This window comes from Marinactinospora endophytica (genome assembly GCF_054780875.1).
Genome location: NZ_BAAGVM010000002.1, coordinates 364,456 through 421,138 on the forward strand (window position 1 = coordinate 364,456; position 56,683 = coordinate 421,138).

Annotated in this window: 49 protein-coding genes, 1 pseudogene and 4 CRISPR repeat arrays (1 of these 54 cut by a window edge); of the genes and pseudogenes, 23 read left to right on the plus strand and 27 right to left on the minus strand. The window is 71.7% G+C overall.

Going from position 1 to position 56,683, the window contains the following annotated elements; genetic code table 11:
* Nucleotides 1-34: 34 nt before the first annotated feature.
* On the minus strand, nt 35-250 hold the full coding sequence (locus ACYVHU_RS05585) for a hypothetical protein (RefSeq protein ID WP_432938186.1): 216 nt from the start codon (nt 248-250) through the stop codon (nt 35-37).
* 3 nt (nt 251-253) lie between these two features.
* Complete coding sequence (locus ACYVHU_RS05590; protein WP_498947701.1) at nt 254-1,099, minus strand: hypothetical protein; 846 nt, start codon at nt 1,097-1,099, stop codon at nt 254-256.
* Nucleotides 1,100-1,194: 95 nt separating this feature from the next.
* Here ACYVHU_RS05590 and ACYVHU_RS05595 point away from each other — a divergent pair, with 95 nt between their 5' ends.
* Both ACYVHU_RS05595 and ACYVHU_RS05600 read left to right on the plus strand, forming a co-directional pair.
* Nucleotides 1,195-2,232, plus strand: coding sequence for an LLM class flavin-dependent oxidoreductase (locus tag ACYVHU_RS05595; RefSeq protein ID WP_498947702.1), 1,038 nt, complete (start codon nt 1,195-1,197; stop codon nt 2,230-2,232).
* A gap of 166 nt (nt 2,233-2,398) precedes the next feature.
* Nucleotides 2,399-3,091: a carbonic anhydrase gene (locus tag ACYVHU_RS05600; protein WP_078760594.1), complete on the plus strand. Its 693-nt coding sequence runs from the start codon at nt 2,399-2,401 to the stop codon at nt 3,089-3,091.
* A 51-nt stretch (nt 3,092-3,142) separates the two neighbouring features.
* On the opposite strand, the gene ACYVHU_RS05605 is transcribed toward ACYVHU_RS05600, so the two are convergent.
* The gene (locus ACYVHU_RS05605) at nt 3,143-3,571 is read right to left on the minus strand and encodes an NUDIX hydrolase (RefSeq protein ID WP_078760593.1); all 429 of its coding nucleotides are present in this window, start codon (nt 3,569-3,571) and stop codon (nt 3,143-3,145) included.
* A gap of 48 nt (nt 3,572-3,619) precedes the next feature.
* Nucleotides 3,620-4,615 carry a R2-like ligand-binding oxidase gene (locus ACYVHU_RS05610; RefSeq protein ID WP_078760592.1) on the minus strand — a complete coding sequence of 332 codons (996 nt, stop codon included), beginning with the start codon at nt 4,613-4,615 and terminating at the stop codon, nt 3,620-3,622.
* Nucleotides 4,616-4,763: 148 nt separating this feature from the next.
* Between ACYVHU_RS05610 and ACYVHU_RS05615 the strand changes: the two genes are divergently transcribed.
* Nucleotides 4,764-5,129, plus strand: coding sequence for a hypothetical protein (locus tag ACYVHU_RS05615; protein WP_394330033.1), 366 nt, complete (start codon nt 4,764-4,766; stop codon nt 5,127-5,129).
* On the opposite strand, the gene ACYVHU_RS05620 is transcribed toward ACYVHU_RS05615, so the two are convergent.
* From ACYVHU_RS05620 to ACYVHU_RS05640, 5 genes are all read right to left on the minus strand, one after another.
* Nucleotides 5,126-5,827, minus strand: a complete 702-nt coding sequence (locus tag ACYVHU_RS05620) for a polysaccharide deacetylase family protein (protein WP_498947706.1) — start codon at nt 5,825-5,827, stop codon at nt 5,126-5,128. The two genes, ACYVHU_RS05615 and ACYVHU_RS05620, sit on opposite strands and share 4 nt — an antisense overlap.
* Nucleotides 5,828-5,899: 72 nt before the next feature.
* Nucleotides 5,900-7,552, minus strand: coding sequence for a DNA repair helicase XPB (locus tag ACYVHU_RS05625; RefSeq protein WP_078760591.1), 1,653 nt, complete (start codon nt 7,550-7,552; stop codon nt 5,900-5,902).
* Nucleotides 7,553-7,756: 204 nt separating this feature from the next.
* A complete protein-coding gene (locus ACYVHU_RS05630; protein ID WP_078760590.1) occupies nt 7,757-8,164 on the minus strand; it encodes a hypothetical protein in 408 nt (135 codons plus the stop codon).
* A 108-nt stretch (nt 8,165-8,272) separates the two neighbouring features.
* Nucleotides 8,273-8,671 carry a hypothetical protein gene (locus ACYVHU_RS05635; RefSeq protein ID WP_078760589.1) on the minus strand — a complete coding sequence of 133 codons (399 nt, stop codon included), beginning with the start codon at nt 8,669-8,671 and terminating at the stop codon, nt 8,273-8,275.
* A gap of 115 nt (nt 8,672-8,786) precedes the next feature.
* Entirely contained in the window at nt 8,787-11,243 is a 2,457-nt protein-coding gene (locus ACYVHU_RS05640) for a helicase-associated domain-containing protein (RefSeq protein ID WP_498947708.1), read from the minus strand.
* 620 nt (nt 11,244-11,863) lie between these two features.
* Between ACYVHU_RS05640 and ACYVHU_RS05645 the strand changes: the two genes are divergently transcribed.
* From ACYVHU_RS05645 to ACYVHU_RS05660, 4 genes are all read left to right on the plus strand, one after another.
* A complete protein-coding gene (locus ACYVHU_RS05645) occupies nt 11,864-12,247 on the plus strand; it encodes a cold-shock protein (RefSeq protein ID WP_078760587.1) in 384 nt (127 codons plus the stop codon).
* A gap of 206 nt (nt 12,248-12,453) precedes the next feature.
* Nucleotides 12,454-13,209, plus strand: coding sequence for a DUF3027 domain-containing protein (locus ACYVHU_RS05650; protein WP_078760586.1), 756 nt, complete (start codon nt 12,454-12,456; stop codon nt 13,207-13,209).
* A gap of 126 nt (nt 13,210-13,335) precedes the next feature.
* Nucleotides 13,336-13,998: an AIM24 family protein gene (locus tag ACYVHU_RS05655; protein ID WP_078760585.1), complete on the plus strand. Its 663-nt coding sequence runs from the start codon at nt 13,336-13,338 to the stop codon at nt 13,996-13,998.
* A gap of 103 nt (nt 13,999-14,101) precedes the next feature.
* A complete protein-coding gene (locus ACYVHU_RS05660; RefSeq protein WP_078760584.1) occupies nt 14,102-17,182 on the plus strand; it encodes a sacsin N-terminal ATP-binding-like domain-containing protein in 3,081 nt (1,026 codons plus the stop codon).
* Nucleotides 17,183-17,205: 23 nt separating this feature from the next.
* Here the strand turns inward: ACYVHU_RS05660 and ACYVHU_RS05665 are convergent, their stop codons facing one another.
* A complete protein-coding gene (locus ACYVHU_RS05665) occupies nt 17,206-18,693 on the minus strand; it encodes a DUF7059 domain-containing protein (protein ID WP_078760583.1) in 1,488 nt (495 codons plus the stop codon).
* A gap of 40 nt (nt 18,694-18,733) precedes the next feature.
* Nucleotides 18,734-19,069 carry a DUF2530 domain-containing protein gene (locus ACYVHU_RS05670; RefSeq protein WP_078760582.1) on the minus strand — a complete coding sequence of 112 codons (336 nt, stop codon included), beginning with the start codon at nt 19,067-19,069 and terminating at the stop codon, nt 18,734-18,736.
* A gap of 169 nt (nt 19,070-19,238) precedes the next feature.
* Between ACYVHU_RS05670 and ACYVHU_RS05675 the strand changes: the two genes are divergently transcribed.
* The 4 genes from ACYVHU_RS05675 to thpR all read left to right on the plus strand — a co-directional run bounded on the left by ACYVHU_RS05675 (nt 19,239) and on the right by thpR (nt 23,522).
* Complete coding sequence (locus ACYVHU_RS05675) at nt 19,239-20,759, plus strand: NCS2 family permease (protein ID WP_078760581.1); 1,521 nt, start codon at nt 19,239-19,241, stop codon at nt 20,757-20,759.
* 156 nt (nt 20,760-20,915) lie between these two features.
* On the plus strand, nt 20,916-21,365 hold the full coding sequence (locus ACYVHU_RS05680) for a MarR family winged helix-turn-helix transcriptional regulator (RefSeq protein ID WP_078760580.1): 450 nt from the start codon (nt 20,916-20,918) through the stop codon (nt 21,363-21,365).
* Between the two features lie 248 nt (nt 21,366-21,613).
* Nucleotides 21,614-22,879, plus strand: coding sequence for an MFS transporter (locus ACYVHU_RS05685; protein ID WP_078760579.1), 1,266 nt, complete (start codon nt 21,614-21,616; stop codon nt 22,877-22,879).
* 94 nt (nt 22,880-22,973) lie between these two features.
* Complete coding sequence (gene thpR, locus ACYVHU_RS05690) at nt 22,974-23,522, plus strand: RNA 2',3'-cyclic phosphodiesterase (RefSeq protein ID WP_078760578.1); 549 nt, start codon at nt 22,974-22,976, stop codon at nt 23,520-23,522.
* Between the two features lie 173 nt (nt 23,523-23,695).
* Here thpR and ACYVHU_RS05695 read toward each other — a convergent pair whose 3' ends face one another.
* On the minus strand, nt 23,696-24,421 hold the full coding sequence (locus ACYVHU_RS05695; protein ID WP_078760577.1) for a 3-keto-5-aminohexanoate cleavage protein: 726 nt from the start codon (nt 24,419-24,421) through the stop codon (nt 23,696-23,698).
* 102 nt (nt 24,422-24,523) lie between these two features.
* Between ACYVHU_RS05695 and ACYVHU_RS05700 the strand changes: the two genes are divergently transcribed.
* The gene (locus ACYVHU_RS05700; protein WP_078760938.1) at nt 24,524-25,591 is read left to right on the plus strand and encodes a hypothetical protein; all 1,068 of its coding nucleotides are present in this window, start codon (nt 24,524-24,526) and stop codon (nt 25,589-25,591) included.
* A gap of 40 nt (nt 25,592-25,631) precedes the next feature.
* Here ACYVHU_RS05700 and ACYVHU_RS05705 read toward each other — a convergent pair whose 3' ends face one another.
* The 3 genes from ACYVHU_RS05705 to serC form a co-directional block, all read right to left on the minus strand.
* Nucleotides 25,632-26,579, minus strand: a complete 948-nt coding sequence (locus ACYVHU_RS05705) for an aminoglycoside phosphotransferase family protein (RefSeq protein WP_159457219.1) — start codon at nt 26,577-26,579, stop codon at nt 25,632-25,634.
* A gap of 4 nt (nt 26,580-26,583) precedes the next feature.
* Nucleotides 26,584-27,579, minus strand: coding sequence for a glycerophosphodiester phosphodiesterase family protein (locus ACYVHU_RS05710; RefSeq protein WP_078760576.1), 996 nt, complete (start codon nt 27,577-27,579; stop codon nt 26,584-26,586).
* Nucleotides 27,580-27,687: 108 nt separating this feature from the next.
* A complete protein-coding gene (gene serC, locus ACYVHU_RS05715) occupies nt 27,688-28,809 on the minus strand; it encodes a PLP-dependent aminotransferase family protein (RefSeq protein ID WP_498947714.1) in 1,122 nt (373 codons plus the stop codon).
* Between the two features lie 279 nt (nt 28,810-29,088).
* On the opposite strand from serC, the gene ACYVHU_RS05720 reads away from it, so the two are divergent.
* Entirely contained in the window at nt 29,089-32,295 is a 3,207-nt protein-coding gene (locus tag ACYVHU_RS05720) for a hypothetical protein (RefSeq protein WP_498947716.1), read from the plus strand.
* Between the two features lie 67 nt (nt 32,296-32,362).
* Here the strand turns inward: ACYVHU_RS05720 and ACYVHU_RS05725 are convergent, their stop codons facing one another.
* A complete protein-coding gene (locus ACYVHU_RS05725) occupies nt 32,363-33,469 on the minus strand; it encodes a citrate synthase 2 (protein WP_432938226.1) in 1,107 nt (368 codons plus the stop codon).
* A gap of 160 nt (nt 33,470-33,629) precedes the next feature.
* Between ACYVHU_RS05725 and pdxH the strand changes: the two genes are divergently transcribed.
* The 3 genes from pdxH (at nt 33,630) to ACYVHU_RS05740 (ending at nt 37,691) form a co-directional block, all read left to right on the plus strand.
* Nucleotides 33,630-34,292, plus strand: a complete 663-nt coding sequence (gene pdxH / locus ACYVHU_RS05730; protein WP_078760572.1) for a pyridoxamine 5'-phosphate oxidase — start codon at nt 33,630-33,632, stop codon at nt 34,290-34,292.
* Nucleotides 34,293-34,530: 238 nt separating this feature from the next.
* The gene (locus tag ACYVHU_RS05735) at nt 34,531-35,241 is read left to right on the plus strand and encodes an iron-dependent transcriptional repressor DtxR (RefSeq protein WP_078760571.1); all 711 of its coding nucleotides are present in this window, start codon (nt 34,531-34,533) and stop codon (nt 35,239-35,241) included.
* A 194-nt stretch (nt 35,242-35,435) separates the two neighbouring features.
* Complete coding sequence (locus ACYVHU_RS05740) at nt 35,436-37,691, plus strand: ATP-binding SpoIIE family protein phosphatase (protein WP_078760570.1); 2,256 nt, start codon at nt 35,436-35,438, stop codon at nt 37,689-37,691.
* 48 nt (nt 37,692-37,739) lie between these two features.
* Here ACYVHU_RS05740 and ACYVHU_RS05745 read toward each other — a convergent pair whose 3' ends face one another.
* Together ACYVHU_RS05745 and ACYVHU_RS05750 are read right to left on the minus strand one after the other, a co-directional pair.
* Nucleotides 37,740-37,910 (minus strand): hypothetical protein, encoded by a 171-nt coding sequence (locus tag ACYVHU_RS05745; protein WP_200813541.1) that lies wholly within the window; start codon nt 37,908-37,910, stop codon nt 37,740-37,742.
* A gap of 39 nt (nt 37,911-37,949) precedes the next feature.
* Nucleotides 37,950-39,092, minus strand: a complete 1,143-nt coding sequence (locus tag ACYVHU_RS05750; RefSeq protein WP_078760569.1) for an acyl-CoA dehydrogenase family protein — start codon at nt 39,090-39,092, stop codon at nt 37,950-37,952.
* A gap of 212 nt (nt 39,093-39,304) precedes the next feature.
* Between ACYVHU_RS05750 and ACYVHU_RS05755 the strand changes: the two genes are divergently transcribed.
* Both ACYVHU_RS05755 and ACYVHU_RS05760 read left to right on the plus strand, forming a co-directional pair.
* On the plus strand, nt 39,305-41,341 hold the full coding sequence (locus ACYVHU_RS05755) for an MDR family MFS transporter (RefSeq protein ID WP_078760568.1): 2,037 nt from the start codon (nt 39,305-39,307) through the stop codon (nt 41,339-41,341).
* 105 nt (nt 41,342-41,446) lie between these two features.
* Nucleotides 41,447-42,589 carry an acetyl-CoA C-acetyltransferase gene (locus ACYVHU_RS05760; RefSeq protein WP_078760567.1) on the plus strand — a complete coding sequence of 381 codons (1,143 nt, stop codon included), beginning with the start codon at nt 41,447-41,449 and terminating at the stop codon, nt 42,587-42,589.
* 70 nt (nt 42,590-42,659) lie between these two features.
* On the opposite strand, the gene ACYVHU_RS05765 is transcribed toward ACYVHU_RS05760, so the two are convergent.
* The 4 genes from ACYVHU_RS05765 to ACYVHU_RS05780 form a co-directional block, all read right to left on the minus strand.
* Nucleotides 42,660-43,271 (minus strand): VanZ family protein, encoded by a 612-nt coding sequence (locus ACYVHU_RS05765; RefSeq protein WP_200813540.1) that lies wholly within the window; start codon nt 43,269-43,271, stop codon nt 42,660-42,662.
* Between the two features lie 281 nt (nt 43,272-43,552).
* Nucleotides 43,553-43,729: a hypothetical protein gene (locus ACYVHU_RS05770; protein WP_159457218.1), complete on the minus strand. Its 177-nt coding sequence runs from the start codon at nt 43,727-43,729 to the stop codon at nt 43,553-43,555.
* Nucleotides 43,730-43,825: 96 nt separating this feature from the next.
* Nucleotides 43,826-45,010, minus strand: a complete 1,185-nt coding sequence (locus tag ACYVHU_RS05775) for an acyltransferase family protein (protein WP_078760565.1) — start codon at nt 45,008-45,010, stop codon at nt 43,826-43,828.
* 37 nt (nt 45,011-45,047) lie between these two features.
* Nucleotides 45,048-45,701, minus strand: a complete 654-nt coding sequence (locus ACYVHU_RS05780) for a TetR/AcrR family transcriptional regulator (protein WP_078760564.1) — start codon at nt 45,699-45,701, stop codon at nt 45,048-45,050.
* 547 nt (nt 45,702-46,248) lie between these two features.
* A CRISPR array of direct repeats spans nt 46,249-46,704; the repeat unit is 29 nt; unit sequence GCAAGCCCCGCGCACGCGGGGATGGACCG.
* Nucleotides 46,705-47,015: 311 nt separating this feature from the next.
* Between ACYVHU_RS05780 and ACYVHU_RS05785 the strand changes: the two are divergent.
* A pseudogene (locus tag ACYVHU_RS05785) lies at nt 47,016-47,647 on the plus strand (ATP-binding cassette domain-containing protein).
* 519 nt (nt 47,648-48,166) lie between these two features.
* On the opposite strand, the gene ACYVHU_RS05790 reads toward ACYVHU_RS05785, so the two are convergent.
* On the minus strand, nt 48,167-48,577 hold the full coding sequence (locus ACYVHU_RS05790) for a RidA family protein (RefSeq protein ID WP_432938237.1): 411 nt from the start codon (nt 48,575-48,577) through the stop codon (nt 48,167-48,169).
* Nucleotides 48,578-48,658: 81 nt separating this feature from the next.
* On the opposite strand from ACYVHU_RS05790, the gene ACYVHU_RS05795 reads away from it, so the two are divergent.
* Nucleotides 48,659-49,036 carry a winged helix-turn-helix transcriptional regulator gene (locus tag ACYVHU_RS05795; RefSeq protein ID WP_078760562.1) on the plus strand — a complete coding sequence of 126 codons (378 nt, stop codon included), beginning with the start codon at nt 48,659-48,661 and terminating at the stop codon, nt 49,034-49,036.
* 316 nt (nt 49,037-49,352) lie between these two features.
* A CRISPR array of direct repeats spans nt 49,353-49,865; the repeat unit is 25 nt; unit sequence CTGCTCCCCGCGCACGCGGGGATGG.
* Nucleotides 49,866-49,970: 105 nt separating this feature from the next.
* On the opposite strand, the gene ACYVHU_RS05800 is transcribed toward ACYVHU_RS05795, so the two are convergent.
* Entirely contained in the window at nt 49,971-51,476 is a 1,506-nt protein-coding gene (locus ACYVHU_RS05800) for a serine hydrolase domain-containing protein (RefSeq protein ID WP_498947722.1), read from the minus strand.
* An 80-nt stretch (nt 51,477-51,556) separates the two neighbouring features.
* On the opposite strand from ACYVHU_RS05800, the gene ACYVHU_RS05805 reads away from it, so the two are divergent.
* Nucleotides 51,557-52,204: a TetR/AcrR family transcriptional regulator gene (locus ACYVHU_RS05805; RefSeq protein ID WP_078760560.1), complete on the plus strand. Its 648-nt coding sequence runs from the start codon at nt 51,557-51,559 to the stop codon at nt 52,202-52,204.
* Nucleotides 52,205-52,427: 223 nt separating this feature from the next.
* Nucleotides 52,428-52,700: direct repeats of the CRISPR family, unit length 29 nt; unit sequence GTGCTCCCCGCGCACGCGGGGATGGTCCC.
* Nucleotides 52,701-53,160: 460 nt separating this feature from the next.
* Here ACYVHU_RS05805 and ACYVHU_RS05810 read toward each other — a convergent pair.
* Entirely contained in the window at nt 53,161-53,355 is a 195-nt protein-coding gene (locus ACYVHU_RS05810; RefSeq protein WP_078764242.1) for a DUF397 domain-containing protein, read from the minus strand.
* Nucleotides 53,345-54,148, minus strand: a complete 804-nt coding sequence (locus tag ACYVHU_RS05815; RefSeq protein ID WP_078764243.1) for a helix-turn-helix domain-containing protein — start codon at nt 54,146-54,148, stop codon at nt 53,345-53,347. The genes ACYVHU_RS05810 and ACYVHU_RS05815 overlap by 11 nt, the downstream gene beginning before the upstream one ends.
* Nucleotides 54,149-54,432: 284 nt before the next feature.
* Between ACYVHU_RS05815 and ACYVHU_RS05820 the strand changes: the two genes are divergently transcribed.
* Both ACYVHU_RS05820 and ACYVHU_RS05825 read left to right on the plus strand, forming a co-directional pair.
* Entirely contained in the window at nt 54,433-54,843 is a 411-nt protein-coding gene (locus tag ACYVHU_RS05820) for an ATP-binding protein (protein ID WP_078764244.1), read from the plus strand.
* A gap of 589 nt (nt 54,844-55,432) precedes the next feature.
* Complete coding sequence (locus ACYVHU_RS05825; RefSeq protein ID WP_498947726.1) at nt 55,433-55,747, plus strand: hypothetical protein; 315 nt, start codon at nt 55,433-55,435, stop codon at nt 55,745-55,747.
* A 280-nt stretch (nt 55,748-56,027) separates the two neighbouring features.
* Nucleotides 56,028-56,426: direct repeats of the CRISPR family, unit length 29 nt; unit sequence GTGCTCCCCGCGCACGCGGGGATGGTCCC.
* A gap of 61 nt (nt 56,427-56,487) precedes the next feature.
* On the opposite strand, the gene ACYVHU_RS05830 is transcribed toward ACYVHU_RS05825, so the two are convergent.
* Nucleotides 56,488-56,683, minus strand: partial view of a hypothetical protein gene (locus tag ACYVHU_RS05830; protein WP_498947728.1) — the final stretch only. 302 nt of this gene lie beyond the right edge of the window; only the last 196 of its 498 coding nucleotides appear in the window; its start codon lies beyond the right edge, outside the window; the stop codon is at nt 56,488-56,490.

Consider the following 56,683-nt stretch of genomic DNA (forward strand, 5'->3'; position numbering starts at 1 on the left):
CGCTCTGGTATTCGTGGGTTCCGGGTGTCACCGTTCAGCCGAAGATGTCGTGGGTGGTGTGGGCGGTGGCGGCGCGGCGGAGCCAGGTGTCGAGGAGGTCGAGGTCGGTGCAGGTGGTGATGCGCTGGCGGGCCTCGTCGGTGACGGGGATGTCGCGTGCGGAGAGCACGGCCAGGACGCTCTCGGCCTTCCCCTCGGCCACGTATTTGCGGGCGAAGTCGCTCTGGTATTCGTGGGTTCCGGGTGTCACCGTTCAGCCGAAGATGTCGTGGGTGGTGTGGGCGGTGGCGGCGCGGCGGAGCCAGGTGTCGAGGAGGTCGAGGTCGGTGCAGGTGGTGATGCGCTGGCGAGCCTCGTCGGTGACCGGGATGTCGCGTGCGGAGAGCACGGCCAGGACGCTCTCGGCCTTCCCCTCGGCCTTCCCCTCGGCCACGTACTTGCGGGCGAAGTCGCTCTGGTATTCGTAGGTTCCCGTTGCCATCAGTTCCTCCAGGTACTTCCGGGCGGTCTCGGGAAGCGCCGCGAGCACATAGTCAGTGTAGAGCCGCATCCGTGCGTCATCGATCGATCGCAGCGAGTGTTCGAGCGCGTCGAGCACCCGGGGGTCCTCACCGTGGGCGAGGGCCGACAGCACGGCCAGCTCGGGTGAGCGGACCGCGCGCTCCGGATCGGTGAGAGCCGGAATCGTGTCCGGGCCGACGGCCAGGGGGGTCAGGACCCAACCCGGATGCCCCATGTCGATGGGGGAGCCGCACCAGGTCGCGGTCGACTCGTCGGGGCACAGCACCAGCAGCACGGCGGGACAGTTCAACCGGGCGCGGACCGTGGCCAGGTAGACGGGCCAGGTCAGCCTCTTGCCGGGGTCGCGTCCGCGTTGGATCTCCACGACCACGGCCAGCACCGGGCCGTCGGAGCGCAGCGTGACCACCGCGTCGGCGCGGTATTCGGTGGGTTCGCAGTCGGTGAGGTCTCCCGGCTCGACCCTGGACTCGGAATGGTCGGGGATCCTCATCCCGAGGGCCTCGTTCAGCAGCGCCGGAGCCAGGGAGGGGGCGTTGCGGAACATCTGGATCAGGATCTCGTGATCTCGTGTGGGCACGGTCGCGAAGTTACCGAAGGTATCGGCCGTGTCACTGTGGATCGGGGCGATCGGTGGTCCGATGCCGGAAGTTTCCCCCACGGCTGGAATTCCCGGTGTTCCGTGGTGTTGGCAACGACGTGGCGACCTCACGACGACTGCGTTCGATCCCCCTGTCCGTCCTCGACCGATCCAGTGTCCGCCGGGGCCGGGAACCCGCCGAAGCGGTCCGGGAGACGGTGCGTTTCGCTCGGCGGGTGGAGGAGCTGGGCTACCACCGTTTCTGGGTCTCCGAGCATCACGGGGTCCCCGGGCTGGCCGGTCCCGCGCCCACGGTCCTCGCCGCGGCGGTCGCCGCGGCCACCTCGCGTATCCGGGTGGGGACGGGGGGAGTGATGCTTCCCAACCACCGGCCGCTCGTGGTGGCCGAGCAGTTCGGCGTGCTCCAGGCGCTGCACCCGGGGCGTATCGACATGGGGGTGGGGCGTTCCCTCGCCTTCACCGGGGCCATCAGACGGGCCCTGGGCACCGGCATGGACGCCACCGCCGACTTCTCCGAGCGCCTGGCCGAGCTGCTCGGCTATTTCACTGGTGACCCGTCCCGCCCTTCGGGGGTGCGGGCCTATCCGGGGGAGGGGCTGAGGCCGGCGCCCTTCCTGTTGGCCACCGGTGAGGGCGCGCTGGTCGCGGCGGGTCTGGGACTGCCCTTGGTGGTCGCCCCGGTGGGAGGGGAGGGGCGGATGGTCGATCTGATCGCCCGCTACCGGGAGCGGTTCCGCCCTTCGGTGTGGTCCCAGGCCCCTTACGTGGTGGTGTCGGGCAACGTCGCGGTCGCCGAGAGCGCCGAGCGCGCCCGGTCGCTGTTGGTGCCGGAGGCGTGGGCGAACGCCCACGCAAGGGTCCATGGCGTCTTTCCTCCGCTGGAGCCCGCGGAGGAGATCGAGGGGCGCGTGATGTCCCGGCAGGAGCGGGAGCGGTTCGACGCCGCGATGCGGGGCCACGTCCACGGGACGGGCGAGGAGGTGGCTCAGGCGCTGGAGGGGCTGGTCGAGCGTACGGGCGCCGACGAGCTGTTGGTGACCACCAGCACGTTCGACCGGGAGGAGATGCTCGATTCCTACCGGCGCCTGGCCCGGGTCGCGGCTCTGGCCTGAAGTGGCCGCCCGACCCCCGGAAAAGCGACAAAAGTATATAGATGGTGCGATAGGAGTACTTTTCTCGCAAAAAATCCCATTCATTTTTCAAGTTCTCAAGACTGATATTTCCCCGTTTTTTGAGTTTCGTGGCGAAATGTCACATGTCAGAGAACGGGGAAACCGCATGGTGATGTCACGTCGGACCGCTTTAGGCGCTTCGTTCGTCGCGGGAGCGGGAGCGCTCCTGGCGGGCTCGGCAACGGCCCTCGCCGCGCCGCTGCCAGAGGGGGCGGCCGTCGATGCCACCTCAGCCCTCGACCTGCTGAAGAAGGGCAACCTGCGCTGGCAGCGTGGGGAGCAGCGCCACCCCCACGAGGGCGCGGCCCGGCGCTCCGAGCTGGTCGCCGGCCAGCAGCCCTTCGCGATCATTCTCGGCTGCGCCGACTCCCGGGTCCCCCCGGAGCTGGTCTTCGACCGGGGGCTGGGCGACCTCTTCACCGTCCGTTCCGCCGGGCAGGTCCTCGACGAGTCCGTCCTCGGCAGCATCGTCTACGGCGTCGAGCACCTGCACGTGCCCCTGATCGTGGTGCTCGGCCACGCCTCCTGCGGCGCCGTGGCCGCCGCGGTCGACGCCCACGAGACCGGGCAGGTCCCCGGTGGGCATGTCGGCTACCTCGTCGAACAGATCCTGCCGGTGATCGAGGCGACTCCCGGGGGCGACGACCCGGTCGACGCCGGTGTCAGCGCCAACGCGCGGCACATCGCCGGACTGCTGCGCGCCGATCCCGAGCTCGCCGGGCACGTCGCCGACGGGTCCCTCCGGGTCGTCGCGGCCCGTTACGACCTCGACGACTCCCGGGTGAGCTTCCTCGACTGATCCGGTGCCGTGCCGCCGGTCCGCGCCCGCTGCCGCGGCGCGGGCCGGCCGTCAGCCGATCAGGCCGCGTTCGTGCAGCCGTTCCAGGACCCGCCGCCCGGCCGGGGCACACCGCGCGGCGTCGTCGAGGCCGAGCCAGGCGATCTCCTCGATCTCCCTGCTGGGAACGGGCTCGCCGTCGTGCTCGGCGGTGTAGCAGGTCAGCCGGACCCGGGTGCCCGGGGCGTGGCCGTGCGCCTCGGCGTCGATCACCGCGAACGGTTCCAGCGTCTCGGGCCGCAACCGGACCGACAGCTCCTCCTCGACCTCGCGGAGCAGCGCCTCGGCGTCGCTCTCGCCGGGCTCACGCTTGCCGCCCGGGAGATAGTAGGCGTCCTTGCCGGTGGAACGTACCTTGAGCACCCTGCCCTCCCGCACGTGGACCCAGGCGAGGGCGTCGATGACCGCCGGCGCGGCAGCCGAGGAGGCGGAGGTTCCCATGTCCCCCAGGATAGGCGCTCCCGGGTGACGGCGGCCGGTCCCGGCAGGTCAGCCGCCCTCGGCGAAGGCGGTGCGATCCTCCTCGCCGAACCGTTCCTCCAACGCCTCGGGGGAGGCGTCGGCGTCGATCTGCTCCGGCGCCATCCCCCGCGCCGTCTCGATCGCGCCCAACCGTCGCAGCGCCCGGTCTCGCGCGTACTCCACCAGCTTCTCGGGCGGGGGCGTGGAGGCGTCCGTGTTCGCGCTGGTGTTGCCCCGGACGCCCGGGCCCACCGGCCCCACGACCGCCAGCACGTGGGGGAGCAGCTCGCGCACCCGTTCCTCGGCGACGGACCAGTTGGCGTCGTCAGCGGCGACGTGGCGACGGCAGGTGAAGGTGCCCCAGGCCATGTGGCGACGTTCGTCGTCGCCGATGTGCCGGATGATCCGGCGCATGCCCGGGAACAGGCCCCGCGCCGTGCAGATGTGCTGCCAGGAGTGGTAGCCGGTCAGCGCCAGCGAGCCCTCGATGATGTGGTTGTAGGTCACCGAGGCGCGGACCTGGTTGCGCGGTCCCGGATCGTCGTCGAGCGCGGCGAGCGCGGCGGGCAGCTCCTCGTAGAACAGGACGCGGTAACCGGGGCTGTCGCGTACATGGGCGTGCAGGTCGACGTCGACGCCCAACGCGTCCAACCAGCGGCGGAAGGCCTGGACGTGCTTGGCCTCCTCGAAGGCGAACTGGGTCAGGTACATCTCGTCGCCGAGACGCCCCTCGGCCGCCATTGCGCGGACGAACGGCTGGATGTCCTGGGTCACCGCCTCCTCGCCGGCGACGAACTGGGCGCACAACCGTAGAATCGGCTCCCGGGCCGAGGCGGGCAGGGCGGCCCAGTCCTCGGCGTCTCGGCTCAGGTCGATGGCGGCGGGATCCCAGAAGCGGGCGTTGCCCTTGGCGAACAGCCGGAGCGGGAGGGAATCCCAGTTCAGGCCGCCGGCGCGGAGGGAATGGAAGCCGTCGCGGCGGGGAGCCGGCGGCGGGGGCGCGGGGCGGGACGGAGCTGGCATGGTCTTCCCTCCGCTGGGGGGCGCTGCCATCCCATGATGGGCGGCCCCGGGTACCGGGTAAAGGGCGCGGGGGAAATCTCCGTGACGCGGCCATGGCCGGCCGTGTCCGAGCCGCACATCGCGTCCCGCGAAACGGTACCGTCGGGAGGTGTCGTCCGCACGGGGCCGGTCGCGGCCCCGCAGCCCCGTGACCGCGGCGCCGGTGGCGCTGCTCATCGCCAATGCCCTAGTGGCGGTTTCCTACCTGCTGTTCGTGTTCGGAGATCCGGGAGAAAACGTGTTCTGTGGGAGTCCGTCGGCCGCCGGTTACGCCGATTGCGTCGACCAGATGACGCTGTTCGCGATCGCGTCGCTGATTCCCGCGATGCTCGCGCTGATCCTCATGGTCGCGGCCTTCATCACCCCCGGGTTGCGCGAGCGGCCCGGCCTGCGCGCGCAGACGCTCGGCTACTCCCTCATCGCCTGGGTGATCGCGGGTTCCACCTTCGTCCTGGGCGGCCTGCCCTCGGTCTAGCCCTCGGTGCCCGCCGCGATGAGCTCCTCGACGGTGACCAGGCGGTAGCCGTCGGCCTGGAGTCCTTCGACGATCGGGCGGATGGCGTCGCGGGTGGCCTGGCGGGCACCGTACATGGGGTGCAGCAGCACGATCGAACCCGGTCCTACCTCGCGCAGCGTCTGCCGGGTGATGGCGGCGGCGTCGGAGGTCCCGGCGGAGTCCGGTTCGACGTCCCAGGTGACCGTCGTGCGTCCGGTCGCGTCCAGGTAGCGGGGGAGCGCCACGAGCTTCTTGCCGTTGGGCGGGCGGAAGACGATCTCACCCGAGTAGCCGGTGGCCCGGATCGCCGCGTCGGTGCGTTCGATCTCCTCGGCGATGAACTCCGGTGAGCGCAGCACCATCCGCTGGTGGGAGTAGGAGTGGTTGCCGATCTGGTGGCCGGCGGCGGCGATCCGCCTGCCGAGGTCCGGACGTTCCTCCAGCTCGCGGCCGGTCAGGAAGAACGTCGCGGGCACCCCCAGGTCGGCCAGCGTCGCCAGGACCTCGTCGGTGTGTTCGGACGGGCCGTCGTCGAAGGTCAGCGCGACGACCCGGTCCTGCGTCTCGACCCGGTGGACGATCCCGCCGTAGAACTGGAACGAGCGCGCGTTCATGACGGCTCTCGTGCCGGCGAGCACCAGGACGACGGCGAGCAGGGCCGAGGCGATCGCGCACACGCGTCGAAGACGGGGGGAACCCAGGGCCACGCGGACCTCCGAGGACAGGGGGAAAGGGGGCGGTGGGGCGGTTCAGATCTCGTTGCCGGCGAGCACGTCACCGGAGTCGACGATCCGGTAGGCGTAGCCCTGTTCGGCGAGGAAACGCTGACGGTGTGCCGCGTAGTCCTGGTCGAGGGTGTCGCGCGTGACGACCGCGTAGAAGCGGGCGCCACGGCCGTCGCTCTTGGGGCGCAGAACCCGGCCCAGCCGCTGCGCCTCCTCCTGGCGCGACCCGAACGAGCCCGACACCTGGATGGCGACCCCCGCCTCGGGCAGGTCGATCGAGAAGTTCGCGACCTTGGAGACCACGAGCGTGCGCAGCCTCCCCGAGCGGAAGTCCCCGAACAGCCGTTCGCGCTCGGCGACCTTGGTCTCGCCCTTGATGACGGGGGCGTCCAGGGCGGCGGCGATCTCGTCGAGCTGGTCGATGTAGGAGCCGATGACGAGGATCTGCTCCTCCGCGTGGCGCTGCACGAGTTCGCGCACCACCTCGATCTTGGCCGGGGCCGAAGCGCAGAAGCGGTACTTGTCCTCGGGCTCGGCCGTGGCGTAGGCGAGCCGCTCATCGTCGCCCAACGCGACCCTGACCTCGACACAGTCGGCCGGCGCGATCCACCCCTGGTTCTCCATCTCCTTCCAGGGGGCGTCGTACCGCTTGGGGCCGATGAGGGAGAACACGTCCCCCTCGCGGCCGTCCTCGCGGACCAGCGTCGCCGTCAGTCCCAGGCGGCGACGGGCCTGGAGGTCGGCGGTCATCCGGAAGATGGGGGCCGGCAACAGGTGGACCTCGTCGTAGATGATCAGGCCCCAGTCGCGCGCCTCGAACAGTTCCAGGTGGGTGTGGACGCCTTTGCGGCGCGCCGCCATCACCTGGTAGGTCGCGATGGTGACCGGCCGGATGTCCTTGCGGGCGCCGGAGTACTCGCCGATCTCGTCCTCGGTGAGGCTGGTGCGGCGCAGGAGTTCGGCGCGCCACTGGTGCACCGAGACGGTGTTGGTCACCAGGATCAGGGTGGTCGCCTTCGTCAGCGCCATCGCCGCCGCGCCGACGACCGTCTTTCCCGCGCCGCACGGCAGTACGACGACGCCCGAGCCGCCGGAGTGGAAGCTCTCGGCGGCCTCCCGCTGGTAGCCGCGCAGCTCCCAGTCGCCCTTGGCCAACTCGATCGGGTGGGCCTCGCCGTCGATGTAGCCGGCCAGGTCCTCGGCCGGCCAGCCGAGCTTGAGCAGGGCCTGTTTGAGGTTGCCGCGTTCGCTGGGGTGGACGACGACGCTGTCGGAACCGATGCGGTCGCCGAGCATCGGCGCGATCCGCTTGGAACGGACGACCTCCTCCAGCACCGCGCGGTCCACGGCCTCCAGCACCAGGCCGTGGGCCGGGTGGGTGACGAGCCGCAGCCGCCCGTAACGGTCCATGGTGTCGGCGACGTCGACGAGCAGCGAGTGGGGGACGGGGTAGCGCGAGTAGGCGATGAAGGCGTCGACGACCTGTTCGGCGTCGTGGCCGGCGGCGCGCGCGTTCCACAGGGCGAGGGGGGTGACCCGGTAGGTGTGGACGTGCTCGGGGGCGCGTTCCAGTTCGGCGAACGGCGCGATCGCGCGGCGGCACTCGTCGGCCAGCTCGTGGTCGACCTCGAGGAGGAGGGTCTTATCGGACTGGACGATGAGCGGTCCGGCGGTCACGGTTCTCCTTCTTCCGGCGGTGCGCCGCCTCGGGCCGGGGCACGCGGCCCCGGCTGACGGGGGGCGCGCCTTATGTCCGCCGGGTGGGGGACGGTGCGGCGGGGACGGGCGATACCGTCCCGCCACAGACCAACGCGGCCCCGACCCGGGAGAATTCCCGCGCGCGGGATCCGCCACACTGTCTCCGCCGCTGGCCGCGACCGGTCACGGGCTCGTGGCGATGATGATCCCGATGACGACGGCGCCGATGGCGAGCAGCCCGATGTGGATGAGGTTGCACAACCACGCCCAACGGGTGAACTTCTCCGCCTGGTCGGGTTCGCGGTCCTTGCTCAGCGCGATGGCCGCGAACACGATGCCCACGATGTTCGTCGCGCCGCAGCACAGGACGGTGATCACGATGGCGACGACCAGGGCGAAGATCGTACTGCCCTTGGACGGGGGCGGGCTCGCCGGCGGGTAGGGGGGACCGTAGCCGCCGCCGCTCCATCCGCCGCCCTGTCCGTATCCACCGGGCTGGTCATACCCGCTGGGCTGGCCGTACCCGCCACCCCAGCCGGCTCCCCCGGGAGGGCCACCGTTCCCGTACTCCGGTGGCCACTGGCTGCTCATCGCTCCCCGCTTCCGTTCCTCGGAGCCCCCGTGGAGGGCGTCGTCCTCGTCTTCGGCATCCGACCCTACAGAAGCCGGGGAGGAGGTTCGGCCATGCCCGGGGAGGGGTCAGTAGTTGGTGACCGGCGCGATGTCGTTCACCCACGATCCGGCCTGGGTGAGGATGATGCCGGACAGGATCACGGTGACCAGGAGCATCACCGCGCCGGCGCCGAGGCAGTACCAGGAGTAGCGGGTCAGGGTCTCGGCCTCCTCGTGGAGACCGCGGTCGCGTTTGTGCGCGGCACGGACCGCGAACACGATGCCGATCACCCCGAACAGCCAGTTCGCGCAGCACAGGAAGGTCAGCGCGTGCAGCACCAGGGCCATCGTGGAGCTGCTGGAGCCGCCGGCGGGCCGATCGGAGGAGACCTCCCGGACGCCGTCGGGGTCCCGGGGACGCCCGCGGAAGGGGCGGCTCTCGTCGGGGGAGGAGGCTCCCGGGGGGAGCGACGGGGGGTGACTCATGGGCGTTCGCTGCCCCTCTCCGCGGATCGGCGACCGGATACGGTCCTATCTCATCAGACCGGGACCTGCCGCGCAGGGCCGGAGGGGGAACCGGCGGGCGAGCCGTCGCGGCCCCTCAGGCGCCGTCCCGCTCCAACGAGGCGACCCCGGTGATGCGGTGGACGGTGAACCGGCGGACCGCGTCGCGGGTCGCGTCGTAGGCGGTGAGGAAACCGCCGTCCACGCGCTGCGGCTCCACGATGTGGCTGCTGGCCCGCCCCTCGGGGTCGAGGTAGCCGATCCACACCCGCTGTCCCTGCGCCGCGGCCCGGTTCAACGCCGTGAGCGTCGCGGCGGTGGAGGGACGGGACGGTCCGTTGGGCGGGGCCGCGACGGGGGTGCGCGCGGCCGTCGCCGCCTCGTCGCCGGCGCGCAGGGCGCGCACCGCGGCCGCGCGCAGCCGGGGACCGGGGACCGGAGGGCTGTCGAGGCCCCCGTCGGGGGCGTGCTCCTCCGCCCGTCGCGCGTCCGGGCGGCTCAGCTGCATCGTCCCGTCGGCCGCCTCGGGGACCGGGTGGTAGCCGAGTTCCGTCAGCCTGTCCAGGAGGACCGGCCGGGTGGTCCGGCTGGCGACGACGGTGGGCGCGAGCCGGACCAGCACGAGGTCGTCGGCCCTGCGGTCGCCGAGGAGCTCGTCCAGGAGCGCGGGCTCGTCACAGCGCAGGTAGCTGGAGGCGGTGCCGACCCGAAGCCGGCCGTGCCGGCGGGCGACGTCGGCGATCAGGTAGCGCAGCGCCTGGGGCAGCGGTGTCTTCGAGTGCCGCTCCAAGAGGCCGATGAGGTCCGCGGCGCCATGTCCGGCGTCCAGCGCGCGCCGGATGGACGATTCGCCGAACCGGTAGACGGTGGCCCCGCCGGTCGATTCGACGTCGGCGGCGAGCGCCAGTTCGCGGGCCAGCGAGGGGACGAGGGGGCCGGGCGCGATGGCGGTGAGGTCGCCCTGGATCAGGATGTGGTCGACGGGCTCGGGGAGTTCGGCGGCGAGCGCGCGGACGGTGGCGGAGTCGGCCGCCTCGGCGACGGTTTGGCCGTCCGTGGTCTCGTCGAGCAGCGCGCGGGTGTGCGGGGCGAGCGCGTCCCGGCCGGTCAGGCCGAGCAGGGCGGCCTCGGCGAGGGTGGAGTCGAGGAGCTCGTCGAAGCCCCGGCCCTGCCGGCGGGGGCGTCGCCAGGCCAGGCGGGCGGCGATGGAGTCGCGGGTGGGCGCGGTCCCCTCGGGCGCCTCGGCGAGGACCCCGAGCACGTCCCGGCGTACCTCGGGGGCCGGGCGCCGGTCCAGCCCTTCGCCGAGCACGTTGCGGGAGCGTCCGCGCGCGTCGGTGGAGCCGGCCAGGCTCGCCACCCGGGTCGAGCCCAGCCAGGCCGAGGCCAGGAGCGCCCAGCGTCGGGCCGGTTCGGTGACCCGCCACACGTCGTAGTGGCCGGTGGGCAGCCATTCCCCGTCCACCTCGGAGGTGGCGGCGATCAGTCCGGCCGTGTGGGCCGCCTCGATGACGACGGCGGCCGTGGTGTCGTCGGTGTCGAGGAGGCGGGCGCTGCGTCGCAGGTCGCGTACTCCCAGCCCGCCGCTGCGCAGCACCGAGGGAGGGTCCTCGGCCCAGTGCTCCACAAGCTCCTCGACGTAGCGGATGACGGTGAACGCCTGCCCGGCCGCGGCCCGGGTCACCGTCAAGGGGGAGCGTTGAGGGCCGTCGAGTTCGGGAGGGTGAGGGGCGGCCTCGCGGAACAGCCGTCCGCCGCGGAGGCGCAGCGCGATCTCGCGGGGCAGGGTGACGGTGTGCTCGCCGGTGACGTAGAGGAGGCCGCGGGCGAGCAGCCGCTCGACCGGGGAGGCGGCCGACGCGATGTCGGCGTCGGGCCGGGCCTGGGAGACCGTGCCGTCGGGCGGCCCCCAGACGAGACGGTCGAGCACGGACCGGGCGTCGGGACCGGCGTCGTCGAGCAGGGCGTCGACGCGGTCGGGGGAGCACAGGGCCGCGGAGAGGCGGTCGGCGGGGTCACCCTCGCCATAGCCGGTGGGCAGTCCCAGGTCGGCGGCCAGCCGGTCGAGCTGGGACAGGGGACGTCCGCTGAGGAGGACGCGGAGGGGAGGCCCGAGCCCGGCCGGACGGGGCAGGATGTCGCGCAGCGCGGTGACGGGGCGCAGCCGCCCCTCCTCCTCCCACACCAGTGCCGTGGCGCGCAGCCGCTCCAGCGCGGCCGCGAACCGGTCCGTGGGAGCCGCCATGGCCGTGGCGAGCGCGGAGGGGGCCACCCCGTGCGGGGAGCGTCCGGAGCGCTCATCGCCCAGCGCGACCACCCCTTCGAGCACCTGGAGTTCGAAGAGGTGGAGCTGGTCGAGGACGCGCACGACCGAGGGGCGCGACGCCGCCCGGGCGGCCAGCGCCGCGATGTCGGCCGGGACCGGCGTGAGCAGGTCGGGTCGCGCGGCGAGGAGCGCGTCGAGTTCGGCGTCGGAACGTTCGCGCAGCCAGGACGTGTAGGTGGGAGGACGCCCTGCACCCTGGTGGGCCGCAGGGCCGGCGTCGTCGATCATCGCTCATCACGCTATGCCATGGCACGGTGCCATCGGCCCGGGAGAGGTCGGGGGCGTCATGCCCGGAGGGGTCCCCCGGACACGCCCCGGCGCATCCCATGACAAGGTAAACGAGCTGGAATAACCTCTTTGACCTGGGGTTTCGCTGGAATGCGGGGAGGGGTGAGGGGTAATGATGTCACTGCGTTCCGTTCCGCTCTCGAAGACGTCGGGGAACGCGACGGCGATCCGGGTCGGTGGCCGCGCCAGTGCCATGGACCGCCGGGGGCAGCCCCGGTCGGATGCGCCGCCGAGGCGACGGCATCCCGAGACCGCCGGGTCCCGTCCCACAACTCCGCAACCAGCGGTGGAGAGGTGCCGTCGGGGGAGGTCCGGGGAACGTTCTCCGGACCTCTCGTCCATCCGGACCGTCCGGTGACCGGTTACGGCCGTGGATTACCCGTTGTGGACACCAATTCGCTGGTCTGCCCCCTCGCCTCTCCGGAGCGCCGAGGACTAGCCTGAAAACCCCCCTGTGGGAAGATGCCGTATTAGGGGCCAACCGGGCGAACAGCGGTGTGCGCTGGGATTTCGGTCGGCTCCTTCGTCTTGGTCCGATGTCGAGAGCGATGAGGTCACACGTGCCCACCGGCAAGGTCAAGTGGTACGACAGCGACAAGGGATTCGGCTTCCTCACCCGTGACGACGGTGGTGAGGTCTTCGTGCATTCCTCCGCCCTTCCCCCGGGCACCACCGTCCTGCGCCCCGGGCAGCGGGTGGAGTTCGGTGTCGTCGAGGGACGCAAGGGGGTCCAGGCCCTCCAGGTGAAACTGCTCGATGCGCCGAGGTCGGTGGCCAAGGCGTTGCGCAAGAAACCCGACGAGATGGTGATCATCGTCGAGGACCTGATCAAGCTCCTCGACGGTATCTCGACCACATACCGTAGGGGGAAACACCCCGACCGCCGTGATGCGGCCAAGATCGCCCACGTGCTCCGCGTCGTCGCCGACGACCTGGAGGCATAGCTTCCGGGCGCCTGGAGTCAGGGAGCCGGTCGCCGGCCGCGCCCCGCCGCGTCGCCGCGGCGGGGCGGGTCATGTCGTCCTGATGGCCACGTAACGGTCGGCTATCGATCGTCGGCATGGTCAAGTTGGTGCCCGTAATCAGCGAAAATGGAAACGTGAGCCGTACCCGTCGTTCTCCCACACCAGACAAGGCATGTATTGAGGCGGTGGACCTGGCCCGTTCCGCCGCCGCCGAAATCGGCCGGCCGGAGTGGGTGGGTGAACACCTCTCCACGCAAGTCGAGGGCGATCGCCTGGTCACCCACTTCTTCGCCTGCCTGGATCCCGCCTACCCGGGCTGGCACTACGCCGTCACCGTGGTGCGCGCCGCGCGCGCCAAGTACGTCACGGTGAACGAGGCGGTGCTGCTGCCCGGTTCCGAAGCGCTGCTCGCTCCCGAGTGGTTGCCCTGGAAGGAACGTCTCCGCCCGGGTGACCTGGGTGTCGGTGACCTCCTGCCGGCGCCCGAGGACGACGAGCGGCTGATGCCCGGCTACGCCCAGGTCGCCGAGGGCGACCTCAGCGAGGACGGCACCGACCGCCAGATGGTCTGGGAGCTCGGCCTGGGCCGCGCCCGGGTGCTGTCCGAGGCGGGGCGCGAGGCCGCCGCCGAGCGCTGGTACACCGGTCCCTCGGGCCCGGACAGCCCGATCGCCAACGCCGCCCCGGCCAAGTGCGCCACCTGTGGCTTCATGACGCCGTTGGCGGGGGAGTTCCGCCAGCTGTTCGGCGTCTGCGCCAACGAGTACGCGCCCGACGACGGCAGGGTCGTCTCGATGGACCACGGCTGTGGCGCCCACTCCGAGGCCGCCCCGCCGGCCTCCCGGAGCGAGCGGGTCTCGCCGGTCGTCGACGAGATGGGGTACGACCACATCGTCTTCGACGACACCAGCGAGCTCGAACTCGTCTCGTCCGAGAAATAGTCCGACCGTCCCGCCTCCGCCGGGTGTGTCCGCGGAGGTGGGACGGGCCGTCATGGAACCCTTGTCGCGTCCCGCGCGTCCCATCTGGGGACACCACCCCACCAGGACAGCCGAAGGGAACCGATCGTGCGCAGTGAACTCTTCAACCAGGCCCGGGAGACCAGCGGGCCCGGCATGACCCTGCAGAACTCCAAGATGCTGCGGGTCGCCCTGAACGGGGAGTTCTTCGCCCGCCAGGGCGCGATGGTGGCCTACCAGGGCGAGGTCGACTTCGCCTACCAGGGCGCGGGCGGGATCGGTCGGCTGTTCAAGAAGGCCATCACCGGCGAGGGGCTCCCGCTGATGAGGGTGTCGGGGCGGGGCGACGTGTTCCTGGCCCGCGACGCCTGGGAGATCCACGTGATCGACCTGGAGGGCGACTCCGTCACCGTCAACGGCGAGAACGTGCTCGCCTTCGAGTCGGGCCTCCAGTGGGACATCCGGCGGGTCGAAGGCGCCGGCATCGCGGCCGGGGGCCTGTTCAACACGGTGTTCACCGGTCAGGGGCGGCTGGCCATCGCCTGCCACGGCACCCCGGTGATGCTCAACGTCGACCAGCCCACCTTCGTCGACACCGACTCCGCCGTCGCCTGGTCCAGTTCGCTGCGCACCGGCGTGCGGCGCACCGTGAAGGCCGGCGCGCTGATCGGGCGCGGCAGCGGCGAGGCGGTCCAGCTCGCCTTCGAGGGCCAGGGGTTCGTGCTCGTCCAGGCGTCGGAGGGCCCCCAGGTCCCGGTCCAGCAGGGCTAGAACGGTGCGGCTCCTCCCGAGATCGGACGAGAGGTGGAAAACGGCGTGGCGCCCGGGCCCGGGTCGCGTACCGTAGTCCCGCACCGTTTCGGGAGGAGCCCGCATGGTCCAGGCCAAGGTCGATCCGTTCGGCGTCGCCGAGCTGCGCCGGCGCGTCCTCAACGGCTGGGCCGACTCGCCCGCTCGCTTCCGCGAGGACGCCAACGCCGAGGAGGACTACGCCCTCGGGGGCTACCGCGACCGGGTGGTCGTGGAGCTGGCCCAAAACGCCGCTGACGCCGCCGCGCGGGCCGGCGGTCGCGGACGGTTGCGGCTGGCGCTGCGCGGCGCGGTGTTCGCCGCGGCCAACACCGGAGCCCCGCTCACCGCCGCCGGGGTCGAGTCCCTGTCCACACTGCGCGCCTCGGCCAAGCGCGATCCCGCCGATTCCGCCACGGCCGGCCGGTTCGGTGTCGGGTTCTCCGCGGTCGCCGCCCTGAGCGACGACGTCACCATCGCCTCGCGGGACGGTGCCGTCCGCTGGGAGCGGGAACGCGCCCTCGCCGAGGTCCGGGCCGCCCTGCTCGCCTCTGGAGCGCGTCCCGGGCTCGCGGCCGAGATCGAGCGTCGGGCGGGGGCGGTCCCGCTGCTCCGGCTGCCCTTCGAGGCCGACGCGGCCCCGCCCGAGGGGTACGACACCGAGGTCCGCCTGCTCCTGCGCGACTCCGACGCCCGCGACCGCCTGGCCCGGCAGCTGCGCGAGACCGGCCAGGCGCTGCTGCTCGCGCTGCCCGCGCTGGCCCAGGTCGAGATCGACCTCGACGGTGCCGTCCGGGTATTGCGCGCCGACCCCGGCCCCGCGTCCGGGCAGGTCACGGTGTCCGTCCGCGACACCTCGGGCGAGCGCGTGACCGTGTGGCACACCCTCACCCGTACGGGGCGGTTCGCCCCCGAACTGCTGGCCGACCGTCCCACCGAGGAACGCGAACGCTCCACCTGGGCGCTCACCTGGGCCGTCGCGCTCGACGACGCCGGCGATCCCGTGCCGCCGCCCTCCGACGTCCCCCGGGTCGTGCACGCCCCCACCCCCAGTGACGCCGGGCTGCACCTTCCCGCCCTGCTCATCGCCTCCTTCCCGCTCACCCCCGACCGGCGGCGCGTCGCCTCCGGCCCGGCCGCCGACGCGCTGCTCGGCGCGGCCGTCGACGCCTACTGCGACCTGCTGTGTCAGGTCGGTCCGCGCAAGGCGCCCGACCTCGTTCCCCTCCCCACCCTGGCAAGCGGCGAGTTCGACGCGCGTTTCCGCGCCCTGGCCGCCGAACGGATCCGCGACACGCCGTTCCTCGCCACCGTGTCCGGCGATCCCGTGCGCCCGCGCGACGCGGTCGTGATCGAGGGTGGGGCCGAGCTCACCGATGTGCTCGGCGACGTGGTGGCCAACCTGCTTCCGGGGACCTACGACCCCCGGCACCCGGGGCTGGCCGCGCTCCGGACGCGCCGTCTGGGCCTGGCCGAACTCGCCGACATGCTCGCCGACCTGGAACGGGACCCCGAGTGGTGGGCGCGCCTGTACGCCGCGCTGCGCGGCGCGGGGGCCGGCGGCGCCGACCTCGGCGAGCTCGGCGCGCTCGCCGTCCCCCTGGTCGACGGCAGGCTCGTACGCGGCCCGCGCGGGCTGCTGCTGCCCAGCGGCGAGGCGTTCGCCTCGGGGGCGCTCGACCCCGACTCGCTGGTCCCCCTGGGGCTGCGCATCGTCCACCCGCGGGCCGCCGATCCGCTGCTGCTACGGCTGGGCGCGGTCGAGGCCAACGAGCGGGCCGTCCTCACCGACCCGTCGACCCGGGCGGCGGTCGAGCACTCCCTGGACGCCGACGAGCCCGATGGCATCGCCCACGCGGTGCTCGAACTGGTGTCGGCCACCGGTTTCACGGTGGACGAGGCGCCGTGGCTGGCCGAGCTCGCCCTGCGCGACGACGAGGGCGGCTATTCGCCGGCCGGCGAGCTGCTGCTCCCCGACAGCCCGTTGCGCGAGGTGTTCGTCGAGGACGCCCCGTTCGGGGTCGTCGATGGCGAGCTCGTCGAACGCCACGGCGCCGAGGCCCTTGAGGCCGTCGGCGTCCTGCGCTCCTTCGCGGTGCTGCGGGCCGAGGACGTGACCCTCGCGGACGCGCTCGCGGCAGAGGACGACCTGCCCTTGGACGGCCTGGAGGAGTGGGCCGCCGAGGTCGCCGAACGACTGGGCGATCCCGAGCTGCCCCCCGTCGTCCCCGAGTTCGTCGGGGTGCGCGACCTGGAGTTCGTCCGCGAGGACCGCTGGCCGCGGGCGCTCGACCTGCTCACCGCGCCCGGGCCGCGCGCCGCCGTCGCCGATCCGGCCCGGGTGCTGGGCGCCGACGGCCGGACCGTCCAGGTGCCCTCCTACACCGCCTGGTGGCTGCGCACGGGCGCCCTGATCGATGGTCGGCCGCCCACCGAGCTGCGGCTCCCTACGGCCGACCCCGCCCTGCGCGGGCTCTACGCCGAGCTGCCGGCCGGGATCGACATCGGGCTCGCCCGGGCCCTGGGGGTGCGCGACTCCCTCGCGGACCTGCTGGCCGAGCCGGACGGCCCCGACGAGCTGCTGGAACGCCTGGCCGATCCCTCCCTGAAGGTGTCGCGCGAGGGGCTGCGCGGCATCTGGACGGCGCTGGCCGTGGTCGGACCCGACCGGGTGACGCCTCCCGAGGCCGTGCGCGCGGTGCGCGCGGGCGCGCTCGTGGTCGTCGACGCCGAGGAGGCCGTCGTGGTCGACGAGCCCGACCTTCTCCCGCTGCTCGCCGACCGGCCGGTGATCCTGGCCCCCGCCGACCTCGCGGAGACCCTCGCCGACGTGCTCGACGTCGCGCTGGCCGGCGAGGAGATCGAGGGACGGGTCACCTCGTCGGGGGAGATCCGCCCGGTCCCCGACGTCGTGCGCGTCTTCCTGGACACCGACGTGCTCACCTACCTGCATCACGAGGAACTGCTCGTCGACGGGGTGCCGGTGGAGTGGCGCCGGGTCAAGGGCGCGGTGCACGCCTCCACGAGCGACGGCCTGGCCCGCGCGCTGGCCTGGGGGGCGGGCCGGTGGGAACGCCGCCACCTCGTCTCGGCGGTGCTGCGCGACCCGCAGACCGTCTCCGACCTGCTGGCCGAGGCCGACCTCGATCCGCTGCCCACCGCCTGAGCCCCGGCACGAGGGCGGCCGGGTCAGCGGGCCACGCGGAAGAACCCCTCGGCGATCAGCCCGCGCAGCACGTCGGGGGTGCGGGCGCGTAGCTCGGCCGGGTCCTGGCCGGTCAGCTCCGCGATCGCGTCGAGCAGGGGGCCCACGGGCATCGTCCCGTCGCACACCCCCGCCAGCGCGGCCTCCACGGTGCCCACCTGGGCGACTCGGTGCAGGCCGTCGCTCTGCCGCAGCAGGATGCGTTCGGGGTCGGGGGCGCCCGGCACCCCGATCCGCTCCTCCTTCACGCCGGGGGCGAGGGCGAGGTGGGCCGACAGCAGGGCGGCGTCGGTGAGGCGGTGCGAGGTCATCGCCCCGTCCACCACGTCGGGCAGGTAGCCGCCGACGGGGCGTTCGATCTCGTGGCGCAGCTCCTCGATCCGGACCGCGGCGTCCTGGGCGACGTCGTTGCGCAGGCAGATCCAGCCGAAGCCGATGCCCTTGATGCCCTCGCGCTCGAAGTAGTCCAGCCAGGCGTCGTAGCGGCGGGTGTACTCGGGGGTGCCGTGCTCGCAGGAGTCGCGCAGCCACAGTTCGACGTACTCGGCCGGGTCCTGGACGTCGCGTTGGACCACCCAGCCGGAGCATCCCGTGCCGGTGACCCATTCGCCCACCCGGTCGCGCCAGTCCTCGCCGTCCACGTGCAGCCAGTTCGCGAGGAGCTGGCACCAGCCCCCGTCGGTGAGGTGGGCGGGGGCGTTGCGGACGATCTCGGCGCACACCGCGTCACCGGCCATCCCCGACTCGCGGTAGGTGTAGCGGGCGGAGCCGGGGGTGACCACGAACGGAGGGTTGGAGACGATCAGGTCGAACCGCTCCTCGGCGACCGGCTCGTACAGCGACCCCTCGCGGGTGCGGACGTTGGAGACCCCCGACAGCGCGCAGCTCATCTCGGCCATCCGCAGCGCGCGGGGGTTGAGGTCGGTGGCCCAGACCTCTCCGGCGCGGCCGGACAGGTGCAGTGACTGCACGCCGCATCCCGTGCCGATGTCGAGCGCGCGCTCCACCGGGCCGTCCACCAGGAGTTCGGACAGCGTCATGGAGGCGCCGCCGGCTCCCACGACGTGGTCGGGGCGGGGCTGTCCGTGGCCGGGGCGGACCGTCAGGTCGGAGACGACGTAGCCGGGCCGTCCCCCGTCGAGCTCCCACGGGCCCAGGTGCACCCGCGCCCGGACCGTGCCGCCCGAGACCGCCAGCAGGCCGACGTCGGCGAGTTCGGGGACCGGCAGGATGGCGCGGGCGGCCTCCTCCGCGACGGGTTCCTGAAGCCACCACAGCCGCAGCAGCACGCCGAGGCGCTCCTCGCCGCCGGTGGCGCGCAGCGCGGGGACGAGCTGCTCGCGGGCGAGGGCGCGGGCGGCCGTGCTCCCGAGTCGGTCGCGCACGCCGGACACGGTGTAGTCGGCGTCGATCAGGATCTGACGCAGTCGCTCGGCGAGCCGGGGCGAGAGAGGGCGAAGCGAATCAGGCACTAGCCCATTATCAAGGACATATACCGGAAAGGATCCCGGCTCAGGGGGCTGCGTCCGAGGTCGTTCCGGACGGGCCGGCCCCCTCGGCCGGCGCCGCGGAGGCGGGGGGCTTGGATCCGGCGTTCCTGCGGGCGGCGTGCCGCTGTTCGGCCTCGGCGCGTTTGCGCAGGAGGCGGGGGATGTAGAAGTAGGCGAAGACGCCGAGGGCGATCCCGGTCACGCACACCCAGATCCACCAGCGGGACTCGAGGGGCAGGCGGTCGCCCATGGCCAGGAGGACCACGAGCGCGACCGTCCAACCGATCGACCCCAAGGCGGTGGGGACGCGGTAGTCGAACTCGAGGACCTCGGGGTCGGGGCGGCGGGGTTTGCGCACGGTTTCAGGCTAGACGATCGTCCGTCCCCCGAGGCCCGGCGCGGGCGGCGATCCCCGGGTGGACTTGGATGATCCTCCAAAGAGGAAAGCCTCACAAGCGTCCTGACTTGGAGAAAGATGCAATTAACCTGTCTTAGTACCGTAACTCGGACATGTCAGGCTTAAGTGAGTGAAGCAACCGCCCGTTCCCCCGTCCACGACCTCCTCACCGTCCACGCAGCGCGGCCTCAAGGGCCGTCTGGACGGTTACTTCCAGATCTCCGCGCGTGGCTCCGACTTCGGCCGCGAGACGCGTGGCGGCCTGGCGATGTTCTTCGCCATGGCCTACATCGTCGTCCTCAACCCGTTGATCATCGGTACCGCCGTCGACGGTGAGGGCGCGCTGGTCGGCGGCGCCGAAGACGTCTCGGTCGCCATCCCGATGGTGGCCGCCGTCACCTCCCTGGTCGCCGGCGTCATGACGATCCTCATGGGCATCGTCGGCCGCTACCCGCTCGGTCTGGCGGCCGGCATGGGGCTCAACGCCACCCTCGCCGTCACCATCGCCCCCGACATGACCTGGGCCGACGCGATGGGTCTGGTCGTCATCGAGGGGCTCATCCTGCTGGTCCTCGTGCTGACCGGGTTCCGCACCGCCGTGTTCCGGGCCATCCCGGCCGGGCTGAAGACCGCGATCGCGGTCGGCCTGGGCCTGTTCCTGACCCTGGTCGGATTCGTCAACGCCGGGTTCATCCGCCGGGTCCCCGACGCGGCCAACAGCACCGTCCCGGTCCAGCTCGGCGGCCCCGGTGGGCTCGCCGGCTGGCCGCTCCTGGTGTTCGTCGTCGGTCTGTTCCTGACGATCGTGCTCCTGGTCCGCAAGGTCAAGGGCGCGATGCTGATCGGCATCATCGCCGCGACCGTGCTGGCGATCGTGGTCGAGGCGGTCGCCTCGATCGGCCCCTCCGCCGGGGGTGAGGACGGCCCCAACCCGACGGGCTGGTCGCTCAACGTGCCCGAGCTCTCGGGGTCCGTCATCGGCATCCCCGACTTCGGCCTCATCGGCGAGTTCAACCTGCTGGGCGGTTTCCGGGAGGTCGGGATCGTCGCGGCGCTCCTGCTGGTCTTCACGCTCCTGCTGGCGGACTTCTTCGACACGATGGGCACGATGGTCGGCGTCGCCGGCCAGGCCGGCCTGCTCACCAAGGACGGCGACCTGCCCGGCGCCCGCAACGTCCTGGTCGTCGACTCGCTGGCCGCCGCCGCGGGCGGCGCGGCGTCGGCCTCCTCGGCGACGGTCTACGCGGAGTCCGCGGCGGCCGCCGGCGAGGGCGCGCGCACGGGCTTCGCCTCGGTGATCGCGGGCGTGCTGTTCCTCATCGCCACGTTGTTCTCGCCGCTGGTCAACCTGGTGCCGTTCGAGGCCGCCACGCCGGTCCTCATCGTCGTGGGCTTCCTGATGATGACCCAGGTCACCAGGATCGACTTCTCCGACTACAGCATCGCGATCCCCGCGTTCCTGACGATCGTCGTCATGCCGTTCTCGTACTCGATCGCCCACGGTATCGGGGCCGGGTTCGTCAGCTACACGATCATCAAGGTCGCTCAGGGGCGGTTCAAGGAGATCCACCCCCTGATGTGGATCGTCGCGGTCGCCTTCCTCGTCTTCTTCTGCATGGGACCGATCGAGGCGGCCCTGGGTATGGCCTGATCCGGCCCGCGCCGCGCTACAGTGCCCTGTCCGCTATTTGGACGGGGCACTTCGCGTATCCGTGGCCTGCTGTGACGGGAGCCATGGACCTGGGTGTCACACGTCGTGAAATGCGGCACCGCGAGATACTGTTAGCAAAAGTAATGAGTTCTGCTAATGAAGCATCCCACCGTATCCCAGCAGACCAGGACCGACGCCGGTCTGGCCGCGGTGCTGCGCGTCGCCGTGGGCAGGCTCGCCAGGAGACTCCGCGCACAGCGGCCCGACGCCTCGCTCTCCCTGGGGCAGACCGCCGTGCTGTTCACGCTCGCCCGGCACGGGCAGATGACGCCACGGGCGCTCGCCGACCACGAGAAGGTGCAGCCGCCGTCGATGACGAGGATCATCGCGGCGCTGGAGGAACGGGAGCTGGTGCACCGGACGAAGCATCCGGACGACCGGCGCCAGCAGCTCGTCGAGCTGACCGAGGAGGGGATCCGCCTGGTGCGCGCCGATCGCAGGCGCCGGGAGGCGTGGCTGACCCAGCGTCTCGGCGAGCTGACCCCCGACGAGAAGGCGACGTTGCGCAAGGCCGCGGAGATCCTGGACCGGCTGAGTCAGTCCTGACGACGGGAGACGGCGGGGAAACCGACGAACCGGGAGGAATCACGGCCGCCGCGACCCCATCTCGAGACCGCACGACCCGACTCCACACCGACTCCGCCACCGGCCCCACCCCCGACGCCGAGGGCACGATCGCCCCCGCCTCCGAGGCGACCCCCGACGACGCCCCGGCCCCCGCCGGCCCCCTCGAGGAGGAGCCCACGGCACCGGCCGGATCTTCCCGGACCGCGTCGAAAAGCCGCGGTCCGGCGATGTTCCGGTCGTTGACCATCCGCAACTACCGTCTCTTCGCCATCGGCCAGGTCGTCTCCAACACGGGGACCTGGATGCAGCGGATCGCCCAGGACTGGCTGGTCCTCCAGCTCAGCGGGGGCAGCGGCATGGCGCTCGGCCTGACCACGGCGTTGCAGTTCCTGCCGATGCTGCTGTTCGGCCTGTGGGGCGGCACGCTCGTGGACCGGATGAACAAACGCCGCCTGCTCATCGCCACCCAGGCCGCCATGGGCGTCCTCGCGCTGATCCTGGGCGTCCTGGCCACCGCGGGGGCGGCGCAGGTGTGGCACGTCTACGTCTTCGCCTTCGCGCTGGGCCTGGTCACGGTCCTCGACAACCCCGCGCGGCAGACCTTCGTGGTGGAGATGGTCGGCCGCACCGACCTGCCCAACGCGATCGCGTTGAACAGCGCCAGCTTCCAGCTCGGCCGGGTCACCGGTCCGGCGATCGCGGGCCTGCTCATCGCCGCGATCGGCAGCGGGCCGGTCTTCCTCATCAACGCCCTGTCGTTCATCGCCGTCCTGGGCGGCCTGTGGCTGATCCGCCCCGGGGAACTGCACGTCACCGAGCCGGTCCCACGGGCCAAGGGACAGATCAGGGAGGGGCTGCGCTACATCGTGGGCCGCCGCGACCTGCTGCTGCTCCTGGTGATGACCGCCTTCCTCCAGATGTTCGGCGCCAACGTGCAGAACCAGATCGCGTTGATGACCAACAACGTCTACCGCGCCGGTCCCGACGCCTTCGGGGTCGCCGCCGCGGCGATCGCGATCGGCGCCCTGGCCGGCGCGCTCCTCGCCGCCCGCCGCGACCGTCCCCGGCTGCGCACGGTCCTCATCGGCGCGTTCGCGTTCGGCGCGCTGGAGACGCTGTCCGCCGTCGTGCCGGGCTACCTGCCGTTCATCGTGGTCCTGGTCCCCATGGGGATCGCCTTCCTCACGTTCAACACGTCGATGAACGCGCTGTTCCAACTGGGGGTGGACCCCCAGATGCGCGGCCGGGTGATGAGCATGTACATGTTCGTCTTCCTCGGCATGGCCCCGATCGGCGCCCCCATCGTCGGCTTCCTCGCCGACGCCTTCGGCCCGCGCGTCAGCCTGGCCACGGGCGGCGTCGTGACGGTCGTGGTGACCGTGCTGGCCGCGGTCCTGCTGGCCCGCCACCTCGGTGTCACGGTCCGGCCCGCGCGCGGCCGCCCCTTCGTGCGGGTCACGCGCCGTCCGGTCGGCGCGACCGGGCAGGACTGAGCGGGACTGACCCGCGCCGCGCGCTCCCCACGGCCCGCGCGGCGCGGGCCGTGGCCCTACCCTCGAAACCAGGGATCGGGGACAGGGGGAGCGGATGCGGCTGTTCGTGGCGATCGACCCGCCCGGCGCGCTGCTCGAAGAGGTCGGCGCCGCCGTGGCGGCGGCCCGTCCGGGGCCGCGCGGAATCCGGTGGGCCTCCCGGGAGAAGTGGCACGTCACACTGCTGTTCCTCGGTGAGGTGGCCGAGGAGCGGATCGAACCGATCGGCGCCGGACTGGCCGCTGAGGTCGCCCGGCACCCGGCCCCGCTGCTGCGGCTGCGCGGCGCCGGCACCTTTCCCGGCGATCCCGCCCGGGCCCGCGTGCTGTGGGCCGGGGTGGCCGGCGAGACCGCCGCGCTGGCCCGCCTGGCCACGGCCCTGGGGGACACCGCCCGCGACCTCGGCCTGGAGGTCGAGCACCGCCGCTACGTGCCCCACCTCACCCTGGCCCGGGCGAAGGCCCCCACCGACCTGAGCGGCCAGCGCGCCGCCCTCGCCGGGATCGACACCCGGCCGTGGACGGCCACCGAGGTGCGGCTGGTCCACAGCCGTCTGGACGGCGCTCCCCGGTACCAGACCCTTGCCACCTGGCCGTTAGCCTGAGGACGACACCCCACGGCACATCCGCCCACCGCAGAATCGGGATCCGAACATGAGCATGCTCACCAACAATCGCAAGCAGCGCTGGCTGCTGCCCACGGTGCTCGCGGCGATCATGCTCATCGTCGTCATCGGCGCCCTCGTGCAGTAGGCGGTCCCGCTCGCGCGGCCGCGGGTCAGCGTTCGGGCAGTCTGGCCACCGCCAGCGTCACCAGGGCCGCGTTACCGTCGGTCTCGGCGCCGTCGGGGGAGCGCAACGTGTCCTCCAGCCCGATTCGCACGTCCAGCCCCTCGGCGACCGCGGCGTCCAGGAGCGGCCAGGCCGTCTCCTCCGCGCCGTGGAGCATCCTGGGAAGGTCCGCCAGCCCGGCCCGTTCCAGGACCGCCCCGATCCGCGCCGCCTGGTCCAGGGCGCCGCGCACCTCGGGTTCCTCCGGCTCCACCAGCACCGAGGAGAACTCCTCGGCGATACCGCTGGCCACCAGGATGCGGGCCGCGTTGACGTCGCGCAGCCCGGCCTCGACCGGCACCCTGCGGTCGGCGAGCAGCCGCGCCACCTCGATCGCCCCGGGCTCGTGCAGGTTCACCGTCGCCGAGTCCGGCAGCGCGCCCCAGCGTTGCACCAGGTCGAAGCGGCGCCAGGGATCGGGTTCCGCCGTCAGCGCCGTGGTCACGCTGATCGGTACGCCGGGGACGGCCGCGCGCAGCCGTTCCAGCAGCGGTGCCACCACCTGGGGTTCCAGCGACTGTTCGCCGCGGCCGTCGCGGGGGTGGACGTGGATCTCGGTGGCGCCGGCGGCCACGACCGCCTCCGCGTCCGCGGCGACCTGCTCCGCCGAGACCGGAAGAGTGGGGTGGGCTCCGGGGAGCCGATCACCGTTCAGGCAGGCGACTATCCTCATGGCCATCCTCTCGCCTCGGACCCGTTCCTGAAGCGGAACATGCCCACGGGGCGCGGGGCGCAAGCCACGCGACCGCCCTGCTGATGGGGGAAGATGCCGATCATGACGAGGAACGCCGTCGTCCGGGTGCCGTTGGCGATCGCGGTGCTCGCCGCGACGCTCGGCTCCACGCCGCCCCCGGACCCCGACCCCTCCGCCACCGCGGGCCTGCCGGAGGGCTCGGAGCTCGCCTTCCGGCTCTCCGACCCCCGGATCACCGAGTCCAGCGGCCTGACCGCGTCAGGACGCCACGAGGACGTCTACTGGACGCACAACGACAGCGGTGACCAGTACGGGCCGGACGTGTACGCGGTGGACGGGCAGGGGCGGACGGTCGCGACGATCACCCTCGCCGGGGTGGAGGCGCGCGACTGGGAGGCGATCGCGGTGGGGACCGACGACAGCGGGGCGCCCGCGGTCTACGTCGGTGACATCGGGGACAACTTCAACGGCGGCTGGCCCAATGTCCGCGTCCACCGTTTCACCGAACCGGCCCAGCTCACCGACCAGACCGTCGAGGCCACCACCTACACCCTCACCTACGCCGACGGTGGCCGTGACGCCGAGGCGATGATGGTCGATCCGCGCGACGGCCGTCTCTACGTCGTCAGCAAGGAGCTGGCCGGGGGCGTCTACGCGGCACCGCCGGAACTGGACCCGGACGGGGTCAACGAACTCGTCCGGGTCGGCTCGGCACCGTTGTACGCCACGGACGCCACCTTCGCCCCCGACGGATCGCGCTACGCCATCCGCACCTACTGGAACGCCGTCCTCTACGACGCCGAGCCGGGCGTGCCCGGCCGCACGCTCCGCAGCGTCACGCTGCCACGGCTGGACCAGGGCGAGTCGCTGGCGTTCGACGCCGGCGGCACGGCGCTGCTGGCGGGGACCGAGGGCCCCGGCAGCCCGGTGTGGCGGGTGCCGTTGGAGGAGGCCGGTGGGGACACCTCGGTCGGGCCGGCCGAGCCCGAGGCCGCGCGAACCCCCGACGGCGCGGTGGAGGCGACCCCGGACGGCGCGGCGGAGGCGGCCACGGAGGAGGAGCGGGGCGCGGCGGGCGGCATCCTGGCGGGCGCGGCCGTGGCCGCGGTGCTGATCGCGGGGATCGTCCTGCTGGCCCGTCGCGGGTGAGGACGCCTCCCGGTCTGGTCGCGGGCGGTCCCCGCCCCGATCACACCCCGGCGGTCCGGGCCAGGGCGCGGGCGGCCGTGATCTCCTCCTCGGCCGCGTCGCCCAGCCCGCGGTCGAGCAGTTCGTAGGCCGACTCCGTCGAGCGGGCGAACGCCCAGGCGGCGATCCGTTCGGCCGGCTGGCCGAGCACATCGGCCACGAGCGCGAGCCGGGAACGCAGCCTGCGCCCCGGATCCGCGGCCCCCATCGGCGGGTCGATCTGCATGAGCAGCGGCCAGGGGTCGTAGCAGGGATCGCCCGACATCGGCTTGGGGTCGATGGCCAGCCAGGGGGCGCGCCGTGCGCGCAGCACGTTGCCGGGGTTGAAGTCCCCGTGTACGACGACGCGCCGCGCGGCCGTCGCGGGCAGGGTCTCCAACAGTCCGGCGGCGTGTTCGGCGAGCGCCCCGTCCAGCAGGCCGCGGTGGCGGTGCGCGCGTTCCCGGAGCAGGGGCGCCCATTCGGCGGCGACGTCGTCGATCCGTTCGAGTCCCGGTCTCTCGCCGGGGGCGTGTTCCCACAGCGAGCGCAGCGTGGCCGCCCCGGCCGTGAGCGTCTCCTCGGGGCGTCCCCCGGCGTCGCTCAGCGGATCGCCGGGGGCGCACAGTTCGATCAGCAGCGCGCCGCTGTCCTCGTCGGCCCGGTACAGCCGCACCGCGCCCGCGCCGTCCCACAGCCGCAGCCCGGTGGCCTCGCCGCGCGCCTCGCGGTGCGGGAAGGGCACCTTGATGACCGCGCGCCCGCCCTCGGCGGTGGTGACGGGCGCCGTCCACGAACAGCTCCCCCCGTCGAAGGGCCGGTCGGGCCGCAGCCCCCACTCCGCGCACAGCCGTTCCAGCAGGGCGGGCAGTTCCGCGAGCCAGGCCGGCCCGCCCGGCAGCGTCGCGACCGTGGCGCGGACCCTGGCCGGTGGGGGCGCGGGCCGGGGGCGGGGAGGCGTGGGGTCCACCGTTCTACTGCTCCTGGAGGAAGAGCTCACGGGCGAGGTAGGCGTGCCGGGAGTGGTCGGTGAAGACCCCGTCGACCCCCAGTTCGAAGAACGCCTCGTACTCGGCGGCGAACCCGCCGTAGGCCGTGGCGTCCTGCCCCGACCGCAGCGAGGGGGGCAGGAAGGCGTTCTCGCTGCGGAAGGTGTAGGGGTGGACGAGCAGTCCCGCCGCGTGGGCGTCCTCGACGAGGGTCGTCGGCTCGCCGGGCTCGCCGTCCGCGCCCAGGGGGATGATGCGGGTCTTGTCGGGGCCGATCGCGTCGGCGTACTCGGCGATGCGGGCCAGTCCCTCGGGGGTCAGCGCGTCGTCGAACGCCGCCCCGGAGTGGGCGAGCTGCACGAGCGGCACCTCCAGTTCCCGCAGCTTCTTCAGGCTCTCGGGGTCGAAGGACTGGAGGAAGACCGGCACCTCGGGGTCAGGGCCGGCCAGCCCGCTGTCGCGCAGCAGGGCGATGAGCGGGGGTTCCAGCTCCAGCCCGGCCGCGGCGTGGTAGGCCGGGTGCTTGGTCTCGGGGTAGACGCCGATCGGCCGCCCCAGTTCGCCGGTGAGCCTCTTGGCCAACTCGACGATCTCGGCCAGCGTCGGGATCGGGTACTGGCCGTCAAGAGCGGCGTTGTCGGGCCGCACGTCGGGGATCCGTTCGACCGCGCGCAGCCGCGAGATCTCCTCCAACGTGAAGTCCTCGGCGAAGAAGCCGGTGATCTCGCGTCCGTCGATGGTCCGGGTGGTCCGCCGGTCGGCGAACTCCGGGTGCGCGGCGACGTCGGTGGTGTGCCCGATCTCGGGTTCGTGCCGTGCGATGAGGTGGCCGTCCTTCGTGGCCACCAGGTCCACCTCGATGAAGTCGCCGCCGTAGCGCGCCCCCAGTTCGTAGGCGGCCAGGGTGTGTTCGGGCCGGTGACCCGACGCGCCCCGGTGGGAGATGATCTTGATGGGGAGTTCCGGTTTGTTCCTGCGCACAGCCGATCCGTCCGTCCGACCCTTCGGGTCCGTTCTCGCTCCGACGTGAAGGGGCCGGCCCGGGGATGACGTCCCCGGGCCGGCCACCGTGGTCCTGGTTCCCGGGGTCTAGCCCAGGGCGCCGACGACGTGGTCGACGCACTCGGTGAGCGCCTGCACGTCGGCCGGCTCGATCGCGGGGAACATGCCGATCCGCAGCTGGTTGCGGCCGAGCTTGCGGTAGGGCTCGGTGTCGACCACGCCGTTGGCGCGCAGCACCTTGGCGACGGCGGCGGCGGCGACCTCGGCGGAGAAGTCGATGGTGCCCACGACCTGGGAGCGCTGCGCCGGGTCCGCGACGAAGGGGGTGGCGAACGCGGACTTCTCGGCCCAGGTGTAGAGGATGTTGGCGGACTCGGCGGTGCGGCGGGTCGCCCAGTCGAGGCCGCCCTGGGCGTTGAGCCACTCGATCTGCTCGGCGAACAGCAGCAGGGTGGCCACGGCCGGGGTGTTGTAGGTCTGGTCCTTGCGGGAGTTGTCCAGCGCGGTGGGCAGGGAGAAGAACTCCGGGATGTAGCGGTCGCCGCCGGCGATCTCGGCGACCCGCTCCACGGCCTTGGGGGACATGATCGCCACCCACAGGCCGCCGTCGGCCGCGAAGCTCTTCTGCGGGGCGAAGTAGTAGACGTCGGTCTCGGTGATGTCGACCGGCAGGCCGCCGGCGCCGCTGGTGGCGTCGACCAGGACGAGGGCGTCGTCGGCGGCGCCCGCGACACGCCGGATCGGCGCGGCGACACCGGTGGAGGTCTCGTTGTGGGTGAGGGCGTAGACGTCGACGCCTTCTTCGGCGCGGGGTTCGCCGTGGGTGCCGGGGTCGGTGGTGATCACGGTCGGCTCGGCCAGCCACGGGGCGCCCTTGGTGACCTTCGCGAATTTCGAGGAGAACTCGCCGAACGACAGGTGCTGGGACTTCTCCCGGACGAGTCCGTGGGCCGCGATGTCCCAGAAGGCGGTCGTGCCACCGTTTCCGAGGACGACCTCGTACCCCTCGGGCAGGGAGAAGAGGTCGGCGAGACCGGAGCGGACCCGCCCGACGAGGGACTTGACGGGCTTTTGGCGGTGGGAGGTGCCCAAGTAGGTGCTGCCGGAGGAGGCAAGGGCGTTCAGCTGCTCGGGGCGGACCTTGGACGGGCCGCAGCCGAAGCGGCCGTCACCGGGCAGGATGTTCGCGGGAATCTGGATCTCGGTCACTCGGCCAAGCGTACCCGCAGCGCCGGTGGCGACGCAGGTGAGGGGAGGGGGTCGGGGAGGGGGCGCGAGGGCGTGTCGACCCTTTTCCTGCTGTGAACACGTAACAGGGATGATCAAGATGTCGCTTTGTGGCCATAATCGGCTGTCTTCTTTATCTACTCCCCGGGGCGACGCATAATCCGTTAAGGCCGAATTCGATAAGAGAAATCCCTTTTCTGGATAGTCGGAGAACGGCGATCGGACCCACTCGGCGACACCGCACCCCCAGCGGAGACATCCATGAGTCAGACCTCCGGCCACCGGCCCACCCCCCGATCGGGAGCCTCGGCGGCCCCGGTCGCCCCCACGCCGGGCTTCCTGAGGGTCTTCGACGCTCTCAGGAGACGGCCGGCCCCCGAGGAGGTGCGCCGATGGCACCGGGAGGCCCGCAGGCGTGACCGGCGGCGCCCGACCGAACGCCCCGAACCGGCGTCGGCGCCGTGGGGCGGGGAGATCGTGGCGCCCCCGCCGGTGCTGGACCTGGTCGCCGCGGGCTTTCAGGAGGCCCGCGAGGCAACAGACCTGCTGGTGCGGCGCTGCGGCAACCAACCCGTGGCCCGCACCCCCCGAAGCGCCCGCGCGGTCGGCCGCGCGCCGGGACCGGTCTCCACCGACGAGCTGCACCGCCGCCTGGAGGAGATCGCCGACCAGCTGGCGGGCACGGGGGCGGCCGGAGGGGCCACCTTCCTCCAGCGCCACCTGCGCGTGAGCCAGGACCCGCCGCGCCCTCGGCTGCGCCGGTTCCGTTCCCTGGGGCACCTGGTCCGCCTGGACGCCGCCGAGGTCTACCAGAGGCTGCACAACTCCACCTCCGCGCCCGACCCCGTTGGACTGCCCCTGGACCGCCGCGCCCAGATCTACGTCGCCGAGCAGCTTCGGGGAGGTTCGGGCGCCGGCCCCGGCCCGTGGACCGCGGCCCTGCCGCAGGGCTGGTCCGACCGGATCTGGCGGTTCACCGACCTGCTCTACCGGTTCGTCGCCTTCTGCTCCGAACGGCTGACCTTCGGGCGGATGGAGGAGCGGCTGATCGCGCCGATCGGCTTCATCCTCACCACCGTCGCCGCGATCGGCATCCCGGTCCTCGCGCGCGGCGCGGGCACCCTCGACGACGTCATGTCGGTCGTGCTCGCGGTCGTCCTGCTCGTTCCGTACCTGCTGATGCTCCTGCTGCTGGTGCTGCCCTGGCGGCGGTACCGGTGGCTGCGCCGCCAGCCCTACCTGAGGGACGAGGCCATCCAGGCCAAGGGGGCGCGCGCCGGCCACCGCGACATGGGGCTGCACCTCGTCAACGACGTCCAGCGGGGAAGGGCCAGGGAGGCCGTCGAGCGCGGCGCGGCGGCCAGGAAGAAGCGCGCCCCCGACCCGCAGCAGCCCTCGGCACTGCACCTGCTCGCGGTGAACGCGCTGCTGTCGGACCTGGAGGACGTCTACGGTTCCACGCGGCGCCGGCACGGGGTGCTGCCCCGGCGGGGCCGGCACCGCGCCCCGGTCCTCGTCGTCGACTGGTCGGCCGGGGCCGACGCGGTGAGCCTGTACCTGCTGCGGCTGCTGGAACGGGTCCGGCGCGAGCACCGCTTCCCCGACCCGCTCGTCGTCGTGGTGGTGCGCACCTCCAGTTCCGCGCTCCCGCCGGAACTGACGCGCGTGGTGGACGCGCGCGACGCGGCGTCCACGGTGGGAACGCTCCCCGACGAGCTCGGCACCTGGAACGCGACCCGGCAGGCGGTGGGGCGGCTCGGCCCCCGCAGGGTCGTCACGGGACAGGTCACGGCGGGCCCGCGGGCGAAGGAGGCCGTGGCGGCGGCCGACCGGGAACGGGTCGCCACGCCGCTGCTGTGGCTGGGCTCCCTCACCGGTGGGGGAGTACTCGCCGCCGTGCTGGTCTTCGCCCTGTTCTGGCACATGCTGCCGGCCCTCGCCCGCAGCGGGAACCCCTGCGTGCGCGGCTCGGCCTACCGGCCCCCCGATGGCATCGTCGAGGTGGCCGGCGAGTGCGTCGGGATCACCGACGGGTCGTTCGACTTCCACGAGCGGCTGGAGTCGGTCCAACAGCGCATCGCCGAACAGAACGCCGCCGTCGACACCGACAGGCCCTACGTCACGGTCGTCTACTTCGGTGCGCTGACCGTGCGCGACACCCAGGACGAGAACGACCTGCTGGCCGGAACCCACGGCGAGCTGCTCGGGCTCGCCCACGGGCAGCGCTCCTACAACGACGAGTTCCCCCGGCACGGCTACGCGCAGGTGCGCATCCTGCTCGCCAACGCCGGCCAGACCTGGGAGCACGCGCCCAGGGTCGCCGACATGATCGCCGACCGGATCGGGCAGGACCCCACGCTGCTGGTCGCGCTGGGGTTCGGCACCAGCCTCGCCCCGACCCGCGAGGCCATCTCGCGGCTCACCGAGGCGGGGCTGCCCATGGTCGGCACGACGGCGACCTACGACCAGATCAGCCTGCTGGAACCCTTCCGGCACAGCGCCTACTTCTTCCCCATCGCCCCCTCCAACACGCGCATCGCCGAACAGGCCGCCTACTGGGCCCGTTACGGGGCCGGCGCGGGACAGGAGGGCGGACTCGAACCGTCCGGCGACGCGATCGCCATCGCCGACGACTCCACCGGCGAGCTGTACGGGGTGGGGCTGGCGACGACCTTCCTCGCCCGGTTCGAGGCACTGGGCGGGACGATCCCCGATCTGGGGACGCGGCTGCCCAGAGCCGACGGGCAGCTCTCGGAGCGGGGCGTCCTCACCTACGGGGGCCAGGGACAGCCGACCCTGCGCGAGCGCGTCGCCGAGATCTGCGCCGACCCTCCCGACCTCGTCTACTACGCCGGCCGTTCCGACGACTTCGGCGCCTTCTACGCCGACCTGCGCACCCGGGGACGCTGCGTGTCGGGGGTCCGCGTCCTGGCCGGCGACGACGTCAGCAAGTACATCTCCGACAACCTGGGGGAGCTCGCGACCCACGCCGAGGAGTACCCGGTCTACTACACGCCCCTCGCCGCCACGGGCACCTGGGGCGTCCGGGGCGAGCGCGGCGACGCCGGATACTACGAGCAGCTCGGCGCCTTGGAGGAGGAACTGGGGCTGAACGTGGCTTCGGAGGGGCAGGGGCCGACCGAGCGCCCCTCGTGGGCCCACGCCGTCATGGCCTCCGACGGGCTGTTCGTGGTCACCGAGGCGGTGCGCCGGACCCAGGAGCGGCAGCGGGTCGGCGACGGCGACAGGTTGGCACCGCCCAGGGACCTGCTGGCGGCGATCACGCAGACGCGCGACATCAGCGGTGTCAGCGGGCTCATCCAGTTCGGGAGCGAGGAGGCGGGGCACTGGTTCGAGGACAAGATGATCCAGCTCGTCCAACCCGGGCCGGGCGGCGGGCAGGTGCCGATCGCCGTGTGCGGCCCGATCGCCGCGGGGGACGAGTTCCAGGGGCCCGGCTGCCAGTAGCCCCGGAAACCAAGAAGGCCCCGTGGCCGACGGCCACGAGGTCTTCTCAGGTGTGCTCCACGGGTGCTCAGACGCCCTGGCCCAGGGCCTCCTTCGCGCCCTCGACCGTGGCGATGTCGCGCTCGGCCGGACCGGTGTAGCGGGCGCTGGGGCGGACCAGGCGGCCGGTGCGCTTCTGCTCCAGGATGTGCGCCGACCAGCCGGCGGTGCGGGCGCTGGTGAACATCGAGGTGAACAGCGTTGAGGGGATCTCGGCGAAGTCCAGGACCACGGCGGCCCAGTACTCGACGTTCGTGGCGAGGACGCGGTCGGGCTTGCGGGCCTGGAGCTCCTCCAGCGCGGCGGTCTCCAGCGCGGCGGCCACCTCGTAGCGCGGGGCGTCGAGCTCCTTGGCGGTGCGGCGCAGCACGCGGGCGCGCGGGTCCTCGGCGCGGTAGACGCGGTGGCCGAAGCCCATGAGCCGCTCGCCCTTGTCGAGCGCCTGCGTGACGTAGGCGCGGGCGTCGCCGATGCGCTCGGTCTCGTCGAGCATGTGCAGCACGCGGGCCGGGGCGCCGCCGTGCAGCGGGCCGGACATGGCGCCGACGGCGCCGGAGAGCGCGGCGGCCACGTCGGCGCCGGTGGAGGCGATGACGCGGGCGGTGAACGTCGAGGCGTTCATGCCGTGCTCGGCGGCCGACGTCCAGTAGGCGTCGACGGCCTTGACGTGGCGGGGGTCGGGCTCGCCGCGGAGCTGGATCATGAAGCGCTCGACCACGGTCGAGCCCTCCTCGACCCGCTCCTGCGGGACCGCGGGCTGGTCGCCGCGGGCGGACTGGGCGATCACGGACAGGGCGGCGGAGGCCGCGCGGGCGAGGTTGTCGCGCGCTTCCGCGTCGTCGATGTCGAGCAGCGGCTTGAAGCCCCAGCGCGGTGCCAGGGTCGCCAGCGCGCTTTGGACGTCGACGCGCACGTCACCGGTCGAGACCGGCGGGGTGATGGGGTCCGCGAAGGGAAGTCCGGGATCGAGGCTGTTGTCGACCAGCAGCCCCCATACGCGCCCGAAGGTGACGTGACCGACGAGGCTTTCGATGTCGACGCCCCGGTACCGGAGGGCGCCGCCCTCCTTGTCCGGTTCGGCGATCTCGGTCTCGAACGCCACGACTCCTTCGAGCCCGGGTTTGAAGTCCGACATACCGGCTTCCTCCGTCTTCTCGGTCCATGGACGGGGTTGGTCCAGTGAACCGGTTAGGCATTTTTCGATGACACGCGAGGTGCCGCAATGGTTCCGATAGGCCTGGTGGTTCTATCGTCGGCTGGCGCCTTGCCTCCAGGTCGTGTGAGGATGCACCACTATGGACCATTGTGACCCCGCCGAGCTGCGTGAACCTTACGACGGTACGCCCTTGTACCGGTCCGCTCTGGCTCCGCATCCCATGGAGCAGTTTCACATTTGGTTCACACAGGCGCACACGGCGGGGCTGGCCGAACCCAACGCCATGGTGCTGAGCACGGTGGAGGAGACCGGCGCACCCCGGGCGCGGACCGTCCTGCTGAAGGGCTACGACCAGCGTGGCCTGCGGTTCTTCACCAACTACACCTCCCGCAAGGGGCGCGCCCTCCAGGCCGAACCCCGGGTCTGCGCGGTCTTTCCCTGGCACGCGCTCCGCAGGCAGGTGGTCGTCTGCGGCAGTGTCGAACGTCTCAGTGACGAGGAGAACGACGCCTACTTCGCGCGCCGCCCCCGCGGCTCGCAGATCGGGGCGTGGGCGAGCGAGCGGCAGTCCGCCCGGGTGACGGGACGGGAGGAGCTCGACGAGCTGTACGCGCGGTTCGAGCGGAGGTGGGCGCCGGGCGAGCCGGTGCCGCGCCCCTCCTATTGGGGCGGGTTCCGCATCCGTCCCACGGAGGTGGAGTTCTGGCAGGGGCGTCCCGACCGGATGCACGACCGCTTCCGCTACCTTCCCGCCCCGGACGGCGGCGAGGAGGGGTGGGAGATCGACCGGCTCTCCCCCTAGGGCCACGGCCGGTCGCGGGGGGTGTGACCCGGTTACGGTCCGTGCATTGCCGGGAAGTGGGCCTTCCGTTGCCACGCTATGATGGGGATATCGGTGGCCGCTCCCGCGGCCAGGAGCGCTGTGACCCGACGAAATGCGGCGCAGACCGCATGGACACCCCGGAACACGAGCGCGCTGGCCCGCGTTGAGAGATCTGCCGTTGAACGCTCTCAACGGGCCCACGAGGGGAGGGGGAGCCTTGACCGCACACGGGCTTATCGACACCACGGAGATGTACCTCCGCACCATCTTCGAGCTCGAAGAAGAGGGCATCGTGCCGCTTCGCGCTCGTATCGCCGAACGACTCCAGCAGAGCGGTCCGACGGTCAGCCAGACCGTCGCGCGCATGGAACGCGACGGCCTGCTGCGTGTCGAGAACGACCGGCACCTCGTCATGACCGAGGAGGGGCGCACGCTCGCGACTCACGTCATGCGCAAGCACCGTCTCGCCGAGCGGCTGCTCGTCGACGTCATCGGCCTGCCCTGGGAGGACGTCCACGTCGAGGCCTGCCGCTGGGAGCACGTCATCTCCGAGGCCGTCGAGGAACGCCTGGTCAAGCTGCTCAACGCCCCCTCGGTCTGCCCGCACGGCAACCCGATCCCCGGTCTGGACGAGCTCGGGCTCAAGGACTACTCGCCCGAGCCCTTCTCCGACGACTCGATCGTCCCGATGGTCGAGGTCGCCAACGCGGTCGAGACCGCCGTCACCGTGCGGCGCATCAGCGAGCAGGTCCAAAGCGACACCGAGGTCATGCTGCTCCTCAAGCGCGCCGGGGTCCGGCCCGAGCAGGACGTGGTGGTCGTCGCCGGCGACGATGGCGTCCGGGTGAGCAGTGGGGCGAACGGGGACGGTGAGCCGACCGATCTGCCGCGGCAGATCGCCGGCCATATTTTCGTCACCAAGCCGTGATACATCCGTGAAGTGCCGGGGCGGTGCTCCGCGGACAGATGTCACGTTGGTCTGCGCGCGTGTTCTCCCTGTTGCTACCCTCACCTCATGGCGTGGGCCGGTCGACGTGGAGCTCCAGGTACCCGTCACGCGGGGGCGGTGCGGGACGTGTGGGTCATCATGAGTACGGTCCGTGACGGCGAGGTGGCGACTTTATGAAGCGGTGGGGGGAGACCTTCTCCGGCGAGGACCCGCTCGCAGGGGCCGAGGTCCTGGATCATGCACAGGTCGCCGTCATCGTCACCGATCGCTTCAGTCACCTCCGCTACTGGAACGCCTACGCGGCGGAGCTGTTCGGCCTCTCGCGCGGTCGTGACCACCTCGGCGCCTCCCTGCTCGACATCGGCGTCCACGACGCCGACTCCGAGAACGCCGCCCAGCTCGCCCGCAGGGTCCTCAAGGGCGAGACCTGGGAGGGCACGTTCGCGGCCCTGCGCGGCGATTCCACCTGGATCCACGTGCGCGCCCAGGCCGTTCCGTACAAGCACTCCTCCGGTGCCATCGAGGGCATCGTCATCTTCGCCTACGAGGCCATGCGCAACGGCCGGGTCGAGGAGCAGTACGGCCTGATCGACCGGGTCGGCACCCGGCTCTCCAGTTCCCTGGAGTTCGGCACCACCATGAAGTCGGTCGCCGAGATCCTCGTCCCCCAGTTCGCCGACCACTGCTTCATCGACCTCTACGACCACGACCGTCTCGTCCGCAAGGTCTCGGTGCACGCCGAGGGGTGGCGGCCCCCGCCCGGGAGCTGGATCGACGTCGGCGAGGAGGTCAGCTACCCCGACCACCACTTCGTGCGCAAGGCGATGCGGCGGCTCGAGACCATCGTCGTCGGCGACTACGTGCACGCCGGCAACGTCGCCCCCAACGAGCACTCGGCCATCGTCTCCGAGCAGGTCGGCATCACCTCGGCCATCGCGGCGCCGCTGCGGGCCCGGGGCGAGCTGCTGGGCGCCATGACGCTCGCGCTGTCCAACCTGTCCCCCCGCGACAAGACCGCCTACGACGGGTTCGACCGTGACCTGGTGGGCGCGATCGCCTCGCGGGTGGCGCTGGCCATCGACAACGCGCGGCTGTTCGAGGAGGAGCGCAGCACGGCGCTCGCCTTCCAGAACAGCCTGTTGCCCCGCTCCTTCCCCGCCTTCGACGGCCTGACGATCGCCCACCGCTACATCCCCGCCAAGCCGCTGGAGACCCACGGCCACGGCATCCAGACCCAGGTGGGCGGTGACTTCTACGACGTCATCCCCCTGTCGGCGGGCCGGGTCGGCATGGTCGTCGGCGACGTCGAGGGCCGGGGGCCGCACGCCGCGGCGGTCATGGGCCAGCTCCGCGCGGCGCTGCGCGCCTTCGCCCAGGCCGACCGCGAACCCGCCGACATCCTGCGCGAGCTCGACGAGTGGGTCCGCCAGCTCGGCCGTCCCGACGGCGAGGGCGGCGTGTGGGTGCCCAGCGTCAGCTGTCTGTACATGGTCTACGACGCCTGGTCGCGCGAGCTGTCCTACGCCAACGCCGGCCACCAGCCGCCCCTGCTCATCTGCGAGGGCCGGGTCGAGGACCTGGAGCTCGAGGTGACCGACCGCCTGCTGGGGGTCAAGGTCAAGGGGGCCGGCCTCGACGACGGGGTCTACCACCAGGCCACGCTCACCCTCCCGCCGGGCGCCACGCTGCTGCTCTACACCGACGGCCTGGTCGACCGCCGCCCGTTGGGGGGCACGGTCGACATCGCCCGCTCGATGGCGCGGCTGCACGACCGGGTGCGCGAGGTCGCCAGCAAGGACGTGGAGCAGATCGCCGAGGCCGCCGTGACCGCGGTCCCCGGCGAGATCGACGACGACACCGCGCTGCTGGTGGTGCGCTCCCACCCCGAGGAGCTCGCCCTTCAGGAGGGCTGGTTCGTCGCCGAGGCGCCCACCGTCGCCGAGGCCCGCCACCTCGCCGCGTCGACCTTCGCCGACTGGGGGATGGACCGCGACCAGGCCGAGCTCGCCTGCCTGCTGGTGTCGGAGATCGTCACCAACGTCGTCATCCACGCCACCCCGCACCCCGTGAGCCGCGAGTTCACCGCCAACGGGGTGAAGGACTCCGACGCCGCGACCGACTTCGGAGTGTCGGGGGGCGGGTTCGACGACTTCGACGAGGACTGGTCGGACCTGCTGGAGGAGGCGGGCGGCGAACCCGAGGAGCAGCCCAGCCGCGAGTTCCTGCTCCGGTTGCGGCGGGGCGCGTCGTCGGTGTGGGTCGAGGTGTTCGACCACGACCTGCGCCTGCCCCGGATCAGGAGCGCGGGCGCCGACGACGAGGGCGGCCGGGGCCTGTACCTCGTCGACCAGCTGGCCACCCGCTGGGGGTCGCGTCCCACCCCCGACGGAAAGGCCGTCTGGTTCGAGGTGCCCATGCAGGGCGAGTGAGCTTCCACGGTGCGGGGCCCGTCGCTCGACGGGCCCCGCACCGTTGTGTCACCGCCAGGACCACGCCCACAGCAGCAGCACCAGGAAGATGAAGAACACCACGATCCCGCCGGTCGTCCAGGGGACGTGTATCCGGCGGCGGAGCATGCGCACCCCCAGGACCAGGAGGATGACCAGCAGTCCAAGGACGATGGCACCGTCGTACGCGCCGGAGTACATGTCGTCGTGACCCTTTCGCCGTGACCCGAGGGGACGTGGCTACAGGCCCAGCGAGCGTCCCACGATCTCCTTCATGATCTCGGTCGTCCCACCGAAGATCGACTGGATGCGGGCGTCCTGCCAGGCCTTCGCCACGGGGTACTCCATCATGTACCCATATCCGCCGTGGAGCTGGAGGCAGCGGTCCATCACCTTGTTGCACAGTTCGGTGGTCCACCATTTGGCCTTCGCCGCGTCCTCGGCGGTGAGTTCGCCGCGGTTGTGCAGGGTGATCGCGCGGTCGACGTAGGTACGGGCGAGGTCGATCTCGGTGGCGAGCTCGGCAAGGACGAAGCGGGTGTTCTGGAACCTGCCGATGGGGCGGCCGAACGCGGTGCGTTCCTTGCAGTAGTCGATGGTCCGGGCGAGCATCCGCTCCGCGCCCGCGGTCGCCGCGACGGCGATCGACAGCCGCTCCTGCGGCAGGTTGCGCATCAGGTGGATGAAGCCCTGGTTCTCGGTGCCGATGAGGTTGGCGGCGGGCACGCGCACGTCGGTGAAGGACAGCTCGGCGGTGTCTTGGGCCTTGAGGCCGATCTTGTCGAGGTTGCGTCCCCGTTCGAAGCCGGGCGTGCCCCGCTCCACGGCGATGAGGGAGAAGCCGTGCGCGCCGGCGTCGGGGTCGGTCTGGGCCACGACGATCACCAGGTCGGCGTTGATGCCGTTGGTGATGAAGGTCTTCTGCCCGTTGAGGACGTAGTGGTCGCCGTCGCGGACCGCCGTGGTGCGGATGCCCTGGAGGTCGCTGCCGGCCCCGGGTTCGGTCATGGCGATGGCGGTGATGAGGCTCCCGTCGGCGAAGCCGGGCAGCCAGCGGCGCTTCTGCTCGTCGGTGGTCAGGCCGACCAGGTAGGGGGCCATCACGTCGTTTTGCAGGGTGAAGCCCAGCCCCGAGGCGCCGGCGGCGGTGATCTCCTCACCCACCACGGCGTTGAAGCGGTAGTCGTCGATCCCGGAGCCGCCGAACTCCTCGGGCACTCCCAGGCCGAGCAGGCCGACCTCGCCGGCCTTCGTCCAGACCTCGCGCGGGACGATGCCGTCCTTCTCCCACTGGGGGTGGAAGGGGGTGACCTCGCGTTTGAGGAACTCGGCCACGGAGGCGCGGAAGAGGTCGTGTTCGGTGTCGAAGAGTTCCCTGCGCATCTCCGCTCCCTCGGTCGCGCCGGCGCCGCCGCGCGGGCGGTGGTCGGTGTCCGTCGTCTGCTGGGGACACCGTAACCGAATCCTGTTCGGTTTTACATGGCAGGTGTTCCCGGCGCCGATGTCGGAACTTCACTGCGTCGCTCTAGGTGAAGAAGACGTTACTGAGCGTATTGTCATGTGCGGGACCGGTGTCTCGAACGGGGGAGCGAGCCATGGCCAAGCACGCGGCGTCCTACCGCAGGCGCCGGCAGGCGGGGGAGACGCACGTCCTCGTCATCGTCGGCGCGCTGCTGCTGGCGGTGCTGGTGTCGGCGTTGAACCAGACGGTCGTGTCCACCGCCATGCCCACGATCGTCTCCGACCTCGGCGGCCTCAGCCACATCTCCTGGGTGGTCACCTCCTACCTGCTCGCCGTCACCGCGACCACGCCCCTGTGGGGCAAGCTCGGCGACCAGTTCGGCCGCAAAGGGCTGTTCCTGCTGTGCATCGTCATCTTCCTGGTGGGCTCGGCGCTGTGCGGGCTGGCCCGGACCTTCGAACACCTCATCCTGTTCCGGGCCGTCCAGGGCGTCGGCGGCGGCGGGCTCATGGTGCTGGCCCAGGCGATCATCGGCGACGTGGTGCCGCCCCGGGAGCGCGGCAGGTACCAGGGGCTGTTCGGCGCGGTGTTCGGGGTCGCCAGCGTCGCCGGCCCGCTGCTGGGCGGGTTCATCGTCGACAACTTGTCGTGGCGCTGGGTGTTCTACGTCAACCTCCCCCTGGGCGTCGTCGCGCTGGTGGTGCTGGTGTTCGTGCTGCCCGCGCTGCGTCCCGACGTCCGCCGCACCGACGTCGACTACGCCGGGATCGTGCTGCTCGGCGCGACATCGGTCGCGCTGGTGCTGATCACCTCGTGGGGCGGCACCACCTATGACTGGATCTCCCCGCAGATCATCGGCCTGGCCGTGGCCGCCGTCATCCTGGGGGCGCTGTGGTGGCTGAGCGCGCGCCGGGCGGCCGAGCCGGTGCTGCCGCTGGGGCTGTTCCGCAACCCGGTCATCCTCGTCGGGGTGCTGGTGAGCTTCGCGGTGGGGTTCGCGATGATGGGGGCGCTGGCCTACCTGCCGTTGTTCCTCCAGGTGGTGCACGGCTACTCACCCACCGCCTCGGGGCTGCACCTGCTGCCCATGGTGCTGGGCCTGCTGCTGTGCTCGATCGGCAGTGGCATTCTCGTCAGCCGCACCGGCCACTACCGGCTCTTCCCCATCGTGGGGACCGCGGTGGTGACCGTCGCCCTCTACCTGCTCTCCCACCTGCGACCCGACACCTCGGTGTGGGTCATGAGCGGCTACTTCTTCCTGCTCGGGGTGGGCCTGGGACTGACCATGCAGGTGGTCGTCATCGCCGTGCAGAACGCGGCCGAGTACCGCGACCTGGGGGTGGCCACGTCCGCGGCGACCTTCTTCCGCTCCATCGGCGGCGCGTTCGGCACCTCGATCTTCGGCGCGGTGTTCGCCGCGCAGCTCGAAGACAACATCAGCGAACTGGCCGGGCGCATCCAGGTCCCGGCCGGTATGGACATCCAACGCCTCCAGAACGAGACGGGGCTGCTCGCGCAGCTCCCGGCCGAGTCGCGCGAGCTGTTCCTGGGCGCCTACGCCGACTCGGTGGACACCGTCTTCCTGGCCGCGGTCCCGGTGGCCGCCATCGCCTTCCTCCTCTCGCTGTTCCTGCGCCAGGTCCCGCTGCGCACCACGGTCGGCACCCCCGACCTGGACGAGACGATCGCGCCGGTGGCGACCAGCCGCGACCGTCTCGCCGCGGTCGAGCGGATGGCCTGGCGGATCAGCGGCCGCCAGGGCGGGCGGCGGATGTACGAACGGCTGGCCGGGGAGGCCCACGTCGACCTGTCCCCGGCCGCGTGCTGGCTGGTGACGCACATGGCGGTCACCGGTCCCATCACCGGGGAGGAACTGGCGCGCCTGTCCAAGGCCCGGGAGGAGACCCTCGACCAGGTGCACCAGGAGCTCACCGCCGCGCGCCTGCTCGCCGACGAGTCCTCGACGTGGCGGCTCAACGCCCACGGGCGCGACGTCGCCCGCCGGCTCTTCGAGGCCCAGGACGACGCGCTGCACCGGGCGTTGCGCGACTACTCGCCCGAGGAGCATCCCGAACTGGTGGCCCTGCTCTACGACCTGTCCCGGCGGACGCTGGGGGAGGAGTCCGACGCCGAGCTGGTCCGCGACCCGGGGCCCGCCCGCCCGCTGTAGGACGCCCGCCCACCTCGCGCAATCGCGCCCCGGGGTCGTGCCGGCCGCCCTCGGCCGAATATGGTTCGGTTTACAGGTTCGACCGGAGGCCCCCAGGAGGACACCGTGGCTGAGGCATACATCGTCGGAGCGGTCCGCACCCCCGTAGGGACGAAGAAGGGCGCGCTGGCCGCCGTGCACCCCGCCGACCTGGGGGCGCACGTGCTCAGGGAACTCGTCGACCGCACCGGGGTGGACCCCTCGGCGGTCGAGGACGTCATCATGGGCTGCGTCAGCCAGGTCGGCCCTCAGGCCCTCGACCTCGCCCGCACCTCCTGGTTGTCGGCGGGCCTGCCCGAGACCACCCCCGGCGTCACCATCGACCGCCAGTGCGGCTCCTCCCAGCAGGCCGTCCACTTCGCGGCGCAGGGGGTCATGTCCGGCACCCAGGACCTCGTGGTCGCCTCCGGCGTGGAGAACATGGGCATGGTCCCCATGGGCTCCAACGTCCAGTACGCGATCGACGCCGGGCTCGCCCTCTACGGCGAGGGGTGGGTCGAACGCTACGGCCTTCAGGAGATCTCCCAGTTCCGCGGCGCCCAGCTCATGTGCGAGAAGTGGGGTCTCTCCCGCGAGGACCTGGAGGTCTACGCGCTGGAGAGCCACCGCAGGGCCGCCACCGCCCTCGCCGAGGGCCGCTTCGACGGGCAGGTCGCCCCGATCGCCGGCGTCACCCGCGACGAGGGGGTGCGCCCCGACACCTCCCTGGAGGCCATGGCCGGGCTCAAGCCGCTGCGCGAGGGCTGGGCGCTCACGGCCGCGGTGGCCAGCCAGATCTCCGTCGGCGCCGCGGCCGTCCTGATCGCCTCGGAGCGCGCGGTGGCCGACCACGGGCTGACCCCGCTGGCCCGCATCGTGCAGCTCTCGCTGGTGGGCGACGACCCCGTCTACATGCTCACCGCGCCGATCCCCGCCACCCGCATCGCGCTGAAGAAGGCGGGGTTGAGCATCGGCGACATCGACGTCACCGAGATCAACGAGGCGTTCGCGCCCGTCCCCCTCGCCTGGCAGCGTGAGATCGGCGCCGACCCCGCCACCGTCAACCCCAACGGCGGCGCGATCGCGCTGGGCCACCCGCTCGGCGCGACCGGTGCCGTGCTGATGACCAAGCTCGTCCACGAACTGCACCGCACCGGTGGCCGCTACGGCCTCCAGACGATGTGCGAGGGCGGCGGCCAGGCCAACGTCACGATCGTCGAGCGGGTCTGATCGGGCGCGGGGGTCCCCGCCCCTCGCCGCTCGGACGAGGGCCGGGGACCTTCGGCGGCCGGGCCGCCTCCTAGCCGGCGCCGGCCCGCGTGGACTCCGTGGCCTCATCGCCGGGCTCGGCCCGGGCCGCGTGCCGCGCGCCCCGGCGGCGCCGATGGGACCGGTGCACGGTCCGCGCGATACGCCGGCCGACCACCGCGTACCCGATCAGCGCCCCCGAGGTGTTGAGGATGACATCGTCGATGTCGAAGGCGCGTCCCGTCACCAGGAGCCCCTGGGCCACCTCCACCAGCAACATCACCAGCGCGGTCAACAGCACCACCCGAACGCCGCGCGTCCGCGGCAGCAGCACCGGCAGCAGCACCCCGAAGGGGACGCCCAGCACGACGTTGCCGCCGACCTGCTTGAGCGCCTCGTGCGCCGGGGCGTCCAGGTACAGCCGCAGCGACGCGCCCGGCTCCAGGTTGCTGTGGACCACGCCGACCGCGCCGGGCACGGGGGTGAGCGTGATCTGGGCGAGGAAGGCCGCGAAGCCGACCATGGCGACGAACGCCACCAGCACGGCGAGGGCGCGGAGTACCAGTACCCCGAACGCCCGGAGCCGGGAGGGCTGTCCCGGCTCCGTGGGTGTGGCCCGGACGGGGCCGGGCTGTCCGTCGGTCTGCGGAGAGGGGACGTTCATCGTTTCCTCCTGAGCCGCCTGCGCCGGTGGATCACCGGGAACGGGCCGGGAGGACCGGTCCTGCCACCGACGCGCCCGGAGGATTCCCCCTGCTCGGGGAATCATGCGGGCGGGGGCCGGGAACAGCGGGTTCCGGTGGCCGGGTCGGGGATCCGGTCGTCCGCTACGCCCGGAACGGCCGGACCCGCTTCGGGGAGACGGGACGGCCCCCGCGGAACGTGCCCGCGGGGGCCGTGGGGCCGGGTGGAGGGAACCGGCCGGCGAAGCGTCTCGGGGCGCGCCTACTCGAAGTCCTCGCGGGTCGTCCCCGTCCGCTTCATCTCGTCCTCCAGCGCGGCCCTCATCTGGCTCCGGTCGTCGCGCTCCTCCCCGTTGCCCTGCTCGTTCTCCTCATCGGGGGACGGCAGGTTCTGGTCGGTGTCGCCGGTCTTCGCCCTGTTCTCCTCGGGCATCGTCATCGCGCCGCTCCTCTCGCGTGCCGGTCGTGCCCCGCGCCGCTACCCGCCTTCACGGCGGGGTAACCGGCACGGCGCCCCCACCCGCTCCGCGGGGCGTCACAGGAACCGTTTGACCCCCGGGATCGCCCGGACGAGGACGGCCACCAGCCAGCACAGCGGCACCGAGAGCACCAAGACCACCGCGAACTTCGCCACGGCGATCGCCTCCCAGCCGCTCAACGCCATGCTCACCCCGATCAGCACCAGCGGATGCAGGACGTACACGGCGAAGGCGTTGTCGGCCAGGAGCCGGCCGAACCGGCCCTGCCGGTTGAAACGCTCGCGGAACAGGACGGTCAGGGCGATGATCACCGACACCGCGAAGGTGCTCTCCACCAGCAGGAGCACCGCGGGCGCGAGGGCGTCCGGTCCCGGGACGGTCCCGTCCCACAGGACGTGCACCGCGATCCAGGCGGTCAACGCCACCCCGGCCACGGCCAGGGCCACCCCGCCCGCCTTGCGGGGGATCCGCCGGGGCCAGTCCCCGCGGAAGGCGAACACGCCGACGACGAACAGGGCCACGTACTGCGGCAGGTATTGCGGGCTGGGCAGGCCCACGACCGGCCAGTGCAGGGCGGGGAAGAGGGTGCGCCAGACGTGACTGACCAGCGCCAGCCCGACCGTGAACGCCACCACCGCGAGCGGGCCGGGCAGCCGGCCGGGGGCCGCGGGCACGGCTTCCACGTCCTTTGCCCGCCGGTCGCGCAACCGCCGCACCAGCACGTAGACCAGGCAGAACACCAGCAGCACCTCGGCGAACCACAACGGCCCCGGGTCCCAGGAGAGCAGGTAGAACAGCCAGTACGGGAGCTCCGTGCCCTCGGCGGCGGACGCCTCCTGGATGAGGACGAAGCTGGGGTGCATCACGATCGGGCGCAGGATCAGCAGGAACAGCAGCAGCGGCACGCCGAGCCGGACCAGCCGCTCGCGGACGAAGCCGCGTCCCCCCTTGCGGTCGTGCGAGCCGGGCACGAAGTACCCGGAGATGAGGAAGAAGAAGCCCATGAAGAAGGTCTGGTTGGTGATGACCAGCAGGTCCAGCAGCGCCCCCGAGCCGTCGGTGGCCGGCTCGCTGTAGTACCAGACGGGGATGTTGCCGTAGGTGACGGCGACGTGGTGGGCCAGGACCAGGACGGTCAGCACCACGCGCAGGTTGTCGACGTAGTAGAGCCGGGGCCGCCCGGCCGTCCGGGGAGGTTCCGGACGGCCGGGGGCCGTTGGGGGGTGTACCTGTTCGGTCATCTGGGGGGCTCGCTTCCGTACCGGTGGGGGCCCGGGATCAGCTCCCGGGAGGGATGGCGCGAGTGGCGTGCTCGAAGAGGTCGGCCAGCTCGCGGGCGTAGGCGTCGAGATCGTGCTCGGGGTGGTTCTCCCAGTAGGCGAACATGTGGTCGATGGCCGCCTGCTGGCTGACCGCCATCACCCGCGTGTCGAACGGGCGGAACTCCCCGCGCTCCTGGCCGGTCCGATACACGGCCTCCAGGGAGTCGTAGATCGGGTCGCTGCTCTGCACGCCGTAGCGGGAACGGCCGTCGGGGTCGCGGAATCCGGTGAAGATCTCGCTCAGCGCCTTCAGGTGTTCGCGATGGTCGCGCATATAGGCGGCCACGGTCAGAATGTGGGTACGCAGGACCGCGGTGGCGGTGGGCGCCTCGGTCCATTCGGTGATCTCGGCGACCACCGAATCGGCGACGTCGGTGTAGATCTGGTCCACCACCTTTTGCACCAGCTCGTCCTTTCCCGCGAAGTGATAGGAGATGACGCCCTTGCTGATCCCGGCGCGCTCGGCGATCCGGGCCAACGAGGCGTTGGCGAACCCGACGTCGGCGATCGTGGCGATCGCGGCGTCGATGATCTGCGCCCGCCGGGCCTGCTCGATGAACGAACGACCCTTCCTGTTCTTCTGGCCGCTTGGCTTATTTTCTGACCGCATGGCCAGAATTTAGCACGCATGGCCAGGTGACAATAGGGGTTTCCCCCTAGGTAACCCTGAGAGGACCCTGGCCCGTCTCAGGGGCGGGAGGGGTCCTGCGAACACGCTCGGAGACCGACCGGGCGGCGGAGGGCTTCCGAACGCCCGGGAAGAGCGGGAGGCGCCGGACCCTGGAAGCCGGGGGCCGCGGGGCGCTTCGGGGCCTCGTACCCGAGCTCCGGGAAGCGGCCGCTCCGGGGAGAGATCCACTGATGACGTCCCAGGTCACGACGGTGCTCCCCGCGCGCGGGGAGGGGACGGCCTCTTACCCGGCGGTGTCGTCGGCTGGGTGCACTCCCGCGCAGGCGGGGAGGGGCCCGTCTGGGTCATGACGGCACCCGTTGGGATGACGCGCTCCTCGCGCGGAGCGCCCCTCCGGTTTCACGGTCCCGAAAGGAGAACCTTCGGGCAGAATGACTGTCACCGGCTCGACCCACGGGCCGCACCAATGGGCTCCCGAGTTTTATAAAGCGGAGATAACGGCCCGCGAACCCGCAGGTCATCTTCTGCAAGCCCCGCGCACGCGGGGATGGACCGTCGGTTTCGTCGGAGGCGGCCAGCTCCAGCAGGCAAGCCCCGCGCACGCGGGGATGGACCGAGGTTGATGCTGCATCAAACCGGCCGCCTTGGGCAAGCCCCGCGCACGCGGGGATGGACCGCCGGCGAGGTTGAACCACCCCAGGAACGTGCCGCAAGCCCCGCGCACGCGGGGATGGACCGGGTTGGTCAGTCCGACGTGCACGCGCTCACCTGCAAGCCCCGCGCACGCGGGGATGGACCGAGCTGGACGCCCTGGCGACCCCTACCTACGGGGCAAGCCCCGCGCACGCGGGGATGGACCGCGCTCGGGGATCACTCTGGGCGGCGCGGCCGAGCAAGCCCCGCGCACGCGGGGATGGACCGTGGTTGACCAGCTCCGGGTAGGCGCGCTCGGTGTAAGCCCCGCGCACGCGGGGATGGACCGAGCTGAAGATGCGCCGGGCGGAGGGGGCACCGCGACGCGCGGCGGTTCCTGGCCGGGGAGGGGGCCATCCTCCTGGCCTTCGCCGGCTGGTCGGCCTGGAGCCCCCTGAACCTGCTCGCCGCCATGCGCGACCCTATCCGGCCGAATCCCGCCGGCCTCCCCCCGCACCTCGGCGTCGAACCGTTCCACGCCGTGGCCGATCGCTTCGCTCGCCTCCGCCTTCGTCCTGGGCGCCCTCACCGTCTTCCACCGCCGAGTGGTCCGCCAAGGCGCCACGCGGGCCTGACACGCGAGAGAGAGCATGCTCATCCTTGAACAGCCTCGGCAAGTCCTTCGGAGCGCGCACCCTGTGGAGCGATCTGGACCTTGAGGTCGAACCGGGCCGGATGCTCGCCCTCGTCGGCGCCAGCGGCTCGGGCAAGACCACCCTGCTCAACTGCGTCGGCCTGCTGGAACACCCCGACACCGGGCGGATCCTGTTCGAGGGCACCGACCTGACCCGGCTCCGGCCGGGCGGGCGGCGCCGGTTCCGCCGCGACCGGCTCGGCTACCTCTTCCAGGACTACGCGCTCATCGACAACACCACGGTCGGGCCAACCTCGACGTGGCCCGGCGACGCGGCACCCCGCGGGACCACGGCGCGGCGCTCGAACGCGTGGGGCTGGCCGGCCGTGAACGCGAGATCGTGCACCACCTGTCCGGCGGGGAGCATCAGCGCGTCGCCCTGGCCCGGCTGCTGGTCAAACGCCCCGCGCTGGTGCTGGCCGACGAGCCCACCGGCGCGCTCGACGCCGCCAACGGCGCGATGGTCGTGGACGTGCTGCGGCAGATGAGCCGTGAGGGGCGCACCGTGCTCGTCGCCACCCACAACGACAGCGTGCGCGACGCCTGCGATCACACCTTCGACGTTTCGGCGCACACGAGGTCGGCCCTCAGCGGGTGAAGCGGAGAACCGGTCCGTTGGCGGCGGGCGGGGACTCGCCGCGCCGACTAGAACCGGCCATGACGAAAATGCACTGAGCCGATAGAGGTGCGGTCATTCCGGTGGTGAGGACGCGACCGGACTGCCCGAAACCGTCTTACAGGGGCTTCCGTCCGGCCGTAGTGGGCGGCCCGTGTTCCGGTCGACGGCCGATGGTTCCCCGGCAGGGACTGCGGGAGATGTCGAACCGCTGATCTCCGGTCTCCCGGTTTCGGCCACTATCCGGCGCGAGATAGGGAAGGACGGAAATCCGTTCCCCGCCGGGGCCGGCAGCCCCACGGCGGCCTGCCGGTTTCCGGGTCGCCCCGCGTGCGGGGACCGGGATCGCGTGGGCCGGAGACCGTGGGGGCTGTGGGCGGCGTCGCCGGGATGGGTGGGACCCGCTGCGAGGCGCGCCCCACGGCATCAAGCCGGGGCGGGGCCGGCCGACGCCGACGGCCCCGCGTTCCGTGGAGTGCGGGGCCGTGGCGGGTGTCCCGGTCAGTCGAGGACGGCGAACGCCTCGACCTCGACGAGCACGTCGGGCTCGAACAGGTAGTCGACGCCGATGAGCGACGCGGGCGGCAACGGCCGCGGGATCCCCAGCTCCTCGGTGGCGCGTTCGATGCCCGCGATGAAGGCGTCGTACTTCTCGGGGCTCCAGTCCGTGGCGAAGAACCTGAGCCGTACGACGTCGGAGAAGGTCGCCCCGGCGCCGGCCAGGCCGCGCGCGGTGTTGCGCAGGGACTGCACCACCTGGCCGGCGAGGTCGCCCAGCGCGATGCGGTTCCCCTCGCCGTCGCGGGCGATCTGGCCGGCCACGTGCACGTGGCGGGTGCCCGTGCTGATCGAGACGTGGTGGTAGGGGACGGGTTGGAACATGCCTTCGGGGCTCAGCAACTGCACGGTCATGGGAGACTCCTCCGCTTGCGGATCAGCAGGTATCCCATGTCTACTTGGTGTGTAAAGGGAACTTCAACGAGACTAGGTGTCATGAAGGAAACCGCCCACCCCGCGCCCGACCGGCCCCAGATCACCGCGACACACCGCGAGCTGCTCGACCAGGTGCTCGACAAGTGGTCGCTCCACGTGCTCGACGAGCTGTGTGAACGGTCCCTGCGTTTCAACGAGCTGCGCCGCGCGATCCCCGTCGTGACGCAGAAGTCGCTCACGGCGACGCTGCGGCGCCTCGAACGCAACGGGATGGTCGAACGTCTCATCGTGAACACGCGGCCGATCGCCGTCGAGTACCGGATCACGCCGCTCGGTAAGACGCTCCAGGACCTCATCGACGCGCTCCTGGAGTGGTCCACCGCCAACATGCCCCGCGTCGAGCGCGCACGCGCCCGGTTCGACGCGGAGGAGGGGTGAGGAGGAGCGGCGCGGTGGGCGTGCGCATCCAGCGTTTCCCCTGGCCGGAGGGGAACGGGGTGGGCGGGCGGGGCGTGGCCTCGGAGCGGTCCGCGTTGGGAACGGGCATGTCCTCGACGCTGTGACCGGCCGTGCGTGGTGCCGGACGCGCGACTCCGGAGCCGGGAGCGGGGCCTACCGCCACAGGCGGGGGAGGCGAAGACGTGAACTGTTCGCGGCTTTTGTTGCCCCGAAGGGCTTTTTCTTGCTGAATGGGCGAATTTCAAGAAGTGGTCGAAACGAGGGGTGCCTGCTGATAACGTCCCAGGTCAGTAAGCTGCTCCCCGCGCACGCGGGGATGGTCCCGCCGACGTTGATAGCCAGCGCGACGGCGAGGGCTGCTCCCCGCGCACGCGGGGATGGTCCCCTGCCATCCGGGTGCCGCTGGTGCGGCATGCCCTGCTCCCCGCGCACGCGGGGATGGTCCCATGGTGGCGGAGCAGCCCGCCGCGAACGTGATCTGCTCCCCGCGCACGCGGGGATGGTCTCAGGAGCGCCACGGCGGACCGGGTCCAGTTGAGCTGCTTCCCGCGCACGCGGGGATGGTCCCCCAAGTTCCAGCCAGGATTGGGGTCCCGGCTTCTGCTCCCCGCGCACGCGGGGATGGTCCCGTCTGAATGGAGATGGCGGCCGAGTCGAGAAACTGCTCCCCGCGCACGCGGGGATGGACCCAGCCGCCAATCCTCGACGACGAGGATGTGACGCTGCTCCCCGCGCACGCGGGGATGGTCCCAAACAAATCCGCGGCTGGGTGCGCGAGGGCATCTGCTTCCCACGCGCGCGGAGATGGTCCCGGGACCGGCACTGGTGGCGAGCCGCTCGGCTTCTGCTCCCCGCGTGCTCGCGGTCCGGGCGCGGCGGGTCGCGGCGGGTCACCGACCTGGCCGGGGGCCGGTCATGGCCGGGCGGCGCGGGCGTCGCGGACGGCGAGGGCGATGCGCAGGAGGGCGGTCGCGGTGCCGGCGGCCACGGCGGCACCCACCGAGACGGCGAGGTCGGGCACCCAGGTCGCGAGCCGGCCCGGCCCCATCAGGCCCGTGGTCAGGGCCGGCGCGGCCCACGGCAGCACCCCCGCCACGCACCAGGCGACGGTCGAGGTGAGGCGCCGCCGGAGGGGGAGGGGCGCGGCCGGGCGGCGCAGGAGCAGGGCCGAGCGGAGCGCCGCCAGGACCATGGCCACGGCCAGGGCGGTGGTGCCCCACACGGCCGCGTGGTGGGCGGAGGCGGACGGCGCGTCGGCGGGCGCCCCGCCGCCCGCGAGGATCCGGGCGGCGCCGAAGCCGACCTCCATGACCGCCGTGTCCTGGAGGAGTCCGTACAGGTTCTGGGAGAGGACGAGGGCGACGTCCTGTTCGGGCAGCAGGAACACCATCGCGGAGTAGCCGGGGGTCCCGCCCGTGTGCCAGACGGCGCCGTCGAGGGGCGCGTCCAGGCCGCCGACCCGCCAGCCCAGCCCGTACCCGGTCCCGGAGCCGTCGGGGTGGAGCCGGCCCTCCTCACGCATTAGCCGCGTGGATTCGGGGGTGAGGACGGCCGCGCCCTCGGCGGTCTCGCCTTGTCGGAGCTGGAACGCGGCGAAGGCGGCGAGGTCGTTCAGGTCCCCGCCCAGGTAGCCGTAGCCCGCGCCGTCGTCGTCCACGCCGCCGGCGACCGGGCTCGCGACGCCCCACAGCAGCTGGTGCCCCGGGGGGAGGTTCCGCTCCCGGGCGGACGCCCGGCCGGTGATGGCGCCGTCCATGCCGGCCGGGTCGAGCACGGCGTGTTCGAGGTGGTCGGCGAAGGGCCGTCCGGTGACGGACTCGACCAGGGCGGTCAGGACGAGGTAGTTGGCGCTGCTGTAGGCGTACACGGTTCCGGGCGGGCCGAGGGGGGTGACGTCGTCGAGGGCGCGGGCGCGTTCGGCCGCGCCGGGGCAGTCGGCGTCGAGGCAGTCGGTGACCTTCGGTGTCGCTGACGCGGGGATGCCGGCGGTCTGGTGGAGCAGGTGGCGGACCGTGACGCGGGAGGCGTGCGCGGGGCCGCCGAAGCCGAAGCCGGGCAGGTGGTCGACGATCCGGTCGTCCAGGGAGAGCCGCCCGTCCTGGACGAGGACCATCACGGCGGTCGCGGCGGCCGGTTTGGCGATCGAGCCCCACAGGAACGGGGTGTCGGCGGTGACGGGTTCGCCGTGCCCGTCGGTTCCCCAGGAACGCTGGTGGAGGGGTCCGTTGGGGCCGACCACGGCGTAGGAGAGGCCGGGGGCGCCGGTGGCCTCCATCCGCTCTTGGACGTAGGCGTCGATCGTGGCGTAGCCGCCGGCCGGGGTGGTGGCGGCGGACGCCGGGCCGGCCGGCGGGCACAGGAGCAGGCAGAGCAGCAGGGATGACGTGCTCGCGGCGACGCGCCGCAGGCGGGAGCGCATGGGTTCCTCATCGGTTTCGGAGGCGGGACGGATAACCGTATGGCGATACGGTTTTTATCGTATGGTGGTACGGTTATCAAGTGCCGAGGACCGCCGACCACGAGGAACGTCGCCGTCAGATCGCCGGCGCCGTCCGCGAACTCATCTCCGAACACGGCCTGGACGCCGTCACCGTCGCCCGCACGGCCGCCGCCGCCGGGATGTCGGTCGGCCTGGTGCAGCACTACTTCCGCAGCAAGGACGAGATGCTGCTGCACGCTTTCAACGAGGTGAGCGCGGCCATCCGGGACCGGGCCGGGGAGCGGATCCGGGCCGGGATCGAGCACCGGCGGCCCATCGCGTGGGTCCTCGCCGAGGCGCTGACCGAGTTCGTCCCCCTCGACGAGCGGCGCCGCACCGAGTTCCGCGTCACCCGGGCGTTCGCCGGCCGCTCCCTGGACGCGCCCGCCCTCGCCGAGGTCGACACCGAGACCGCGCGGCGGGTGCGCGAGGACATCGCCCGGGCCGTCCACAACGGCAAGGAGTGCGGTGAGGTCGCCCCGGACCTCGACCCGTGGCCCGCGGCGGTCCGCCTCGCCGCCGTGACCGAGGGGCTCGCCACCCAGGTCTACCGGGACCCGGCCGGGGTGAACGGGACGCCGGCGGCCGAGCTGGCCGAGTCGCTGATCGCCGCCGAGCTGGCCACCGTCTTCACGGGCGAGTGCCGCCAGTACGCCAACGGCGCCTGACGGGCGGGCGCGTTCTCGCCGGCGCTCCTACAGGGCCGGGGCGACGCTCCTAGCGGGGTGTGGTCTCCCGGGTGGTCGGGGCGGGTGTGGACCTCGCCGTTCCTCCGGGAGGTGGCCTGTGGCCGTCCAGAGGGTGGTTCGTGGTTCGGTGGGTGTTTTGCCGGTTTCTTAAGAAGTGGTCGTGAACGGCTTCGGAGCTCGGTAACGTTGCAGGTCAGTAAGAGTGCTCCCCGCGCACGCGGGGATGGTCCCGACACCGGCTACATGTCCAGCGGCCTGCAATGGTGCTCCCCGCGCACGCGGGGATGGTCCCCCCGCGTCGGAGGCGGTCGCCACGCCCAGGCAGTGCTCCCCGCGCACGCGGGGATGGTCCCGCCGACCTGACCGCGCACCTGGCCGAGGTCGCGTGCTCCCCGCGCACGCGGGGATGGTCCCTGGGCGGCCATGTGACGGCGCAGGGAGTCCGGGTGCTCCCCGCGCACGCGGGGATGGCTCGCCAGCCGGACGACGTTGGTCTAGCCCCTCTGGGCCGGTCTTGGCAGTGGCTTCCGTGGTTCTCCGAGTCACTGTCCCGGGAGGCGCCCACAGCCTCCGGATCTGTCTGAATGAACCGGTTGGCGTCGTTCTCCTGCCGCTGAAGCCGGTGAATACAGGACGATGCCAGCGGCGTGGTCCGGCAGACCCGGCAGCACATGCTCCGCTGACACCACCCGGCCGCGCTCATGGGCGCGGGTTCCAGGTAACCCTCGTACGGGAATCGTTCCCGTTCACAACGGGACCTCGCGGTGAAGGTGAGCCGAGCATCGCGTGCTGACGCGGTACGGCCGGCCGGTCGATGCCGCCTATGTACAAGTCGTGCCCCGTCGGTGGCGCTGTGACCGGGTGATACGAGATTCAGCGTCACTGACAGGGCACTTCTGAAGTTGAGCTGGCCTTTATGGGACAAATCCGGCTGGTTACAGTTGTCCTTCCTTCACTGCTTTGAGGAAGGACGACCAGGCCGAGGCCGGGAAGTCGAGAAGCGCGTGGTCCCGGTTCTGGGTGTCACGTACAAGGGTCCGGGTACCTTCCGCTACTTCGACACATTCGGATGCTGCACCGCTGTAGCTGGACTTGTGGAAGCGATCTGGCGACGGGGTGTTAGATGGCACCTTGAGCCTTCCTGATCACATTCAGTGAAGTTGTGGGGGGTAGGGCTACAGCTTGTAGTTCCCCGTACAGGGCTACGTGACGCCGTACCTCAGGGAGAGAGTCCACGATGTTTCCGCCACCCGAGGAGTCTCCATACACTATGGTTCCTCCTTCTCTGGTCGTGATGATGCGGAAAGGGCCGGAGTTTCCCGGACAATCCGGTGTTGTGGCAGGAACGACCTGTACCCGTATCCGTTCCTTCTCGGCCAGTTCCACCAGGAGAGCCAGCTGGTCGCGCATGATGTCGGTACCACCCACGATACGCCCCAGTACTGACTCGCAGAGTGTCACCCAGAGCCGGGGACCGTCCTCCCTGGTCAGGGTGCGGCCTCGTTCCAGCCGTGCGGCTACAAGGCGTTCGATCTCGTCGGGCCGGTCAAGCGGCCTTCCCACCTTGAAAATCGCTCGGGCATAACCCTCCACCTGGAGAACGCCGGGAACCAGGATCGGTGCCCATGCCCGGATCTCCGTGGCGTTTTCTTCGGATTTGGTCACTAGGCGAAACCACTCGGGTGACCCCGTGGCGGCGTGTTCCCACTTACGCAGCAGGATGCCATTGGTACCGAAGTAGTCCTCAAGCTGCTGTGCTATGTCCTTTTTCGTGGCCCGTGTGGCACGCTCGATCTTTCCCAGCATCCCGCTGGTGATCGATAGCTCCTTGGCTACCTGGCCTAGGGATTTTCCTGCTTGAGTCCGCCGTCGTCGGACCTCCGCGCCGAAGTCCAGCCATGTGTCCAGTTGTTTCTCAGGCATGAGTACAAGTGAACTTGAGGTCGGTACTTATCGCGACAGTATTGGCAGAACTCTGGTGACCGCTAGCGGACTGGATGATCCTGAACGCGGACGGAAGAAGGAGTCCTCGCGCCGTGGCCATTGGCCGGGGCTCGGTCATCAGTGATGGGAGCTGACGAAATGTGGAACCTCGCAACATGCTTTTCCATAAGGCGCGCTCTGTCCGATCGATACGGAGAGAGCAGGAATTTGTACCCGCTTGTACCCTCCTGTCGTCCCCGTCATCGGCGTCCAGGAGCCGGAGCATGATGGCGCACACGGTGTTCTCCACCTCCCTTCCAGGTACGGCAGAAAGTGTGGCGGTAGCCCGTCGCTTCGCTACCGGGACGCTACACGTGGCGCCTCAAGGGGTGCCCGCAGCGATCGTCGACGATGTCGAGGTCATCGTTTCCGACCTCGCCACTAACGCGATCCGATACACCCAAAGCGGGGACGCAGGGGGGACCTACGACCTGTATTTGGCCGTTCATGAGCGCAGCCTCTCCGGGAGTATCCGCACCCAGGCCCCCAGGCCTCCCCTCGGGGAGGTCTTCCCCGCACCGGACGGATTGCTCTTGGCCCAAGCGCTGGCAGATGAGTGCAGCAGTCTGATGCCCTACGAGCACGGCGTTTTCTTCACCCTGGGATGGAGTCTGGAAGGCGAGAGGAGAGGATGACGTCTCAGGAGGGTCCCCGGTCTCCGACTCGATCGCCACCACGGGGTTCCACCCGAGGAGCCGGCACGCCCCGATGCCATCCGACGTCATATGACACCGGGAGCGGCGACCACATCGGAGGAGCCATTACCTGCCGCCCAACCAGGTGGAGACGACCCTGATGCGGTCCCAGGTGTGGCCCCGGCCGCCAAGAGGGAAGCCGCCGGGCGTACCGTCCACCTGCCCGCTGCGGAAAGCAGATCCCCGAGTCCGGTAGAGGGCGACGGGGCTACCTCATCCGCCGGCCAGGACACGGGAACCACGCGGCATTTACTTACACCGTCCCGTCCACACCCGGCGTCCACGAAGCCCTGACGAGGAGTCCCGGGCGGGCCGTAGGCCTGATCGAAGACCGGCACCGCGAAGTGCGAGCCCGATTCCGCGGAAGCGGGCTGTCCATGCCCGAAGATCCGCGAGAACCGGACGGTGGCGGTGAGGGGGCCTGACGGTTTCCGACCCGCCACAAGAAACGAAGAACGGCCCCGGCAGGTGCTGGTAACACCTGGCACAGGGCCTGACTCCCAACCTGTCGAGACCAGGAAGAAGAGCTGTGCGCGACCTTATCAGCCGCGTCATCACCGCGATCGCGGTCATGCTGTTGGCCCTTGTGCATCCCCGCGTCACCACCGAGGCGGTCATGGCCGCAGTGGCCGGCGCCGGTACCACCGCCGGACGCTACGAGGAACCCGCTGCCCCCGTAATGCCTCCGCCCCGCAACGCCGAGCGTGTGCGCCCCTACTTCAGGGCACCTCACACGGCCTACGCCTTCGGCTCCCCACATTGGTGGGAAGCCCACGCGGCTTCCAAGCGGCCGCAGCCGTTCATCCATGACGGGCCGCCCTACCGGCCTTACGTGACCGCCTGACAGAACCTTTCCCGGTCGTCCTGAGCCACCGGGGCTCTGTACCCGCCTTGCCATGTGAGGACTTTCCCGGAGGGGACAGGGATGGCCGCTCGCGCCACGTGGGCGGCCGTCGCCGTTCCCTGCCGGGTCCGGTCGAGGCGGGTGTGGACCTCGCCGTTCCTCCGGGAGGTGGCCTGTGGCCGTCCAGAGGGTGGTTCGTGGTCCGGTGGGTGTTTTGCCGGTTTCTTAAGAAGTGGTCGTGAACGGCTTCGGAGCTCGGTAACGTTGCAGGTCAGTAAGAGTGCTCCCCGCGCACGCGGGGATGGTCCCTCGGGAACGGGCGACAGCCGGACCTCACGCCCGTGCTCCCCGCGCACGCGGGGATGGTCCCACACCTAGGTACCTACCTGCCTAGGTGCACAGGTGCTCCCCGCGCACGCGGGGATGGTCCCGGTCCAGCCGGCCAGACAGCGAAGTAAGCGGGGTGCTCCCCGCGCACGCGGGGATGGTCCCATCGCGCGGGCGTTGGGGGCGTGGCCGTGGGTGTGCTCCCCGCGCACGCGGGGATGGTCCGTCCCACCGGGGCGCTAAGGCCCGTCGGCGCGCGAACGTGCTCCCCGCGCACGCGGGGATGGTCCCCGCATGCTCCCGGTCGTGCTCACGACCAACGAGTGCTCCCCGCGCACGCGGGGATGATCCTGTCTCGGACGTTCTAACGGGCCAGGTGTCTAAGTGCTCCCTGCTCCCCGCACCGGCCTGGTTCAGAGGGTTTCCAGGATCTTCCACTCGGTGTCGGCGCTGATGGACTGGCTGGCGCGGGCGGTGTGGACGAACAGCAGGTGGATCTCGGCGGTGGAGTGGCAGGTGACCTTCACGCCGTAGGGCTGGTCGGAGGAGCCGAGGTCCGGGGTGGTGGAGTAGCGGTCGACCCGGGCGAGCTCCCGGTGCCCGCTGTTG

Excerpts from the sequence above, each read along its gene's own strand:
- ACYVHU_RS05775 (WP_078760565.1), bottom strand. The coding sequence starts at position 45,010 with ATGACCGAACAGGTACACCCCCCAACGGCCCCCGGCCGTCCGGAACCT.
- ACYVHU_RS05740 (WP_078760570.1), top strand. The coding sequence starts at position 35,436 with ATGAAGCGGTGGGGGGAGACCTTCTCCGGCGAGGACCCGCTCGCAGGG.
- ACYVHU_RS05745 (WP_200813541.1), bottom strand. The coding sequence starts at position 37,910 with ATGTACTCCGGCGCGTACGACGGTGCCATCGTCCTTGGACTGCTGGTC.
- ACYVHU_RS05600 (WP_078760594.1), top strand. The coding sequence starts at position 2,399 with ATGGTGATGTCACGTCGGACCGCTTTAGGCGCTTCGTTCGTCGCGGGA.
- ACYVHU_RS05820 (WP_078764244.1), top strand. The coding sequence starts at position 54,433 with ATGATGGCGCACACGGTGTTCTCCACCTCCCTTCCAGGTACGGCAGAA.
- ACYVHU_RS05605 (WP_078760593.1), bottom strand. The coding sequence starts at position 3,571 with ATGGGAACCTCCGCCTCCTCGGCTGCCGCGCCGGCGGTCATCGACGCC.
- pdxH (WP_078760572.1), top strand. The coding sequence starts at position 33,630 with ATGGACCATTGTGACCCCGCCGAGCTGCGTGAACCTTACGACGGTACG.
- ACYVHU_RS05680 (WP_078760580.1), top strand. The coding sequence starts at position 20,916 with ATGAAGCATCCCACCGTATCCCAGCAGACCAGGACCGACGCCGGTCTG.
- ACYVHU_RS05700 (WP_078760938.1), top strand. The coding sequence starts at position 24,524 with ATGACGAGGAACGCCGTCGTCCGGGTGCCGTTGGCGATCGCGGTGCTC.
- ACYVHU_RS05765 (WP_200813540.1), bottom strand. The coding sequence starts at position 43,271 with ATGAACGTCCCCTCTCCGCAGACCGACGGACAGCCCGGCCCCGTCCGG.
- ACYVHU_RS05815 (WP_078764243.1), bottom strand. The coding sequence starts at position 54,148 with ATGCCTGAGAAACAACTGGACACATGGCTGGACTTCGGCGCGGAGGTC.
- ACYVHU_RS05770 (WP_159457218.1), bottom strand. The coding sequence starts at position 43,729 with ATGACGATGCCCGAGGAGAACAGGGCGAAGACCGGCGACACCGACCAG.
- ACYVHU_RS05635 (WP_078760589.1), bottom strand. The coding sequence starts at position 8,671 with ATGAGTCACCCCCCGTCGCTCCCCCCGGGAGCCTCCTCCCCCGACGAG.
- ACYVHU_RS05750 (WP_078760569.1), bottom strand. The coding sequence starts at position 39,092 with ATGCGCAGGGAACTCTTCGACACCGAACACGACCTCTTCCGCGCCTCC.
- ACYVHU_RS05660 (WP_078760584.1), top strand. The coding sequence starts at position 14,102 with ATGGTCCAGGCCAAGGTCGATCCGTTCGGCGTCGCCGAGCTGCGCCGG.
- ACYVHU_RS05790 (WP_432938237.1), bottom strand. The coding sequence starts at position 48,577 with ATGACCGTGCAGTTGCTGAGCCCCGAAGGCATGTTCCAACCCGTCCCC.
- ACYVHU_RS05640 (WP_498947708.1), bottom strand. The coding sequence starts at position 11,243 with ATGATCGACGACGCCGGCCCTGCGGCCCACCAGGGTGCAGGGCGTCCT.
- ACYVHU_RS05800 (WP_498947722.1), bottom strand. The coding sequence starts at position 51,476 with ATGCGCTCCCGCCTGCGGCGCGTCGCCGCGAGCACGTCATCCCTGCTG.
- ACYVHU_RS05720 (WP_498947716.1), top strand. The coding sequence starts at position 29,089 with ATGAGTCAGACCTCCGGCCACCGGCCCACCCCCCGATCGGGAGCCTCG.
- ACYVHU_RS05795 (WP_078760562.1), top strand. The coding sequence starts at position 48,659 with ATGAAGGAAACCGCCCACCCCGCGCCCGACCGGCCCCAGATCACCGCG.
- thpR (WP_078760578.1), top strand. The coding sequence starts at position 22,974 with ATGCGGCTGTTCGTGGCGATCGACCCGCCCGGCGCGCTGCTCGAAGAG.
- ACYVHU_RS05685 (WP_078760579.1), top strand. The coding sequence starts at position 21,614 with ATGTTCCGGTCGTTGACCATCCGCAACTACCGTCTCTTCGCCATCGGC.
- ACYVHU_RS05630 (WP_078760590.1), bottom strand. The coding sequence starts at position 8,164 with ATGAGCAGCCAGTGGCCACCGGAGTACGGGAACGGTGGCCCTCCCGGG.
- ACYVHU_RS05695 (WP_078760577.1), bottom strand. The coding sequence starts at position 24,421 with ATGAGGATAGTCGCCTGCCTGAACGGTGATCGGCTCCCCGGAGCCCAC.
- ACYVHU_RS05610 (WP_078760592.1), bottom strand. The coding sequence starts at position 4,615 with ATGCCAGCTCCGTCCCGCCCCGCGCCCCCGCCGCCGGCTCCCCGCCGC.
- ACYVHU_RS05725 (WP_432938226.1), bottom strand. The coding sequence starts at position 33,469 with ATGTCGGACTTCAAACCCGGGCTCGAAGGAGTCGTGGCGTTCGAGACC.
- ACYVHU_RS05780 (WP_078760564.1), bottom strand. The coding sequence starts at position 45,701 with ATGCGGTCAGAAAATAAGCCAAGCGGCCAGAAGAACAGGAAGGGTCGT.
- ACYVHU_RS05755 (WP_078760568.1), top strand. The coding sequence starts at position 39,305 with ATGGCCAAGCACGCGGCGTCCTACCGCAGGCGCCGGCAGGCGGGGGAG.